Origin of the sequence: Mycetohabitans endofungorum, from assembly GCF_002927045.1 — a bacterium.
In the GTDB taxonomy this organism is placed as follows: Bacteria; Pseudomonadota; Gammaproteobacteria; order Burkholderiales; family Burkholderiaceae; genus Mycetohabitans; species Mycetohabitans endofungorum.
In genome coordinates this window covers 57,672-114,383 of sequence record NZ_PRDW01000008.1, presented here as the reverse complement: position 1 = coordinate 114,383, position 56,712 = coordinate 57,672, and the positions used below count along the sequence as shown (strand labels likewise).

The 56,712-nt window shown below is 64.0% G+C and carries 51 protein-coding genes and 4 pseudogenes (2 of these 55 running past the window's edge); 23 read left to right on the top strand and 32 right to left on the bottom strand.

The annotated features are described in order from the left end of the window. The 4 genes in view from B0O95_RS09450 to B0O95_RS09435 are tightly spaced (each overlapping or abutting the next) and all read right to left on the bottom strand, a layout consistent with a single transcriptional unit that may run on beyond the window. Positions 1–722, bottom strand: partial view of a PqiC family protein gene (locus B0O95_RS09450; RefSeq protein ID WP_104077672.1) — the 5' portion only. The gene continues 19 nt to the left of window position 1, outside the view; only the first 722 of its 741 coding nucleotides appear in the window; the start codon lies at positions 720–722; its stop codon lies off the left edge, out of view. Beyond that, positions 719–2,392 (bottom strand): PqiB family protein, encoded by a 1,674-nt coding sequence (locus B0O95_RS09445; protein ID WP_104077671.1) that lies wholly within the window; start codon positions 2,390–2,392, stop codon positions 719–721. The genes B0O95_RS09450 and B0O95_RS09445 overlap by 4 nt, the downstream gene beginning before the upstream one ends. Next, positions 2,385–3,035 carry a paraquat-inducible protein A gene (locus B0O95_RS09440; protein WP_104077718.1) on the bottom strand — a complete coding sequence of 217 codons (651 nt, stop codon included), beginning with the start codon at positions 3,033–3,035 and terminating at the stop codon, positions 2,385–2,387. Before B0O95_RS09440 ends, B0O95_RS09445 begins: the two co-directional genes overlap by 8 nt. After that, positions 3,032–3,676 (bottom strand): paraquat-inducible protein A, encoded by a 645-nt coding sequence (locus B0O95_RS09435; RefSeq protein ID WP_104077670.1) that lies wholly within the window; start codon positions 3,674–3,676, stop codon positions 3,032–3,034. The genes B0O95_RS09440 and B0O95_RS09435 overlap by 4 nt, the downstream gene beginning before the upstream one ends. A 151-nt stretch (positions 3,677–3,827) precedes the next feature. Between B0O95_RS09435 and B0O95_RS09430 the strand changes: the two are divergent. Both B0O95_RS09430 and B0O95_RS09425 read left to right on the top strand, forming a co-directional pair. After that, positions 3,828–4,034: pseudogene (locus tag B0O95_RS09430) on the top strand (YceI family protein); the annotation flags it as partial. Positions 4,035–4,172: 138 nt separating this feature from the next. After that, the gene (locus B0O95_RS09425) at positions 4,173–5,468 is read left to right on the top strand and encodes an MFS transporter (protein ID WP_104077668.1); all 1,296 of its coding nucleotides are present in this window, start codon (positions 4,173–4,175) and stop codon (positions 5,466–5,468) included. Between the two features lie 104 nt (positions 5,469–5,572). On the opposite strand, the gene secF is transcribed toward B0O95_RS09425, so the two are convergent. The 3 genes from secF to yajC all read right to left on the bottom strand — a co-directional run bounded on the left by secF (position 5,573) and on the right by yajC (position 9,088). Further along, the gene (secF, locus tag B0O95_RS09420) at positions 5,573–6,523 is read right to left on the bottom strand and encodes a protein translocase subunit SecF (RefSeq protein WP_104077667.1); all 951 of its coding nucleotides are present in this window, start codon (positions 6,521–6,523) and stop codon (positions 5,573–5,575) included. An 18-nt stretch (positions 6,524–6,541) separates the two neighbouring features. Then, positions 6,542–8,599 carry a protein translocase subunit SecD gene (secD, locus tag B0O95_RS09415; protein ID WP_104077666.1) on the bottom strand — a complete coding sequence of 686 codons (2,058 nt, stop codon included), beginning with the start codon at positions 8,597–8,599 and terminating at the stop codon, positions 6,542–6,544. A gap of 111 nt (positions 8,600–8,710) precedes the next feature. Further along, positions 8,711–9,088: a preprotein translocase subunit YajC gene (yajC, locus tag B0O95_RS09410; RefSeq protein WP_104077665.1), complete on the bottom strand. Its 378-nt coding sequence runs from the start codon at positions 9,086–9,088 to the stop codon at positions 8,711–8,713. A gap of 157 nt (positions 9,089–9,245) precedes the next feature. Here yajC and B0O95_RS09405 point away from each other — a divergent pair, with 157 nt between their 5' ends. The 3 genes from B0O95_RS09405 (at position 9,246) to mnmA (ending at position 12,553) form a co-directional block, all read left to right on the top strand. After that, on the top strand, positions 9,246–10,535 hold the full coding sequence (locus B0O95_RS09405) for a THUMP domain-containing class I SAM-dependent RNA methyltransferase (RefSeq protein ID WP_104077664.1): 1,290 nt from the start codon (positions 9,246–9,248) through the stop codon (positions 10,533–10,535). A 309-nt stretch (positions 10,536–10,844) separates the two neighbouring features. Then, entirely contained in the window at positions 10,845–11,321 is a 477-nt protein-coding gene (locus B0O95_RS09400) for an NUDIX hydrolase (protein ID WP_104077663.1), read from the top strand. Between the two features lie 89 nt (positions 11,322–11,410). Next, positions 11,411–12,553, top strand: a complete 1,143-nt coding sequence (gene mnmA / locus B0O95_RS09395; RefSeq protein ID WP_104077662.1) for a tRNA 2-thiouridine(34) synthase MnmA — start codon at positions 11,411–11,413, stop codon at positions 12,551–12,553. Here the strand turns inward: mnmA and B0O95_RS09390 are convergent. Continuing rightward, positions 12,501–13,112, bottom strand: coding sequence for a glutathione S-transferase C-terminal domain-containing protein (locus B0O95_RS09390; protein WP_104077661.1), 612 nt, complete (start codon positions 13,110–13,112; stop codon positions 12,501–12,503). The two genes, mnmA and B0O95_RS09390, sit on opposite strands and share 53 nt — an antisense overlap. A gap of 247 nt (positions 13,113–13,359) precedes the next feature. On the opposite strand from B0O95_RS09390, the gene purB reads away from it, so the two are divergent. Further along, on the top strand, positions 13,360–14,748 hold the full coding sequence (gene purB / locus B0O95_RS09385; RefSeq protein WP_104077660.1) for an adenylosuccinate lyase: 1,389 nt from the start codon (positions 13,360–13,362) through the stop codon (positions 14,746–14,748). Positions 14,749–14,807: 59 nt separating this feature from the next. Here the strand turns inward: purB and B0O95_RS09380 are convergent. From B0O95_RS09380 to edd, 3 genes and pseudogenes are all read right to left on the bottom strand, one after another. Then, positions 14,808–14,972, bottom strand: a pseudogene (locus tag B0O95_RS09380) (gluconokinase); the annotation flags it as partial. Between the two features lie 2 nt (positions 14,973–14,974). Continuing rightward, entirely contained in the window at positions 14,975–15,610 is a 636-nt protein-coding gene (gene eda, locus B0O95_RS09375) for a bifunctional 4-hydroxy-2-oxoglutarate aldolase/2-dehydro-3-deoxy-phosphogluconate aldolase (protein WP_104077659.1), read from the bottom strand. Positions 15,611–15,647: 37 nt separating this feature from the next. After that, positions 15,648–17,483: a phosphogluconate dehydratase gene (gene edd / locus B0O95_RS09370; RefSeq protein ID WP_104077658.1), complete on the bottom strand. Its 1,836-nt coding sequence runs from the start codon at positions 17,481–17,483 to the stop codon at positions 15,648–15,650. Between the two features lie 74 nt (positions 17,484–17,557). Between edd and B0O95_RS09365 the strand changes: the two are divergent. Continuing rightward, positions 17,558–17,775, top strand: a pseudogene (locus B0O95_RS09365) (transcriptional regulator); the annotation flags it as partial. A gap of 31 nt (positions 17,776–17,806) precedes the next feature. Here the strand turns inward: B0O95_RS09365 and B0O95_RS09360 are convergent. The 7 genes from B0O95_RS09360 to B0O95_RS09325 all read right to left on the bottom strand — a co-directional run bounded on the left by B0O95_RS09360 (position 17,807) and on the right by B0O95_RS09325 (position 25,736). Beyond that, entirely contained in the window at positions 17,807–18,223 is a 417-nt protein-coding gene (locus tag B0O95_RS09360; protein WP_199180483.1) for a CopD family protein, read from the bottom strand. A 12-nt stretch (positions 18,224–18,235) separates the two neighbouring features. Further along, positions 18,236–19,507, bottom strand: a complete 1,272-nt coding sequence (locus tag B0O95_RS09355; protein WP_104077717.1) for a glutamate-5-semialdehyde dehydrogenase — start codon at positions 19,505–19,507, stop codon at positions 18,236–18,238. Positions 19,508–19,626: 119 nt separating this feature from the next. Further along, positions 19,627–20,778, bottom strand: a complete 1,152-nt coding sequence (gene holA, locus B0O95_RS09350) for a DNA polymerase III subunit delta (protein WP_104077656.1) — start codon at positions 20,776–20,778, stop codon at positions 19,627–19,629. Positions 20,779–20,791: 13 nt separating this feature from the next. Further along, on the bottom strand, positions 20,792–21,340 hold the full coding sequence (locus B0O95_RS09345; RefSeq protein WP_199180485.1) for an LPS-assembly lipoprotein LptE: 549 nt from the start codon (positions 21,338–21,340) through the stop codon (positions 20,792–20,794). A gap of 23 nt (positions 21,341–21,363) precedes the next feature. After that, entirely contained in the window at positions 21,364–23,958 is a 2,595-nt protein-coding gene (gene leuS / locus B0O95_RS09340; RefSeq protein ID WP_104077654.1) for a leucine--tRNA ligase, read from the bottom strand. 210 nt (positions 23,959–24,168) lie between these two features. Then, positions 24,169–24,966, bottom strand: a complete 798-nt coding sequence (gene dapB, locus B0O95_RS09330; RefSeq protein WP_104077653.1) for a 4-hydroxy-tetrahydrodipicolinate reductase — start codon at positions 24,964–24,966, stop codon at positions 24,169–24,171. Then, positions 24,966–25,736: an outer membrane protein assembly factor BamE gene (locus tag B0O95_RS09325; protein ID WP_233203266.1), complete on the bottom strand. Its 771-nt coding sequence runs from the start codon at positions 25,734–25,736 to the stop codon at positions 24,966–24,968. The genes dapB and B0O95_RS09325 overlap by 1 nt, the downstream gene beginning before the upstream one ends. Before the next feature lie 153 nt (positions 25,737–25,889). Here B0O95_RS09325 and fur point away from each other — a divergent pair, with 153 nt between their 5' ends. Continuing rightward, the gene (fur, locus tag B0O95_RS09320) at positions 25,890–26,318 is read left to right on the top strand and encodes a ferric iron uptake transcriptional regulator (protein ID WP_076785463.1); all 429 of its coding nucleotides are present in this window, start codon (positions 25,890–25,892) and stop codon (positions 26,316–26,318) included. A 78-nt stretch (positions 26,319–26,396) separates the two neighbouring features. Here fur and gap read toward each other — a convergent pair whose 3' ends face one another. Then, entirely contained in the window at positions 26,397–27,407 is a 1,011-nt protein-coding gene (gap, locus tag B0O95_RS09315; protein ID WP_104077651.1) for a type I glyceraldehyde-3-phosphate dehydrogenase, read from the bottom strand. A 78-nt stretch (positions 27,408–27,485) separates the two neighbouring features. Next, positions 27,486–29,519 (bottom strand): transketolase, encoded by a 2,034-nt coding sequence (gene tkt / locus B0O95_RS09310; protein WP_104077650.1) that lies wholly within the window; start codon positions 29,517–29,519, stop codon positions 27,486–27,488. Positions 29,520–29,848: 329 nt separating this feature from the next. Here tkt and speE point away from each other — a divergent pair, with 329 nt between their 5' ends. Then, positions 29,849–30,739, top strand: coding sequence for a polyamine aminopropyltransferase (speE, locus tag B0O95_RS09305; protein WP_463605577.1), 891 nt, complete (start codon positions 29,849–29,851; stop codon positions 30,737–30,739). Positions 30,740–30,851: 112 nt separating this feature from the next. Next, positions 30,852–31,607 (top strand): 16S rRNA (uracil(1498)-N(3))-methyltransferase, encoded by a 756-nt coding sequence (locus B0O95_RS09300; protein WP_104077648.1) that lies wholly within the window; start codon positions 30,852–30,854, stop codon positions 31,605–31,607. Between the two features lie 53 nt (positions 31,608–31,660). Here B0O95_RS09300 and B0O95_RS09295 read toward each other — a convergent pair whose 3' ends face one another. The 3 genes from B0O95_RS09295 to B0O95_RS09280 form a co-directional block, all read right to left on the bottom strand. Further along, on the bottom strand, positions 31,661–32,209 hold the full coding sequence (locus B0O95_RS09295; RefSeq protein WP_076787432.1) for a barstar family protein: 549 nt from the start codon (positions 32,207–32,209) through the stop codon (positions 31,661–31,663). Between the two features lie 144 nt (positions 32,210–32,353). After that, the gene (locus tag B0O95_RS09290; protein ID WP_370641721.1) at positions 32,354–32,629 is read right to left on the bottom strand and encodes a ribonuclease domain-containing protein; all 276 of its coding nucleotides are present in this window, start codon (positions 32,627–32,629) and stop codon (positions 32,354–32,356) included. 487 nt (positions 32,630–33,116) lie between these two features. Next, positions 33,117–35,429 carry an NADP-dependent malic enzyme gene (locus B0O95_RS09280; protein ID WP_104077646.1) on the bottom strand — a complete coding sequence of 771 codons (2,313 nt, stop codon included), beginning with the start codon at positions 35,427–35,429 and terminating at the stop codon, positions 33,117–33,119. A 164-nt stretch (positions 35,430–35,593) separates the two neighbouring features. Between B0O95_RS09280 and thiL the strand changes: the two genes are divergently transcribed. The 3 genes from thiL (at position 35,594) to B0O95_RS09265 (ending at position 37,737) form a co-directional block, all read left to right on the top strand. Continuing rightward, positions 35,594–36,619, top strand: coding sequence for a thiamine-phosphate kinase (gene thiL / locus B0O95_RS09275; RefSeq protein WP_199180482.1), 1,026 nt, complete (start codon positions 35,594–35,596; stop codon positions 36,617–36,619). A 40-nt stretch (positions 36,620–36,659) separates the two neighbouring features. Beyond that, a complete protein-coding gene (locus B0O95_RS09270) occupies positions 36,660–37,169 on the top strand; it encodes a phosphatidylglycerophosphatase A family protein (RefSeq protein WP_104077716.1) in 510 nt (169 codons plus the stop codon). Between the two features lie 67 nt (positions 37,170–37,236). Next, entirely contained in the window at positions 37,237–37,737 is a 501-nt protein-coding gene (locus B0O95_RS09265) for a CinA family protein (protein WP_104077713.1), read from the top strand. Between the two features lie 18 nt (positions 37,738–37,755). Here the strand turns inward: B0O95_RS09265 and pyrF are convergent, their stop codons facing one another. The 6 genes and pseudogenes from pyrF to mpl form a co-directional block, all read right to left on the bottom strand. Further along, positions 37,756–38,568, bottom strand: coding sequence for an orotidine-5'-phosphate decarboxylase (pyrF, locus tag B0O95_RS09260; protein WP_104077714.1), 813 nt, complete (start codon positions 38,566–38,568; stop codon positions 37,756–37,758). An 81-nt stretch (positions 38,569–38,649) separates the two neighbouring features. Further along, positions 38,650–38,844: pseudogene (locus tag B0O95_RS09255) on the bottom strand (SDR family oxidoreductase); the annotation flags it as partial. A gap of 7 nt (positions 38,845–38,851) precedes the next feature. Beyond that, the gene (aroE, locus tag B0O95_RS09250) at positions 38,852–39,736 is read right to left on the bottom strand and encodes a shikimate dehydrogenase (protein ID WP_104077645.1); all 885 of its coding nucleotides are present in this window, start codon (positions 39,734–39,736) and stop codon (positions 38,852–38,854) included. Continuing rightward, positions 39,733–41,841, bottom strand: a complete 2,109-nt coding sequence (locus tag B0O95_RS09245; protein WP_104077644.1) for a ribonuclease catalytic domain-containing protein — start codon at positions 41,839–41,841, stop codon at positions 39,733–39,735. The genes aroE and B0O95_RS09245 overlap by 4 nt, the downstream gene beginning before the upstream one ends. Positions 41,842–41,916: 75 nt before the next feature. Continuing rightward, positions 41,917–42,531, bottom strand: a complete 615-nt coding sequence (locus B0O95_RS09240; protein ID WP_104077643.1) for a YqiA/YcfP family alpha/beta fold hydrolase — start codon at positions 42,529–42,531, stop codon at positions 41,917–41,919. Beyond that, positions 42,528–43,922: a UDP-N-acetylmuramate:L-alanyl-gamma-D-glutamyl-meso-diaminopimelate ligase gene (mpl, locus tag B0O95_RS09235; protein ID WP_104077712.1), complete on the bottom strand. Its 1,395-nt coding sequence runs from the start codon at positions 43,920–43,922 to the stop codon at positions 42,528–42,530. Before mpl ends, B0O95_RS09240 begins: the two co-directional genes overlap by 4 nt. Positions 43,923–44,093: 171 nt before the next feature. Here mpl and B0O95_RS09230 point away from each other — a divergent pair, with 171 nt between their 5' ends. The 10 genes from B0O95_RS09230 (at position 44,094) to B0O95_RS09185 (ending at position 52,030) form a co-directional block, all read left to right on the top strand. Beyond that, positions 44,094–44,714, top strand: coding sequence for a UDP-N-acetylmuramate--alanine ligase (locus B0O95_RS09230; protein WP_104077642.1), 621 nt, complete (start codon positions 44,094–44,096; stop codon positions 44,712–44,714). Between the two features lie 110 nt (positions 44,715–44,824). Continuing rightward, entirely contained in the window at positions 44,825–45,430 is a 606-nt protein-coding gene (locus tag B0O95_RS09225) for a TlpA family protein disulfide reductase (RefSeq protein WP_104077641.1), read from the top strand. 272 nt (positions 45,431–45,702) lie between these two features. Continuing rightward, a complete protein-coding gene (aroQ, locus tag B0O95_RS09220) occupies positions 45,703–46,152 on the top strand; it encodes a type II 3-dehydroquinate dehydratase (protein WP_104077640.1) in 450 nt (149 codons plus the stop codon). 76 nt (positions 46,153–46,228) lie between these two features. Beyond that, positions 46,229–46,699, top strand: coding sequence for an acetyl-CoA carboxylase biotin carboxyl carrier protein (gene accB, locus B0O95_RS09215; protein ID WP_104077639.1), 471 nt, complete (start codon positions 46,229–46,231; stop codon positions 46,697–46,699). A gap of 15 nt (positions 46,700–46,714) precedes the next feature. Further along, entirely contained in the window at positions 46,715–48,082 is a 1,368-nt protein-coding gene (accC, locus tag B0O95_RS09210) for an acetyl-CoA carboxylase biotin carboxylase subunit (RefSeq protein WP_104077638.1), read from the top strand. A gap of 5 nt (positions 48,083–48,087) precedes the next feature. Continuing rightward, on the top strand, positions 48,088–48,987 hold the full coding sequence (prmA, locus tag B0O95_RS09205; RefSeq protein WP_104077637.1) for a 50S ribosomal protein L11 methyltransferase: 900 nt from the start codon (positions 48,088–48,090) through the stop codon (positions 48,985–48,987). Positions 48,988–49,053: 66 nt separating this feature from the next. Beyond that, positions 49,054–49,851, top strand: coding sequence for a zinc-ribbon and DUF3426 domain-containing protein (locus tag B0O95_RS09200; RefSeq protein ID WP_104077636.1), 798 nt, complete (start codon positions 49,054–49,056; stop codon positions 49,849–49,851). Between the two features lie 83 nt (positions 49,852–49,934). Then, entirely contained in the window at positions 49,935–50,435 is a 501-nt protein-coding gene (tpx, locus tag B0O95_RS09195; RefSeq protein ID WP_104077635.1) for a thiol peroxidase, read from the top strand. A gap of 162 nt (positions 50,436–50,597) precedes the next feature. Beyond that, complete coding sequence (locus B0O95_RS09190) at positions 50,598–51,536, top strand: carbohydrate kinase family protein (RefSeq protein WP_104077634.1); 939 nt, start codon at positions 50,598–50,600, stop codon at positions 51,534–51,536. A 17-nt stretch (positions 51,537–51,553) separates the two neighbouring features. Beyond that, positions 51,554–52,030: an outer membrane lipoprotein gene (locus B0O95_RS09185; protein WP_104077633.1), complete on the top strand. Its 477-nt coding sequence runs from the start codon at positions 51,554–51,556 to the stop codon at positions 52,028–52,030. Between the two features lie 106 nt (positions 52,031–52,136). On the opposite strand, the gene B0O95_RS09180 is transcribed toward B0O95_RS09185, so the two are convergent. The 3 genes from B0O95_RS09180 to B0O95_RS09165 all read right to left on the bottom strand — a co-directional run. Further along, on the bottom strand, positions 52,137–52,871 hold the full coding sequence (locus B0O95_RS09180) for a histone H1-like DNA-binding protein (RefSeq protein WP_233203264.1): 735 nt from the start codon (positions 52,869–52,871) through the stop codon (positions 52,137–52,139). Positions 52,872–53,205: 334 nt separating this feature from the next. Further along, positions 53,206–54,441 carry a ribonucleotide-diphosphate reductase subunit beta gene (locus B0O95_RS09175; protein ID WP_104077710.1) on the bottom strand — a complete coding sequence of 412 codons (1,236 nt, stop codon included), beginning with the start codon at positions 54,439–54,441 and terminating at the stop codon, positions 53,206–53,208. Positions 54,442–54,833: 392 nt separating this feature from the next. Beyond that, positions 54,834–56,712, bottom strand: partial view of a ribonucleoside-diphosphate reductase subunit alpha gene (locus B0O95_RS09165; RefSeq protein WP_104077631.1) — the 3' portion only. 1,100 nt of this gene lie beyond the right edge of the window; only the last 1,879 of its 2,979 coding nucleotides appear in the window; its start codon lies beyond the right edge, outside the window — the gene reads right to left on this strand; the stop codon is at positions 54,834–54,836.

Genomic DNA, 56,712 nt, shown 5'->3' with positions numbered 1-56,712 from the left:
GCTGCCCCTGGTGGCGCGATGCCGGTGCGCCCGCTTGGCGCCGATGCCGACGCCGATGCCGGTGCCAATGCGGATGCCGAGGCAGAAGCCGCGGGCACGGGCGCGGAGCGGTACTGCTCAAGCCTGCGCACTACGCCGACGATGTCAGCCGACAAGCGTTGCAGCGCACGCCGATGACCGGCCACAAGCGCATCATAGCCGGCCGTAACGGGCTCCTCGATTGTGCTGTGGCATGTCACGGGCACCCCGTCGGGCAACGCGCGCACGCTCCACGTCGCCTCCACACCGACGTGCGCGCCGGGCGCCGATTCGAAGCGCTGCACGTTGACGTGGATCCGGAACACCGGCGCAGTGGCCGGATACGGCGTGCGATAGACATCGATCGCGCCGAGTGCGTGGCTCAGTTCGTCAGACAGCGCGCGGCCCACCTCGTCAGACAACGGCGCGCTCCACCGCTCGTGCTCAAGCAGATCCACCTGGCCCGGGCCGGTCGTGACGACAAATTGAGAGCGAGCCACTTGCTGCGGCACGTCGACCGGCATCAACTCGATATAGAACCCCGCCGGTGCCGCACGCGGCGCCCCGCGTGCCGGCCCCGTCAGTGTATAAAAGCGATCGGGCACCACACTGCCACACGCGCTCGCGAGCAATGCCGCCACGCACAGGGCGACAAGAGGCGCGATGTGCGCGGGACAGCGCCGCGAAGATCGGCACGACTTCATGGTTGATCTCTCCCCTTGCCGCGCAGCAGCGATTCAGGATGACGTTCGAGATAGTCCGACAGCGCATTGAGCGACTGCAGCGTACGAGTCAGCTGTTGCAGCGCCTGCCGCACGTCGGTCTGCAGCGGCGAATCCTGTTGCAATGACGACTGTGCGCAGTGGAATGTTTGCTGCGCCGCGCTCAACGTGTCCTTGGCCTGCGGCGCAAGCTGTGTATCAAGTTGCTTGAACAGGCTGTCCGCGTTCTTCAACGTGCTGTTCAAGCGCGCGCCAATCTCGTCGAACGGCACCTTGTCAAGCTTCTTCGCAATGTCGGCCACCTGCAGTTGCAGTTCGTCCAGCGTATTGGGCACGGTCGGCAACTCGATCGGCGAGCGGCTCATGTTCACCTTGGCCGGCGGCGCATTCGGGAACAGGTCCAGCGCGACGTATAACTGGCTGGTGATCAGGTTGCCGGTGCGCAACTGAGCCCGCAGCCCCGATTTCACCAGGCTTTCGATCATCGTCGCGCGCGCTCGCGCGCCGCCGGGGCGCGCCGCTTCGCGCACGCGCGGCCCGAGACGGTCCGGGTACAACTCGATGGTCACCGGCATCCGGAACGCCTGCTTCACCGGATCGTAATCGATACCGATCGAGCGCACCTGACCCAGCACGATGCCGCGGAAATCGACCGGTGCGCCAACCGACAGGCCGCGCAGCGACTGGTTGAAGTTCAGCACGAACGGCACCGCCTCGCCGTCCGGCGTTCGCATCGCATCGGCCTCATCGCTCGCCAGGCGGAAATGGGCGTCGTTGCGCGCTTGTTCGCCCCTGGGCTCGCTCGGCGGCGATTGGAATGCAATGCCGCCAATCACCACGGCTGCCAGCGATTGCGTATTGAGCTTGAAGCCGCCCGAATCGAGCCGCAGGTCGACGCCGCTCGCATGCCACCAGCGCGTGTTCTTACCGACGTACTGATCATAGGGCGCATTAACGAATACTTGCATCGTCACGCCGGTGCCGTTCGGGTCGAGACTGTAGCCCACTACCTGCCCGACCTGCACGCGCCGATAGAACACCGGCGAGCCGATGTCGACCGATCCCAGGTTGTCACCGTGCAGCACGAATTGGTGCCCGCTCTGATCGCGCGTGACCGGCGGCGGCTGTTCGAGTCCGACGAACTGCTTGCGCGTTTCCCGCGAACGGCCGGCGTCCACACCAATATAGGCGCCCGAGAGCAGCGTGCTTAGTCCCGATACACCGCTGGCCGCCACGCGCGGCCGTACGACCCAGAAGCGCGTGTCGGCGACGGCAAAGTCCTCGGCCTGCTTGGTCAACTCGACGGTCACGAGCACGGTGGCTAGATCCTTGGACAGCGTGATGGTCTTCACAGCGCCGATCGCCACATCCTTGTATTTGACCTGTGTCTTGCCCGGCTCAAGCCCTTCGGCCGTCTTGAACGTGATGGTGATTGTCGGCCCGCGCTCCAGCACCGTCTTCACGAACAGCGACACGCCGACCAGCGCGGCGATCAGCGGAATCACCCAGACCAGCGACGGCAACCAGCGGCTCCTGCGCTGCACAACCGGCTCGGGCAGATGCGGCGGCACGCGACCGCCAGCCGCCCCAACGGGGTCGCCCGGCCCCGCCTCTGGCGAGCCGGTCCCGGTGGTGTTGTTTTTGTTATTCATGTTCCTTTCCTGACGATTCGATGTTGTCCCAGATCAAGCGGGGATCGAACTGCATCGAGGCGATCATCGTGAGTACGACGACTACGCCGAACGCAACCGCACCGGGTCCGGCGGTAATTTCCGCGAGCGAGCGAAAGCGCACCAGCGCGACAGTCAGCGTGATGACAAAGATATCCAGCATCGACCAGCGACCGATCGCCTCGATGCCGCGATACAACCGCGTGCGCTGCAACGGCCGCCATCTCGAACCGGTTTGGGCCGTGATGGCCAGCAGCGTCAGCACAGCGAGCTTGAGCATCGGCACGAGGATGCTCGCCACGAATACGATCACGGCCAGCGGCCAGTCGCCAGAGGTCCAGAAATAGACGACGCCGGACATGATCGTATCGTCCTGCGAGCCGAGCAACGACGACGTATGCATCACCGGTAGCAAGTTCGCCGGCACGTACATAATCGCCGCGGCAATCAAGAACGCGTACGTGCGCGCAATCGAATCCGGTTTGCGCACGTGCAGCGTCGCGCCGCAACGCGCACAGCACTGCCGTTCGCCGGTGCGCACCAACGGCGACACCAGCCCGCACGCATGGCACGCTACCAGGCCAGCGCGCTGCGCGCTCGGATAGCTCGTGCGCGGCGCGCTCATGAATGCCTCGTCGCGCGACTGCACGTGGTGACGCCTTCGTCGAGTCGGTCCGCGACGTCCCATAGCACGCGGGGATCGAACGTCACCACCGAGGCGATCATCAGCGTCAGCGCGCCGAACGCGAACAGCGCCGCTTCCGGGCGCATCTCCGCCAGGCTCGACAGCTTGACCAACGCGACGAGAACGCCGAGCATGAATACCTCGATCATGCCCCACGGCCGGATCCACTGGATCATCCGCAACAACTCGTCGAACGCATACGGGCGAATGCCGGCGCGCAACGAGAACAGCAAGTAGAGTAGCGCACACAATTCGGCGAGTGGAAATAGCGTCGTGGAGCACAACACGAGCATCGCAATCACCTGGCTGTTTTCGGCCCACAGCGCGGCAATCGCGGCGGCCAGCGTAGTCTGGGTGGCGATCCCGTTGGTCTCCAACTGCACGATCGGCGCGGCCTGCGCGATCACGAACGTGATCAGTGCGGCAAGCGTCATCGCGGTTACCCGGTCCAGCCGCTCGGACAGGCCACGATACAGCACTGCGCCACAACGAGCGCAGCGCGCCACTGTGCCCGAATGCAGCGCGCGCTTGTAATGCAGCGCGTCGCACTGGTGACACGCAATCAGCTCGGTAGGGTCCATACGGGTTCGACGGTTCCGGTAAGCGCCATGCGGCGGTCCCCATCTTAGCAAAGCATGGCGCCGGCGTTGCCTCGTTTAACAGAGGGATGGATTCGAGCGAAATACTACTGCATTGTTTCCTATCAGGAGAGGCTGACTTTCGCGCCGTCCGCTGACGTTGCACGGCGTCACCAAGCCGCTGAAGCTGACGCTAGACTCGTTCCAATGCAAGCAGCATCTGATGCTCAAACGCTGGTGGTGCGGCGCCGATGCCAAAGCCAGCTTCAACCGCGCTGACTTCGGGCTGGGCTATGGCAAGTCCTACGGCTTCAACATGCAGACCACGCTCCAGATCCAGGTCGAAGGCATCAAACAATAGTGAACGCGACCGGTTGAAATCCGACGACCTTACCGCTAAGGTGGCGTGCACGCAGGCACCGGCGCCAGGTAATTCATTGTGCGTGCAACGATTAGGCGACGGCATTCGTCAACACAGTCCATAGGATAAGGAACTCGCATGGGTGCATCTGTCTCGTCGTCCTCCGTCGCCCCGGCCGTGCGGCCGAAGGTCTGGCGCGCAGTGGCCGCCGCCTCGATCGGCAACGCGCTCGAATGGTTCGATTTGGTCGCCTACGGCTTCTTTGCGGTTGTCATCTCCCGGCAATTCTTCCCGGCCGGCAACGACACGATATCGTTGCTGCTCACTTTGGGCACGTTCGGCGTATCGTTCTTCATGCGGCCGCTGGGCGCCATCGTGCTCGGTGCTTATGCGGACCGCGCCGGCCGCCGGGCCGCGCTGTCGCTGTCGATCTTGCTGATGATGGTCGGCACGCTGATCATCGCCGTGCTGCCCACCTACGCGACCATCGGCCTGGCCGCGCCGCTAATCCTAGTCATCGCGCGATTGCTGCAAGGCTTTTCCGCCGGCGGCGAGTTTGGCAGCGCCACCGCGTTCCTGGCTGAGCACATGCCGCAGCGCCGCGGCTTTCTCTCCAGTTGGCAAGTCGCCAGCCAGGGGCTCACGACGCTGCTCGCAGCCAGCTTCGGCGTCGTGCTCAATGGCAACCTGTCGCCCGCGCAAATGGATGCATGGGGCTGGCGGATCCCGTTTTTCTTCGGACTGTTGATTGGGCCGGTCGCATGGTATATCCGCAAGCGCGTCGATGAGACGCCCGAGTTCGTCGCAGCCGAGACGTCGAGCAAAACCACGTTGACACCCGTGCGCGATACGCTCGCGACGCAGAAGGAGCGTTTGCTGATCGCCATCGGTGTGGTGATTCTGGCCACCGTGTCCACGTATGTCGTGCTGTTCATGCCGACCTTTGCGGTGAAGCAGCTCGGCCTGCCGGCATCGGCGTCGTTCGCCGCGATCCTGTTGACCGGCATGATCCAGCTGGTCGTGTCGCCATTGGTGGGCCACTGGTCCGACCGGCACGGCCGCACCGGTATCATGCTCGCGTCGGCGATCGCGATCCTCGTGCTGATCTACCCTGCGTTTGCGACGCTGGTCTCGCATCCGACCTTGGCGACGCTGCTGGTCGTGCAGATCATCTTCGGCTTTCTGATGAGCGGCTATTTCGCAACGCTGCCCGGGTTGCTCTCGGAGATTTTCCCGGTCAGTATCCGCACGACCGGGCTGTCGTTGTCGTACAACATTGCCGTGACGATCTTCGGCGGCTTTGCACCGTTCATCATCTCTTGGTTGATCGCATCGACCGGCACTAAGGTGGCGCCTGGCTTCTACATGATCTTCGCGGCGGCGATTAGCATCGTTGCGCTGTTCGCGGTGCGCTTGCGGCTCGCGGTGCGCTAAACGCGCGAGCCGGTTGTAGCGGCCGCAGTGGTTGTAGCGCCGTAGCAATTGGCCGGTCCCGGTCATCACGGACCGGCCAACACGCCGCAGCGCGGCGAGCGCGGCTACACCTGCGCGCCGGCGTTCGGATCGTTCGAATCGTACCCCGACTTCTTTTCCTTGATCAGGTCTTCGCGCTTGACCCCGAGCCACATCGCCAGCGCCGCTGCGACGAACACCGACGAATAGATACCGAACAAGATACCGATGGTCAGCGCCAACGCGAAATAGTGCAGCGTCAGGCCGCCGAACAAGAGCATCGATAACACCATCATCTGCGTCGAGCCGTGCGTGATGATCGTGCGCGACATCGTGCTCGTGATCGCATGATTGATGACCTCGGTGACCGTCATCTTGCGCTCGCGCCGGAACGTCTCGCGAATCCGATCGAAAATGACCACGGACTCGTTGACCGAATAGCCGAGCACCGCGAGCACCGCGGCCAACACCGACAGCGAGAACTCCCACTGGAAGAACGCAAAGAAACCCAGGATGATCACGACGTCGTGCAGATTCGCGATGATCCCGGCGATCGCATATTTCCATTCGAAGCGGAACGACAGGTAAATCACGATGCCCACGACCACGCACGCGAGCGCAAGCAACCCGTCGGTCGCAAGCTCCTTGCCCACCTGCGGCCCGACGAACTCCACGCGTTGCAGCTTGATCTGCGCATCAAGCCCGTTCAGCGCAGCCATCACCTGGTCGCTTTGCTGCGCCGACGACAGCCCCCCCTTCAACGGCAGCCGGATCAGCACATCACGCGACGTGCCAAAGGTCTGTACCTGCGCATCGGCATAGCCGATCTTGTCCAGCGCGCCGCGAATCGGGTCAACTTGCGCGGCTTGCGGCGTGTGGATTTCTAGCACGGTGCCGCCGGTAAATTCGACGGACAAATGCAGACCGCGATGCAGCAGAAAGAACACCGCGAGAAGGAACGTCACGAGCGAGATCACGTTGAAGATCAACGCCCGCTGCATAAACGGAATGTCTTTGCGAATCCGGAAAAATTCCATGAGGGTCTCCGAGCGTGGTCAGCGGGACTGGCCCGGCTTGACCGGCGCATCACGTTGCGGTGTGCGTTCCGACAGGGGCGCATCGCCGGGCCGCGGCGCCGCTGGCGCATTGCGCCGCGCCGCGCGTTTGGGTCCCGTGCGCTTGGCGCCCGGGGTGCGTGGCAGCGCCTGCGCCGCGCCGGACGCCCCCTGCTGAGCAAGCTCGGCGTACGCGACCGGCGCGCCTTCCGGACGCCATACCTGGCCAATGGCCAGCGACTTGAGCTTCTTCTTGCCGCCGTACCACAAGTTCACCAGCCCACGTGCGAAGAACACTGCGGAGAACATCGATGTCAGGATGCCGATACAGTGCACAACCGCAAAGCCGCGCACCGGCCCGGAGCCGAACGCGAGCAGCGCCAGCCCGGCGATCAGCGTCGTGACGTTCGAATCCAGGATCGTCGCCCATGCATGCGAGAAGCCATTCTGGATCGCCAGTTGCGGCGGCGCGCCGCGACGCAGCTCTTCGCGAATGCGCTCGTTGATCAGCACGTTCGCGTCGATCGCCATGCCCAGTGCCAGCGCGATCGCCGCGATGCCGGGCAATGTCAGCGTCGCCTGCATCATCGACAGCACCGCGACGAGCAGCAACAGGTTCACCGACAACGCAATCACCGAGATCAGTCCGAACAGCATGTAGTACGCGATCATGAACACCGCGATCGCGGCAAACCCGTACTGCACCGAGTCGAAACCTTTTCTAATGTTGTCCGCGCCCAGGCTTGGTCCAATCGTGCGTTCTTCGATGATCTCCATCGGCGCGGCCAACGAACCAGCGCGCAACAACAGCGCGAGATCGGTCGCCGCCTGGGGCGTCGGCTGGCCGGTGATCTGGAAGTTTTCGCCAAGCTCGGACTGGATCGTCGCCACCGTCAGCACCTCGCCCTTGTTCTTCTCGAACAACACGATCGCCATTGGCTTGCCGATGTTGTCGCGCGACACGTCGCGCAGCACCCGTCCGCCGCGCGCATCGAGGCGGATCTTCACTGCCGGACGCTGGTGCTCGTCGAAACCGGCCGATGCGTCGGTGATCCGGTCGCCGGTGAAGATCACTTGTTTCTTTAGGTACACCGGCGCGCCGTTGCCCTGTGTGAACAGGTCATCACCAGCCGGCGCCGGATCGTTGATGTTGCGCACCAGATTCTGGTAATCGGCCATGCGGGCCTCGAGCGTCGCGGTCCGCCCGATGATGTCCTTGGCCTTTGCGGTGTCCTGCACGCCGGGCAGTTCGACGACGATCCGGTCCACGCCCTGTTGCTGTACGATCGGTTCCGCGACGCCGAGTTCGTTGACTCGGTTGTGCAGCGTTGTGATGTTTTGCTTTAGCGCGCTGTCCAGCACCGTTTTTTGCGCGGCCGGGGTGAACGCGCCCACGACCTGGTAGCCGCCGGCGGCCGGCTGCACCTGCCAAGTCAACTCGGTGACGTTGTCCGACAGCAGCTGGCGCGCGCGGTTCGCGACGTCCTGATCGACGAAGTTGACTACCACTGTCTGGCCGACGCGGTTCACGCCGCCATCGCGGATCGACTTGTCGCGCAGCAGCGTACGCGCATCAGCTGCGTCCGAATCGAGCTTTTTGTTCAGCGCGCCGGCCAGGTCCACCTGCAACAGGAAGTGCACGCCGCCGCGCAAGTCCAGGCCCAGGTACATCGGCAGCGCGTGCAGCGACGCTAGCCAGCGCGGCGAGGCCGATTGCAGGTTCAGCGCGACGATGTAGGTCGGATCCGCCGGATCGGCATTGAGCGCCTTTTGCAGCAGGTCCTTCACGCGCAGTTGCGTGTCGGTGTCCTTCAGCCGTACGCGGATAGTCGCGTTCTGACTCGTGTTGTCAAACGTCACATCGCCCGCCTGCACACCGTTCGCGGCGAGCGTCGACTCGACAGTATTGAGCACCGACGAGTCCAGCTTGACCGTCGCCTTGCCGCTGGACACCTGCACCGCCGGCGCTTCGCCGAAGAAGTTGGGCAGCGTGTACAGCAAGCCGATGGCAAGCGCCACCAGCATCACGACGTATTTCCAGAGGGGATAGCGATTCATGGAATGACCGGACAGAGGAATTCTGGCGCGACGCTCACCGGGCTGTGTCCGCTTCGGCGCGCGGTCGGCGCACCAGGCGCCGTGCCGCGCGGACCGGACACACGCCGGCGATCAGAGCGACTTGATCGTGCCCTTGGGCAGGATCGCCGAGACCGCGCTCTTTTGCACGGTGACCTCGACGCCGTCGGACAACTCGACGCCAACATAGGCCTCGCCGACCTTCGTGACCTTGCCCACGATGCCCCCGGACGTGAGCACTTCGTCGCCCTTGGCCATCGCGGCAAGCATGTTCCGGTGCTCCTTCTGCCGCTTCATCTGAGGACGGATCATGAAGAAATACAGCACCGCGATCATCACGATGAAGAAGCCGTACGTCTGGATAAAGCCGGCGGCACCGCCTGCGGCGGGTGCGGCCTGGGCGTACGCATTAGAAATGAACACGTTGGTCTCTCCGTGGTGGAAGGTCAAAATAGCCGAACATTCTACCATCTGCCCAGGACGGCAAAGTACCGTCTGGCGGCTGTACGGGCCGATGCGGCGGACGCGGCAGCGCCCACGGCCAGAACATCGGGGCTCGGAGCCGGCCCATCCGTCGCGTGGCCACGTACAATACGCACTGGTCCGTTTTGCGCCCGGCGCGTTCCCCATGTCCTTCGCCACCCGCCTCGAATTCTTCGCCCCCTGCCCCCGCGGCCTGGAGGGCGCGCTCGCCGTCGAACTCGGCGAGTTGTCCGCGCTTGCCGCCGATCCGACGTTCGCCGTGCAAGCGCCGGCGGCCGGCGGCGTGCCGTTCAACGGTGCATGGGCTGCCGCCATCGCGGCCAACCTACATTCGCGGATCGCCAGCCGGATCCTGCTGAAGATCGCCGCGCGGCCCTATCGCGACGAGCACGATATCTACGCGCTGGCACACGAGCAGCCGTGGGAGCAATGGTTCGACGCCAGTCGCACGTTGCGGGTGGACGTGACCGCGATCAAGTCGCCGCTGCGCAGTCTGGAATTTACGACGCTGCGCGTCAAAGACGCGATCTGCGACCGGCTGCGCGAGCAGACCGGTGCGCGGCCCAGCATCGACACCGTCGAACCCGACGTGCGGGTGCAGGCGTTCGTGACCGCCACGGACTGCACGCTGTACCTGGACACCTCCGGCGAGCCGTTGTTCAAGCGCGGGTGGCGCCTAGACAAAGGCGCCGCGCCATTGCGCGAGAATCTGGCCGCCGGGATCCTGCGGCTGACCGGCTGGACACCAGGCACGCCGCTGTTCGATCCGATGTGCGGCAGCGGCACGTTCATCGCCGAGGCCGCGCAGATCGCGCTAGGCATCGCGCCAGGCGTGGACCGGCGTTTCGGATTCGAAAAGCTCAAGCACTACGATGTCGGCGCGTGGCAGCGCCTGAAGGCGCAAGCGCTGGACGCTAGGCGCGAGGCCGGCGCGCGTGCCGCGCCGGGCGATGCCCTGTCGATCTACGGCAGCGACGTGTCCGGCGACATGCTGGCCAAGGCCGCTGCGAACCTACAGCGTGCAGGCGCGCCAATGGTGCCGCTCAAGCAACTCGATGCGCGCGACATCATGGCGCCATGCGATACGCCGGGCGTGCTGGTAGCCAATCCGCCCTACGGCGAGCGAATCGCCGTACGCGGCCGCAGCGCTCGCACGGGCGGCGACGGCACGGGATTCCAACGCGCCCGTCCGGACGACGCGGACAGCGCGTTCTTCCGCTCGTTCGGCGACGTGCTCAAGCAGCGGTTCCCCGGCTGGCACGCGTTCGTGCTCAGCGCCGATCGTACGCTGCCCGGCCAGATGCGGCTGCGCGAATCGACGAAGACGCCGTTGTACAACGGCGCGCTCGAATGCCGGCTGTTCCGCTTCGATCTGGTCGCCGGCGCGATGCGGCAACGCTCGGCGACGCGCGCGCAGACGGACTCACCCGATTGAACGGCCCAGCGCTGGCAACGCGCATGCGCCCGCCCCAGCTTCTTGACCGTCTCCGGCATCGCCGCAACGCGCGTTTCGCCTTCCCGCATCTGGGCGGGCACGCCGATCTGCCTCGTTGACCTCCTTGAGCGCTTATCGGTGCCGGTGACGCCGCGTCCGACATCGTTATCTACAAGCGGAGAATGCACTAGGGACCTGGATCGCGCCACACGGTCGCAGGTCGGTGTCCGCTACCGGATGGGCCGCCGCGTCCGGCGCGCGGATGGGAGGCCGCTCGCTGCACCCGACAGCGGTACAATATTGGAACTTATGGATACGCAACTGTGGGCGCCGCACGTGACCGTGGCCGCCATCGTCGAGCACGGGCAGCAGTTCCTGCTGGTCGAGGAGCGCACGCCGCACGGGCCACGGCTGAACCAGCCGGCTGGCCACCTGGAGCCGGGCGAAACGCTGCTCGAGGCGGTCGTGCGCGAAACGCTCGAGGAGACCGGGCAGGTGTTCACGCCGCAGGCGTTGGTTGGCGTGTACGTCGCGCAGTTCGAGCGGGGGCACGGGGTGCCGGCCACCTATGTCCGCTTTACGTACTGCGGCACCGCCAGTCACGATCCAGTCCCGCGCAAGCTCGACCCCGATATCCTGCGCACGGTCTGGCTGAGCGCCGACGCGGTGCGCGCACAAGCGTCGCGCCACCGCACGCCGCTCGTGTTGCGCTGTATCGAGGACTACCTGGCGGGACGCCGCTATCCGCTCGAGTTCGTGCAATCCCACCCGGCCGCACCGCGCTAAACAGCGTGCCGCGACCGGCTTTGAGCAACCCAACCGGCGCTCGCGCCGCGTGGCGCCCGCGGCGCCCAAACTGGCAACGGTAACGCATCATGGCAAAGCAACGCGTGGTCGTCGGCATGTCCGGCGGCGTGGATTCGTCGGTCGCCGCGTGGCTGCTCAAGCAGCAGGGCTACGAGGTGGTCGGCCTGTTCATGAAGAACTGGGAAGACGACGACGACAGCGAATATTGCGCGAGCCGGCAGGACTGGATCGACGTCGTATCGGTCGCGGACCTCGTCGGCATCGACGTCGAAGCGGTGAACTTCGCCGCGCAGTACAAGGACAGGGTCTTTGCCGAGTTCCTGCGCGAGTATTCGGCGGGCCGCACGCCAAATCCGGATGTGCTGTGCAATGCAGAGATCAAATTCAAGGCATTCCTGGACCATGCGATGGCGCTGGGTGCGCAAACCATCGCGACCGGCCACTACGCCCGCGTGCGCCGGGTCGGCGAGCGCTTTGAACTGCTCAAGGCACTGGACTCGTCCAAGGACCAATCCTACTTCCTGCATCGCCTGAACCAATCGCAGTTGAGCCGCACACTGTTTCCGCTCGGCAAAATGCCCAAGACGCGGGTTCGCGAGATTGCTGCGCAAATCGGATTGCCCAACGCGGCAAAAAAGGACTCGACTGGCATCTGCTTCATCGGCGAGCGGCCGTTCCGCACATTCCTGAACCGCTATCTGCCGACCCGCCCCGGCCCGATGAAAACCCTGGATGGCAAGGTCGTCGGCGAACACATCGGGCTCGCATTTTACACGTTGGGTCAGCGCAAGGGGATCGGCTTGGGCGGCAGCCGCGATGGCAGCGGCGAGCCGTGGTTCGTCGCCGGCAAGGACATAGCGGGCAACACACTGTACGTCGTGCAGGGGCACGATCACCCGTGGTTGCTTAGCTCGACGCTGCAGGCGGAGAACGCCAGTTGGATTTCAGGCGCAGCACCGCAGGAAGGACACCCGTGCGCGGCCAAGACGCGCTATCGCCAGCAGGACGCGGCCTGCACATTCCAGCATGCGCCAGACGGGCACTTCGCGTTGCGCTTCGCGCAGCCACAATGGGCGGTGACGCCGGGGCAATCCGCCGTGCTGTACGACGGCGACGTGTGCTTGGGCGGCGGCATCATCGGCGCCACGTCGGCGCCATTCACGCCTGCGGCAACGTATCGACAAACGCCTGCCGCTGCGACAGCTTCGTGAAGTGCTTGTCCAAATTCGGGTGCGCATCGCGCCACGCAAGCTCCGGCATGCGAAAGTCCAGGTAGCCGAGCGTACAGCCAAGCGCAACGTCGGCCAACGTGTAGTGATTGCCGTGGCACCACGACCGCTCGCCGAGTCCGCGCGCCATCGCAGCGAGACCGGCGTGGATCTTGCGTTTTTGCCGCTCCACCCACGCTTGACTGCGCTGACCCTCATCGCGCTGCGTAGCTTCGACCCGCACCAGCACCGCAGCCTCGAGCACTCCATCGGTCAGCGCCTCCCAGCCACGCACCGCGGCGCGCTCGCGGCCGAACTGCGGCAACAGTTTGCCCACCGGCGTCAGCGTGTCGACGTACTCGCAAATGACCCGCGAATCGAACATCGCCTCGCCGTCCTCCATGACCAGGCATGGCACCTTGCCCAGCGGATTGAAGTCGTGAATGACCGTATCGGCCGCCCAGGGATTCTCGAGCACCAGCTTGTAGTCGATTTTCTTTTCAGCCATCACGATCCGTACCTTGCGCACGAACGGGCTGCTGAGCGAACCGATTAATTTCATCTTTCCCCTTCAGAGAGTCTTAGGCGGTATAGCGCCCCCCGGACATCATCTTATCCGTCGCATTCGCGCGACAGGCACTCTAACGCGTGACCATTGTGTTTGGATTACAACAGCCTGAAACGGTGCATGAACCGCCGCCGCGTCTCAGTGCGGCGACGTGGCGCAAGGCCGGCCTCGCCGGGACACGGCCAATGGTAAAATGCGCGGTTCTCCACGTTTTTCCGGCGCCGCTGCGGCGTCCCGTGCCATGTCTGACATTCGTCCCGATACCCTCTTTGCGCTGACCGCGCTATCGCCGCTGGACGGCCGCTATGCGGCCAAAACCGAAGCCCTGCGCGACTGGCTGTCCGAAGCCGCGTTCATGCGCCACCGCGTCACCGTCGAGGTCCATTGGCTGATCGCGCTGTCGCAGGCCGGGTTGCCGGGAATCCCGGCGTTCTCCGCGTCATCCGAACAATTCCTGCTGCAACTGGTCGAGCGCTTTTCCCCGCACGATGCCGCTCGGATCAAGGATATCGAGCGCGTGACGAACCACGACGTGAAGGCAGTCGAGTACTGGCTGAAGGAGTCGGTCAAGGGCCAGCCGGAACTGGAGCGCGCGAGCGAGTTCATCCATTTCGCCTGCACGTCCGAGGACATCAACAACACGTCGCACGGGTTGATGCTCAAGGGCGCGCGCGAGCATGTGATACTGCCGGCGCTGCGCACCGTGCACCAGCGGCTGGTCGCGCTCGCGCACGCGCACGCCGCGCAACCGATGCTCTCACGCACGCACGGGCAGCCGGCCAGCCCGACGACGCTGGGCAAGGAAATCGCCAACGTGGCCGCGCGCCTATCGCGTGCCATCGACCGGATCGCCGCCGTCACGCTGCTGGGCAAGATGAACGGCGCGGTCGGCAATTTCAACGCCCATCTGTCTGCCTACCCGGATTTCGATTGGGAAGCCTTCGCCCGGGATGTCGTGCAGACGCGGCTCGGGCTGACGTTCAATCCCTATACGATCCAGATCGAGCCGCACGACTACATGGCGGAGCTGTTCGACGCGCTCGCGCGGGCGAACACGATCCTGCTGGACCTGGACCGCGACGTGTGGGGCTACATCTCGCTGGGCTACTTCAAGCAAAAGACGAAGGCGGGGGAAATCGGCTCATCGACGATGCCGCACAAGGTTAATCCGATCGATTTCGAGAACTCCGAAGGCAATCTGGGCCTGGCCAACGCCACGCTGCGCCATCTGGCGGACAAGCTGCCAGTGTCACGCTGGCAGCGCGACCTGACCGACTCGACGGTCTTGCGCAACATCGGCGTTGCATTCGGCTATTCGCTGCTCGCGTACGATGCCCTGATCCGCGGGCTCGATAAGCTCGAAGTGAATCCGCAACGGCTTGATGAGGACCTGGATGACTGCTGGGAAGTGCTAGCCGAACCGGTACAGACCGTCATGCGCCGCTATGGAATCGAGAATCCGTATGAGCAGTTGAAGGAGCTAACGCGTGGCAAGGGCATCACCCGCGATGGACTGCACGCCTTCATCGGCACGCTGCCGATCCCGGACGAGGCCAAGGCGCGACTGCTGGCGATGACGCCGGCATCCTATGTCGGCAAGGCGGTCGAGCTTGCACACCGCATCGGCTGACACCGGTGCGCCGGCCGCGACGGGCGCCCATGCCGAGGCAGCCGCTCGGGCCGTGCGGATCAACGGGTACGCGCGGCCAATCGCTCGAACACCCGGCCGACGATGCGCTCCGGCGGCTCGTCGATGCTCACCGTAATCGCCTCGTCAGGCCCCGGCTCCTCGAGCGTGCCCCATTGACGTTGCGGCAACGACGGGTCGAAGAAGTAGCCGGTGCGGTGGCTTAAGCTTAGGTATTGGGCCGCGCCAGTTGACTCGCCGCGCGCGCCAGGCGTGTCACCTCGGCCCAGTTTTGTGCGGCCAGCGCCGCCCGGGGCGTGAGCCACGAGCCGCCGACGCAGACCACGTTGGGCAGCGCGAGAAAGCTCGTCGCCAACTCCTGCGTGATGCCGCCGGTCGGACAGAACCGCAACGCCGGGAACGGACCGCTGAACGCTTGCAGCATGTCCAAGCCGCCTGCCTGCTGCGCCGGAAAGAACTTCACGATGTCGTAGCCGAGTTCGAACGCAAGCAGGATGTCGGACGGCGTCATCACACCGGGCAGCAACGGCAAGCCGACGTCCTGCGCCGCCCGATGGATCTCGCGTGTGAGCCCCGGCGACACGCCGAATGCCGCGCCGGCGCGCTTGGCCTGCTCGACCTGGGCGGCGGTGGTCAGCGTGCCGACGCCGACGACGATATCCGAGGCAAGTTGCGATGCGCGCCCGATCGCCTGCAGTCCGGCCGCGGTTCGCAGCGTGATCTCGAGCACCTTCACCCCGCCCTCGTACAGCGCGTGCGCGACGTGCTCGCCCTGCTCCACCGACTCAAATGTCAGGACCGGGATAACCGGGCCGATCCGCACGATTTCGCTCACGGGTTTCATCTGCAGCTCTCCTGTAGTTCAGAATGGAACGATGCCCTCATTCGGTCATCGCGCCGAACACCGACGCCCCTTGCTCGGCCGGCAGCGCAGCGGCACGGAAAACGCCGAACAGCTCGCGGCCAAAGCCCAGTTCATGCTCGTGGCGATGCACGGGCTTTTCGTTCGCGCGGCGCGCCCATTCGGCCTCGTCCACGTCCACGTCCAATCGCCCGGCTTCTGCATCGAGCGTAATCACATCGCCGCTGCGCACCTTGCCGAGCGGGCCGTCGAGCAGCGCCTCAGGCGACAGGTGGATCACCGCCGGTACCTTACCCGAGGCGCCCGACATCCGGCCGTCGGTCACCAGCGCCACGCGCAAGCCCTTGTCCTGCAAAACGCCCAGCAGCGGCGTAAGCCGGTGCAGCTCGGGCATGCCATTGGCTCTTGCCCCCTGGAATCGCACCACGGCGACGCAATCGCGCTCCAGCTCACCGCGATCGAAGGCGGCCTGCACGCCTTCCTGCGAATCGAAGACGATCGCCGGCGCGGTGACACTGCGATGTTGCGGCGCGACCGCGGAAATCTTGATCACACCTCGGCCCAACCGACCCTGCACCAATCGCAGCCCGCCATCCGGCTGGAACGGTTCCGCCGCGCTGCGCAGCACGGCCTTGTCGTGGCTCTCGCGCGGGCCGTCGATCCAGACCAGCTTGCCGTTGACCAGTCTGGGCTCGCGCGTGTAATGGTCCGACAAGCCAGCGCCGGCAACGGTCGTCACATCGTCGTGCAGCAAGCCTGCGTCGAGCAGCGTGCGCGTAAGGAACGCCATGCCGCCCGCCGCGTGATAGTGGTTAATGTCCGCCTTGCCATTTGGATAAATCTTCGCGAGCAGCGGCACTGCACGCGATAGGTCATCGAAGTCGTTCCAGTCGATCACGATGCCGGCCGCGCGGGCGATCGCCACCAGGTGCAGCGTATGGTTGGTGGAGCCGCCGGTGGCCAGCAGCGCGACGATGCCGTTGACAATCGCTTTCTCGTCGATCACGCGGCCGATCGGCGTGTAGTGCGCGCCTTGCGCGGTCAGTTGCAGCACGCGGCGTGCCGCCTCGGCGGTGAGTGCATCGCGCAGCGGCGTATGCGGATGGACGAACGCGGCACCGGGCAAGTGCAGGCCCATGATTTCCATCAGCAGCTGGTTCGAGTTCGCCGTGCCATAGAACGTGCAGGTGCCGTGGCCATGGTACGCACGCGCCTCGCTGTCGAGCAACACGTCGCGCCCTACAGCGCCGGTGGCGAACTGCTGGCGGATCTTGGCTTTCTCATCATTGGACAGGCCACTGGTCATCGGCCCGGCGGGCACGAAGATCGTCGGCAAGTGGCCAAATTGCAACGCGCCGATCAACAGGCCCGGCACGATCTTGTCGCAAATGCCCAAGCACAGCGCCGCGTCGAACATGTTGTGCGTCAACGCGATCGCCGTTGACATCGCGATCGTCTCGCGGGAAAACAGCGACAGTTCCATGCCGGCGTTGCCCTGCGTAATGCCGTCGCACATCGCGGGCACGCCACCGGCAAATTGCGCGATGCCACCCGCTTCGCGCGCCGCCTGTTTGATGATGTCGGGAAAGTCGCGGTACGGCGCATGCGCGGATAACATCTCGTTGTAGGCCGACACAATGCCAATATTCGGCTGCCGCATCGCACGGATCGCGATCTTGTCCTGCCCTTCGAGCCCCGCAAAACCGTGGGCCAGGTTCGCGCAAGACAGCACGCCGCGCGCAGGAAACTGTCCTTGCGCATGCTCGATCCGGGCAAGATAGGCGCGCCGCGTTGCGTTGCTGCGCTCGATGATGCGATCGGTCACTGCCGTCAGCCGGGGGTGCAACGAAGCCATAGGAATCGCTCCTGGAAACGGGCGGCACGCGCAAGTGCGCCGGAAGGTTTGAATCGCCGAGGGGTCGCAAGTTCAGCAACTCGCCGCTGGCGCGGCTGGCCACAATCAGCCTGTTGGCAACATCGCCGAGGAAACCGCCGTATTCTCGCCGATGATCTCGCGCATGTCACACCTGGTGATTGGCGACATCCTCGCGGTCGGCGTCGCGCTGCGCAAGGGACCAGCGCTGGTCGACCGGCTGGGCGACGCTAAGAAAGTCGTCGCACAACGCCGTGTGGCCGCGCGCGACTGATGACAGGCCGTTCGGAAGGGATGAATACCGCTCAAAAGGGCTTGAAGACCACCAGCGCAACAGCGCCGAGCAAGCCGAGCACCGGCAATTCGTTGAACATCCGATACCATCGGTCGGAGCGGCGGTTCGCGCCCCGCTCAAACGTGGCGAGCAACCTGCCACACATCGCGTGATAGACGATCAGCAGCACGACGATCGCCAGTTTCGCATGCATCCACCCCTGCCCACGACCGATGCCCACCACGAGCCATAGCCAGAGCCCGCACACGAGCGCCGGCACGGCGATCAGGCTCATGAAGCGATATAACTTGCGCGCCATCACCAGCAAGCGCCGCGACGCGGCAGGCTCGATCTCCATCGCCAGGTTCACGAAGATGCGGGGCAGATAGAACAGTCCCGCGAACCAGGAGGCAATCAACACGATATGAAAGGTCTTGATCCACAACATGCGCAAACCCCTTTATTGCCGCACTTCGCCGTGACCCAGCACGACGTATTTCAATGACGTTAGCCCCTCGAGGCCCACCGGACCGCGCGCATGCAGCTTGTCGTTCGAGATGCCGATTTCGGCGCCCAGCCCGTATTCGAAGCCGTCCGCGAAGCGCGTTGACGCATTGACCATCACGCTGGCTGAATCGACCTCACGCAGGAACTGCATCGCGCGATCGTAGTGCTCGGTCACGATCGCATCGGTATGCGCGGAGCCATACGTATTGATGTGCTCGATCGCCGCGTCGATGCCGTCCACCACCCTGATCGCAAGCATTGGCGCCAGGTATTCGGTGCGCCAATCGGCCTCGGTCGCATCCACGAGCGGCGCGACACCGGCATCGGCAAGGATCACGCGTGCAGCCGGGTCCACTCGCAACTCGACAGCCTTGTCCCGGTACAGCTTGCCCAGCAACGGCAACACGGTCGGCGCGATGCCCCGTGCGACGAGCAGCGTCTCCATCGTGTTGCAAGTGCCGTACCGATGCGTCTTCGCGTTATCGCATACCGCCAGCGCCTTGCCGACATCGGCGCCATCATCCACGTAGACATGGCACACGCCGTCCAGGTGCTTGATCATCGGCACCCGCGCTTCATCGACCAACCGTTGAATCAAGCGCTTACCACCGCGCGGCACGATCACGTCGACGTAGTCGGTCATGGTGATCAGCTTGCCAACCGCCGCCCGATCCGGCGTACCGACCACTTGCACCCCATCCTCGGGCAGGCCGCTCATGCGCAGCGCCTCGGCGATCAGCGCGGCAAGCGCGGTATTGGATTCGATCGCCTCCGAGCCGCCGCGCAGGATCGTCGCGTTGCCCGATTTCAGACACAGCGCGGCAGCATCGATCGTGACATTCGGCCGCGACTCATAGATGATGCCAATCACACCGAGCGGCACCCGCATCTGGCCCACCTGAATGCCGGTCGGACGCGTCCTCATGCCGGTGATCTCGCCAATCGGGTCAGGCAGCGCCGCAACCTGCCGCAGGCCTTCGACCATCGTCGTCAGCGCCTTGTCCGACAGCGTCAGTCGGTCGATGAAGGCCGCATCGTGCCCGTTGGCCCGTGCCCGCTCGACATCGCGCGCATTCGCGCGCTGGAGCGCGCCGGCCTGTCCCTGGATCGCCAGCGCGATCTGTTCGAGCGCCGCGTTCTTCGCGGCCCCCGGCGCCCGGGCGATCGCCCTTGACGCCGCGCGCGCGCGGCGACCCAGATCGGTCATGTAGCGGTCAATGTCCATCTTCGTGTTCCCGTAGTGCGTGAATGCGGTTGGTTTGTGCACGCCCAGTCCGCACAGATCGAAGCCGTTGCGCGCGACCCGCCGCGCCACGCGGCAGTGCGATGGCCTCTATTGTAAGACTACGGTCGTATCGCCCGCACGGCAGTGGCGGTGGCGCCGTGCGGCGCACCGCCACCCGCCCGGCGCCCGCCATCGCTGCCGCCGGGCCGCGCAATCGTCATCGCCAGATCGAACAAGCCATCCCACGGATCGGCCGGCGGCAGTGACGCGCGAGCGGGCGCGACGCCTACACGCGCCGGCACCCCACCGCAGAGCCCCTTGACCTGCCGGTCCAGCCGCGCCGCGAGCGCCAGCGCCCGTTCGAGCGAACGTTCATCGACGCGCTGCAGCGCGGGGCCCATCAGCCGTTCACGCGGCCCCCACACGCGATTCTCGCGCATCAGGATCGCCAACGGCTTGCCGGCAGCCAGCCCCCGCTTGATTCGCGCCAGCGCACGGATTTCCTCTACGACAGCCCACAGCACCAGCACCGTCGCCTCGCCTTCGCCGCGTAATCCATCGAGCATCCGCGCCAAGCGCGCAACATCGCCGGAAAGCATTGCCTCGTTGAGCTTGAACACGTCGTAGCGGGCGACGTTGAGTACCGCGTCCTGCACCTGCTCGAGCGTCAATTCGCCGGCAGGATACAACAGGCCGAGCTTTTGGATTTCCTGATGCGCGGCGAGCAGGTTGCCCTCGACCCGCTCGGCGATGAACTGCAGCGCGCGCCGCCCTTCGTCGCCGGCGACGATGCGTTGCTGCTGCGCCGCGAGCCGTTGCGCAATCCAGTTCGGCAGCTGCGCACGCTCGACCGTGTCGATGCGTATCGCCACACCAGCCTGGACCAAGGCAGTGAACCATGCCGTCTTTTGCGTCGCCGCGTCCAGCCGCGGCAATGCGATCAACGCCAGCACATCGGGATTGTCCGATGCCGCCAGCGCCTTCAATGCGTCACCGCCATCCTTGCCCGGTTTGCCGGTCGGGATGCGCAATTCGATCAGCTGCCGCTCGCCGAACAACGACATCGATTGCGTGGCGCCGAGCAGCAGGCTCCAATCAAAACCGCGCTCGACAGAGAATACGTTGCGCTCGGTGAAACCGGCCGCGCGCGCTGCGGCGCGGATGCGCGCCACGGCTTCCTGCGCGAGCAGTGACTCGTCGCCGTACACGACGTACAAGCGACCCAACGTCTTGGCCAGGTGCGACTCCAGGGCGTCTGCGCGCAGTTGCATCGTGTCGTGTCCGTTACAGCGGCGGCGTGGGCAGCGGCGCGCGCGGCGCTACCGCGCGAACCCCGCCATGGGTCGGGTGCAGCTCGCGCACTGCGCTCATACGCCGCAACAGCTGGTCTAGCGCGTCGTTGCGCATATCTCGATACAGCAACTCGAACTCCTGCGACTTCGCCAACGCGTACTGGTCGGAATAGGTCATCGCCCGGTTGATGCGGATCACGCTGGGCGGCAACAACACTGTGCCGTCCGCGCCGACCAGCTGGTACGACATCGTGTAGTCGAGTTCGTACTCGTTGACCTGTCCGGCCGCATTGAGCGTCAGCGCCCCGGTGCCGCGCCCCTCCGAAATCGACAGGATCGCGTCCGCACCGTCGGTGCTCTTGACGATCCGCGTCTGGCTGCCACCCTCGACCATCCGCTGAATCCGTGCGCCAAGCTCCGGATCCGGGCCGACCAGCGCGAGCCGCTTGAACGGGAAGCCATAGTTACCGCGCAGCTGGAAGCTGCATCCGGACAGCAACAACGCCGCCGCGGCAAGCACAATGCAGGATCGGCGCGTCAATTTCGATTCAGTCATGCAGGCCCTCAAACGACCACGTTCACGAGCCGTCCCGGCACGATCACCACTTTCTTCGGCGTTTTGCCTTCGCCGAACTTGTCGAACATTTCGTGCGCGAGTGCCGCCTGCTCGATCGCCTCGCGTGGCGCGCCGTTGGTCACCTTCAGCGCGCCGCGCACCTTGCCGTTGATCTGCAGCACCAGTTCGACTTCGCTTTGCTCCAGCGCCTGCTCGTCCACCTTCGGCCACGGCGCGTCCAGCAGCGTGCCGAATTGCGTCGCGTAACCAAGTTCGCGCCACAACGTAAACGTGACGTGCGGCACCACCGGATACAGTACGCGCAACAGGATGCCATATCCCTCGTAGAGGACCGTGGCGCCGACGTCTTTGGCCGACTCCAGTGCGTTGAGCATTTTCATCGCCGCGGACACGACCGTGTTGTACTGCAGCCGCTGATAGTCGAAGTCGGCCTGCTTGAGTACCGAGTGAATCTCGCGGCGCAGCGCCTTGCCCGCTTCGTTCAGCGTCGCAGCGTCCAGCGCCGGCCGCGTCGCAAACGTTGCATGATGCGCGTAGCCGAACGCCCACAACCGTCGCAGGAAACGGCTCGCGCCTTCGACACCGGCACTGGACCATTCGAGCGACTGCTCGGGCGGCGCTGCGAACATCGTGAATAGTCGCGCGGTATCGGCGCCGTGCGAATCGATCAGATGTTGCGGATCGACGCCGTTATTCTTCGACTTCGACATTTTTTCGACGCCGCCCATCTCGACCGGCTGGCCATCGGCGTGCAGCACCGCGCTGACCGCACGCCCTTTGTCGTCGTATGACAACGTCACGTCGGAGGGATTGAACCACGTTTTCTTGCCGGTCGCGTCCTCGCGATAGTACGTCTGGTCGAGCACCATGCCCTGCGTGAGCAGATTGGTCGCCGGCTCGGAAAAGTCGGTCAGCCCGAGGTCGCGCATCACCTTGGCCCAGAAGCGCGAATACAGCAGGTGCAAAATCGCATGCTCGATGCCGCCGATGTACTGGTCCATCGGCATCCAATAGTCGGTACGCGCGTCCACCATCGTCGGCGCGTCCGGGCACGCATAGCGCGAGAAATACCACGCGGAATCGACAAACGTGTCCATCGTGTCCGTCTCGCGCCTCGCGTCGGCGCCGCAGCGCGGGCACGTACAGTGCATAAACGCCTCGGACTTGGCCAGCGGATTGCCGCTGCCATCCGGCACCAGATCCTCGGGCAGCAACACCGGCAAGTCCTGCTCCGGCACCGGCACATCGCCACAGCTCGGGCAATGGATGATCGGGATCGGCGTGCCCCAATAGCGCTGACGCGAAATGCCCCAGTCGCGCAACCGGTACGTGACCTGCTTGCCGCCAAGCCCCTTCGCGGCTAGATCCGCCGCGATCGCCTCCACCGCCTGCTCGTAGTGCATGCCGTCATACTTGCCGCTGTTCACGCAGACGCCGGCGTCCTTGTCACCGTACCAGTCCTGCCACGCTTCAGTCGAATACACTTTCTCCTGCGCCGCGACGACCTGCTTGATCGGCAAACGGTACTTCGTCGCGAACGCAAAGTCGCGCTCGTCGTGGGCCGGCACGCCCATCACTGCGCCTTCGCCATAGCTCATCAGCACGTAGTTGCCAATCCAGACCTCGATGTCGGCGCCGGTCAGCGGATGCTTGACAAAGAAGCCGGTGGACACGCCTTTCTTCTCCATCGTCGCCATGTCCGCCTCGGCCACCCCGCCGCGCTTGCACTCGTCGATGAACGCCTGCAACGTGGGTTGATCCCGCGCCAGCCGCGTGGCGAGCGGGTGCTCGGCAGCGATGGCTGCGAACGTGACGCCCATGATCGTGTCCGCGCGGGTCGTGAACACGCGCAGCAATTGCTGCTGCCCATCGATTTCATACGGGAAACCGAAGTTCACGCCATAGCTCTTGCCGATCCAGTTGTGCTGCATCACCTTCACGCGCTCGGGCCACCCCAGCGCGTCCAGGTCCTGCATCAACTGTTCCGCGTAGTCCGTGATTCGCAAGTAGTACATCGGGATCTCGCGCTTCTGAACCACCGCGCCGGAACGCCAGCCGCGCCCGTCGACGACCTGCTCGTTGGCCAGCACGGTCTGATCGACTGGATCCCAGTTCACCGTCCCCGTCTTCTTATACGCGATGCCCTTTTCGAGCATCTTTAGGAACAACCACTGGTTCCACTTGTAGTAGTCCGGCTTGCATGTCGCAATCTCACGCGACCAATCGATCGCCAACCCCATCGCCTGCATCTGCTTCTTCATGTAGGCGATGTTCTCGTATGTCCACTTGGCCGGTGGCACGCCGTTGGCGATCGCCGCGTTTTCCGCCGGCATCCCGAACGCATCCCAGCCCATCGGCATCAGCACGTTGTACCCGTTCATGCGCCGGTGACGATACATCACGTCATTGATCGTGTAGTTGCGCACGTGCCCCATATGCAGCTTGCCCGACGGGTATGGCAGCATCGACACGCAATAGAATTTCTTTTTGTCGGCGCGCTCAGCACTACGATAGACATCGTTGTCCCGCCATGCTTGCTGCGCGGCGGATTCGACATCGGCGGGAACGTATTTATCTTGCATAATGGTCGTCGGGGACAATCGGCTTACGGTATGCCGCGCAGGGGCGCACATGCAGTACCGCGCCTCGGGAAAGCCAGGGGAAACGCCGATTATAGCGTCTGCGCGGCGCTCATCACGCCGGCAATCGACTCGTAGCGGGTCGCATGGTCAGCCCGCAGTTCCAGCTGCGCCGGCGCCAGTTGCGATGCGCCACGCGCGTGCGCACGACGGCTAGCGCAGGCCTAGCACGTCCCACATATCGTACAGCCCCGCCGGTCGGCCGGCCAGGAAACGAGCGGCCCGTACCGCGCCCTGCGCGTACGCGAGCCGGTTCGCCGACTTATGCGTGATCTCGATCCGCTCGCCGGTGCCGGCGAACATCACCGTGTGGTCGCCGACGATGTCGCCGCCGCGGATGGCTGAGAACCCAATCGTCGACGGGTCGCGCTCACCGGTCACGCCATGGCGTCCGTACACGGCACAGGATGCCAGATCACGACCCAACGCCGTCGCAATCACTTCGCCCATCTGCAACGCTGTGCCGGACGGCGCATCAACTTTGTGCCGGTGATGCGCCTCGATGATCTCGATATCGTAACCGGTGGCGAAATGCGCAGCGGCCACTTGCAGCAGCTTCAACGTCACGTTCACGCCCACGCTCATGTTCGGTGCGAACACGATCCCGAGCGTCTGCGCGGCGGCGGCCAACTCGGCCTTCTGCGATTCGGCAAAACCCGTCGTGCCGATCACCATGCGAGTGCCGTGCCGGCGCGCCGCCTTCAGGTATTCAAGCGTGCCCTCGGGCCGCGTGAAATCGATCAGCACGTCTGCATGCGCAAGCACGCGCTCCACGTCGTCGGTAATCGCGATACCGGTCTGCCGCCCGGCGAACGCGCCGGCGTCCTGCCCCAGCGCGGCAGCGCCCGCGCGCTCCAGCGCGCCCGACAACATGACTTCCGGCGTATTCAGCACCGTTTCGACCAGCATTTGCCCCATGCGGCCCGATGCTCCTGCGATGGCAATCTTCATCATTGACGCGTCCCTTGAGCGCCGCTGCGCTCGAGCACCGGCTGGTTCTGCAGGCCCGCGGCACTGGGCGGCGCCAGGCCGGTTGACGGATCCGGCGACGGTGCGACGCCAGTCGGCGGCAACGCGATGTGCTGCGGCGCGACCTGAGCAGTCACGCGGTTCGCCGCGGCCGCGGCTTCCTCGTTGGCGGCTTGCGACGACGGCAACACACTGACATCGCTGACGCCACTCGCCGCGGCCGTGCCGGGCACCGGCGCCTGCGCAACCGGCGCGCTCGCCGCCGCCGCCGACGCGTCAGCCGCAGCGGCCTTTGCCGCCTTGGCCGCGGCGGCCTCGGCTTCCGCTTTCTTCAAACCCTTGCGGTCACCATCGATTTCGGCAATCAACTCGTACTCGGATGGCAGATCGTCGGCCCCTATCCAGCTTGCCACGCGATCGCCGACGAAATTCACGACCAGGTCTCGCTGCTGCACAATAGAAGTCGAGCCGCGCTTGAAATAGAACACATAGTCCCAGCGATCGGCATGGAACAGGTCGGTGAGCAGCGGTGTGCCCAGCACGCTGCGCACTTCATCACGGGACATGCCGACGCGTAGCCTCGATGCAGCCTCGGCCGATACGAAGTTGCCCTGCACGACCGTGATCCGGTATGGGGTGATCGAACGCGCGATGCGTTGCGTCAGGCTGTCGTATGTCTTGCATGCACCGAGCGAAGCCACGGCGGCGAGCAAGACGACGCGGGCCGTTACCGAAAAGGCTGTGGCGCGCATGCGCGATCCGGAGAAGAACGTTGAACTCATTTCACCCATAAAACGCGTCTGACGCTTTAATTGATTTGGGTCCGAGACACGCCTGCGTCGACCGGAATACCCAAAAACCCATTACTATTAGAACCTTGCATTGTACTCTAGGGATGCCTAGCGATGACCAATCCCGCTGACCTCAAGAACATGGGGCTCAAGGCAACCTTGCCGCGCCTGAAGATTCTGGAGATTTTCCAACACAGTTCCGTGCGCCACTTGACCGCGGAAGACGTCTACCGCAACTTGCTCAATGAGGAGCTAGATATTGGCCTGGCGACTGTTTATCGCGTGCTGACGCAGTTCGAGCAGGCCGGCCTACTCACGCGCAGCAACTTCGAGTCTGGCAAAGCGGTGTTCGAACTCAATGAGGGTACGCATCACGACCATCTGGTCTGCCTGGACTGCGGCCGGGTTGAGGAATTCTACGACCCCGAGATCGAGCACCGCCAGCAGTTGATCGCCCAAGAACGGGGCTTCAAGCTACAGGAGCACGCGCTCGCGATGTACGGCTCCTGCACGAAGGAAAACTGCCCGCACCGCAAGCCCTGATCGCGTTGCGCGCCGAAAAAAAGCCGCCCGGCCAGGCGGCTTTTTTGTCGCACACACTGCTTCTTGTGTGTTCGAGCGTTACTTCGCGTTGGCCAGCGCCACCGTCGTATCGAGCATCCGGTTCGAGAAGCCCCACTCATTGTCGTACCAGCTCGACACCTTCACGAGACGGCCCGACACCTTCGTGAGCGTCGCATCGAATGTCGAGGACGCCGGGTTGTGATTGAAGTCAACCGATACCAGCGGCGCGTCGCTGTAGGCGAGGATGCCCTTGAGCGCGCCTTCCGACGCTTCCTTCAGGATCTTGTTCACTTCGTCCACGCTCGTATCGCGCGACGCGATGAACGATAGGTCGACGATCGACACGTTGATCGTCGGCACGCGCACCGCGTAGCCATCCAGCTTACCGTTCAGCTCCGGCAGCACCAGCCCGACGGCTGCTGCCGCGCCGGTCTTGGTCGGGATCATGCTGTGCGTGGCCGAGCGGGCGCGGCGCAGGTCCTCATGGTACACGTCGGTCAGCACCTGGTCGTTCGTGTACGCATGAATCGTCGTCATCAGGCCGTTCTCGACGCCGATCTTGTCGTGCAGCGGCTTGACCAGCGGCGCAAGGCAGTTCGTCGTGCACGAGGCGTTCGAGATGACCGTATCCGACGCCTTCAGCACCTGGTGGTTCACGCCATAAACGATCGTCGCATCGACATCCTTGCCGCCCGGCGCCGAAATCACGACCTTCTTTGCACCACCCTTCAAGTGCGCGCTCGCCTTCTCCTTCGACGTGAAGAAACCGGTGCACTCAAGTACGACATCCACACCGAGATCGCCCCACGGCAGCTCGGCCGGGTTGCGGTTCGCGAGCACGCGGATCTTGTCGCCGTTGACGATCATGTAGTCGCCGTCAACCGAGACGGTGCCCGGGAACTTGCCATGCGCAGTGTCATACTGGGTCAGATGCGCGTTGGTCTGGGCATTGCCGAGGTCGTTGATCGCCACGATCTCGATGTCGTGCTTCTTGCCACCCTCATAATGGGCCCGCAGCGTATTGCGGCCAATACGGCCATAACCGTTGATTGCGACGCGAATCGTCATGTCTATCTCCTAATGGGTAAATGGCAACGCTCGAGCGAGCGTGTGCGACGCGCGGTCGGCACGTCACACACCCTCGGCTTAACCCAGTATCGACTTCACGGTATCGACGACGTTATCAACCGTGAAGCCAAAATGCTTGAACAACACGCCGGCGGGCGCCGATTCGCCGAACGTGTCGATCCCGACCACGCCGCCGTCGATTCCCACATATTTGTGCCAGAACGCCGTGACACCGGCCTCGATCGCCACCCGCGCCACGCCGCGTGGCAGGACGCGCTCGCGCCACTCGGCATCCTGCCGATCGAACACCGTGGTCGAGGGCATCGATACGACACGGGCGCCGATGCCCACGCGCGCAAGCGGCTCGACGGCGTTCAGCGCAAGCTCGACCTCGGAGCCCGTCGCGATCAAGATGACCTTGCGGGCCGGGATGTCGTCATTCCAGTCGCGCAGCACGTACCCGCCCCGGGCGACCGCCGCAATCTGCACGTCGGTCCGCGCACAGAACGCCAGGTTCTGCCGGCTGAAGATCAACGACGATGGCCCCTGGCGCTCGACCGCCTGGGTCCAGGCCACCGCGGTCTCGACCGTGTCGGCCGGGCGCCACACGTCCATGTTCGGAATCAGGCGCAGGCTCGACACGTGCTCGATCGACTGGTGCGTCGGGCCATCCTCGCCGAGCCCGATCGAGTCGTGCGTGAACACGAAGATCGAGCGGGTCTTCATCAGTGCGGCCATCCGCAATGCGTTGCGGCTGTAGTCCGAGAAGGTCAGGAACGTGCCGCCGAACGGCAAGTAGCCACCGTGCAGCGCAATGCCGTTGAGCGCCGCGCTCATGCCGAATTCACGCACCCCGTAGTTGACGTGATTGCCCCATTGCAGTACCTGCGCGCCGCTTTCACGGCCAGCGCGTACCGGCTTGCTGGCCTTCCAGTTGGTCAAGTTCGAACCGGTGAGATCCGCCGAACCGCCCAGCAGTTCCGGCAACGCCGTAGCCAGCGCCTCGATCGCCTGCTGCGACGCCTTACGGGTCGCAACCGTCTCAGCACGCTCGTTGGCGGCGGCGATCAGCCGCCGCGCGGCATCAGCCCAATGCGCCGGCAGCCGGCCGGCGATACGGCGCTCGAACTCAGTCGCCTGCTGCGGATACTTCGCGCGATATGCGGCAAAGGCTTCATTCCACTCGCGCTCGGCCTGGGCGCCCGTCTCCTTCGCGTCCCACAGCGCATAGACGTCCTGCGGAATCACGAAAGGCTCGGCGCCCCAGCCGATCGCTGCACGCGTCGCGGCAATCTCCGCCGCGCCCAGCGGCGCGCCGTGCACGTCGTGGCCGCCGGCCTTGTTCGGCGCCCCCCTGCCGATGACGGTACGGCAGCAGATCAGCGTCGGCTTGTCCGACTGCTTCGCGACGCGAATGGCCGCGTCGACTGCGTCCACATCGTGGCCATCGACCGCGCGGATTACGTTCCAGCCATAGGCCTCGAAACGCTTCGGCGTATCGTCGGCGAACCAGTGCCCGACATCCCCGTCAATCGAAATGCCGTTGTCGTCATACAGCACGATCAGCTTCGACAACCCCAGCGTGCCCGCCAGCGAGCAGGCCTCGTGCGACACGCCTTCCATCAGGCAGCCATCGCCGACGAACACGTACGTGTAGTGGTCGACGATCTTCGCGTCAGGCTGGTTGAATTCCGCCGCCAGCAGCGCTTCGGCCAGCGCCATGCCCACCGCATTGGCCAATCCCTGACCCAGCGGCCCAGTGGTCGTCTCGACACCCGGTGTGATCCCGGCCTCTGGATGGCCAGGTGTTCTCGAATGCAATTGGCGGAAACGCTTCAACTCGTCCATCGGCAAGTCATAGCCGCTCAGGTGCAGCAGCGCATACAGCAGCATCGACCCATGCCCATTGGACAGCACGAAGCGATCCCGGTCCGCCCAATGCGGATTAGCCGGATTGTGCCGCAGATGACGTTGCCACAGCGCCACGGCGATTTCCGCCATGCCCATCGGCATTCCCGGATGGCCGGAATTGGCTTGCTGAACGGCGTCCATGGCCAACGCACGGATTGCGTTGGCCATCACGGTGGTCTGGGTGTCGGGCGGGGTTGTCATGTCGGGTCCGGACTCAGGAAAAGCAGGGCCGCGCGCGTCGCGAGTCGCGGCCGCGCCGGCGCAATGGGAATCGCATGCGGGCACACCCGCGCGCGAAGCGTCGCAAAGCGCATTATTCTAACAGACAGGCCTGCCGCTGCTTGGCGATGTTGCGCCGCGCCACGGGCGTGCGCGCAGGGATCGCAAACTGCCTGGCCACACCGCCACAGCGACGCCATGCCACCGTCAAGGAGCTTTGCCGATTGGAACCGAAACCGCCATCATCCCGCACGCCGCCGCCTGCCGTGCCGCCCGCCGACCCCATTCACGACGCCGCCCCCGCGCACGACATCGACCGCCCGGACAACGCCGACCGCCCGGACGCGCAAGGCAACTCACTGACGTTGCGCCCGTGCGCGCATTATGCGTACACGTTCACCGGCGCGCGGCGGCTGCAAACGATCGACTCGGCGTACCAGCATATCGAGGTCTGGGAGACGCCGCTGCTCGGCAAGCTATTCGTGCTCGACAAGCGCCCGATGACGTCCGAGCGCGACGAATACCTCTATCACGAAAGCATGGTGCACCCCGGCGCGCTGTCGCGGGAGCAGCCTCCGCGGCGCGTGCTGGTTCTCGGCGGCGGCGATGGCGGTGCGGCGCGGCAGTGGCTCAAGTACAAGGCACTGGAGCACATCGTCATCGCGGAGCTTGATCCTGCGGTCGTGGCAATGGCGCGACGCCACCTACAGCGCGTGCACCGTGGCGCGCTCGACGATCCGCGCGTGCAGATCGTCACGGGTGACGCGTTGCACTTCGTGCAGCACACACAGGAGCGCTTCGACGCAGTCGTGTTCGACTTGACGCCGCCCAATTCGCCGGCTTCAACGCTGTACACGCACAGTTTTTACGCATTGCTGCGCACCCGCATGGTGGACGATGCAGTGCTGTCGATCCACCTCGGCTCGCCGCTGTTTCAGCCCGGCCAGGTCGCGGCACTGCTCGGCACGCTGCGCGCCGCGTTTGGCCATGTCGCGCTCATGCAGACGTATGTGCCGCTATATGGCTCGCTGTGGCAGATGGCCGTGGTCAGCGACGCGCTCGATGCCGGACAACTGCCCGCGCAACGGGCGGCCGAGCGCGCGGCGCAATGGGGATTGTCCGGGCTCGAACACTACGACCCGTCCCGCCACGATGCTTTTTTCATCGAGCGGATACCGGATTGCGGTACGGCGCCGAAGTGATGCCGCGCCGCGACGCACCGCCGGACGGCGGCTCGCTTGCGCCACCGTGGTTATGACACAATCCGGCCGGTGCGCACGCGCGCGTCACACGCCACACCCTGCCCTTTCGACAATGACCACACTATCGCCACCTCGCTTTTTTGTCCCCATGCCGCTGCACAGCGGCCACAGCACGTCGCTGCCGGACGATGTCGTGCGTCATATGCACGTGCTGCGGCTGCAGGCCGGTGACAAGGCGATCCTGTTCAACGGCGAAGGCGGCCAGTTCGAGGCCGAATTGCTTCAATTGGATAAGCGTTCAGCGACGGTGCAAGTCGGCCGCTTCGACGCGCGGGAGGTCGAGCCGCCTTATCGCGTCGTGTTAGCGCAAGGCATCGCCGGGGGCGACAAAATGGACTGGCTGCTGGAGAAAGCCGTCGAACTGGGCGTGGCCGGCGTGATACCGCTGATGACCGCGCGCAGCGTCGTGCGGCTGACCGACGAGCGCGCCGCTCGGCGCCACGCGCACTGGCAGGCGCTGGTGCGAGCCGCATGCGAGCAATGCGGGCGTAATCGGCTGCCCGACGTTGCGCCGCTCACCGACGTCATGACATGGCTCGAGTCCTGCGCGGCCCCGCCCCGCGACAATGCACTGCGTCTGTTACTGTCACCGCGCGCCGAGCAGCCGTTCGCGACACTGCCCGGCACCGCGCCCGCTGCGCCGGTCATCGTGATGATCGGGCCGGAAGGCGGGTTGTCGGCCACCGAGGAGGCAGCCGCGATATCCCACGGCTTCATGCCGCTTGGCCTAGGCCCACGCGTGCTGCGCACCGAGACGGCCGGCATCGCGGTGCTCGCCGCGCTGGCGGCGCGCTGGGGCGGGTGGTGAGAAGCCGGCGTGGGCCGCCCATGTCAAGTCACGCGCGGGCGAGCCGAACTGCGTCAAGCAAACGAATAGAACACGCGGAAGTTCACCTTCCGCTCGGCCCAGAATTCGGCCGCCTCGCGGAACACATCGAGCAGTGTCTCCCGCGCCTCCTTGTCGAACTTTTGCGTCGCGGGCAACCCCTCGAGCACGATCACGAAACCAGGTTGCGCTCCCGCCTTATGCACGGCGTCGGTCAGGCAGTCGTACAGCGCATCGTAGTTCTTACCGAAGTGCTTCGGGAAAAGAAACGACGTCGAGATCGTCTCGAGCACTTCCGCCTTCGTCTGCGCGGCCGCGCAATATGCATACAGGAAATGGTGGCCCAGCCGGGCCGCCTCGTCGGCCAGCTCCGGCACGCGGAACGCACGGATCGATTGCACGATGTTCGAGCGCACCGTCTTGAAAAGGCTCATGTTTCCCTCATTGAACAGCAGCGCGTCGATACGGCGCTGCTCACGTTCGGCGTCCTGCTGGCGCAGCACGCGCTGAAACAACCTGCTGTCGTTCAGCGCGAAGATATCGCTCGCGACCCCGGTGCCTTGCGAATAAGTGTTGTCGCTCATAACCGTAGTCATCCCACAATTCATTTGAAAAACGCGTAATGGTCGCCGGTGTCATAGCATTCACCGGTATAACGCGGCGCTCCCCCGCAGACGATTCTTCGTACTCCACGATAGCGCGCGCGGCGTCTTCGCCGTGTACTCGTGCTAATAGTCACGGAGCCGCACCGGCAGGTGTCGCTCGAAATTACCGAACACCTCGCCATCCTTCGGATAAGGGAACGGGCCGCCGGCCTGGATCGATTTGAACGTGAACTGCGCTTCACCGGGCAGACCGGCAATCAACACCCCGCCGAGCATGGCGCCAAGGGGCGCGTCCGACGGCGGCGAGTATCGCGCCCACGCGGTGGAAACCAAGCCAGGCACGCTGGTGGCGGACACGTTCACCGCAAGCACGCCGTAACGGAGCCACTTGCCGATCATGTATCTCGTTTCGCGAAGAGGACGCGTACACGACCATTAAAAACGTAAGGTTATCCCGAATCGCCTTAATAATCAATGGTGTTAGACAATTGCAAGGTTAATTTCCTGACCGGCACACGGGGTGGGAGTCTATCGTCGCCTAAGTGTCTACGAAGCAATCTAGATTTGGATGATCGCTGCAGTCATCAAAAATTCGCTTGCGTCCGGAACATCTCCTTCATACCATCCGGATACGGGAGCGCAAACGCGTAACGGCGCGCTCCGGCCCCCGATATCGCGGCCGGCAGGTCGAATTGGAACGGTGGAGAATTTGGTGCTGCGCGCAAATGTCGCGCAGCATTGTCGAGCAGTCCGGCGGTTGCCCCCAGCCGCCGCTTGTGTGCCTCATTCGTGAGGCACACTTTTTTGTGCATCCGGATTCGATGCGTGCGCCTCATGCGGCACACACTGTGCCGCGGTGGCAGAGCCGTTGCCTACCACCCGGGATTCATCGCCCGCCCGACTCCTTAGTACCCGCGGCCACATCGGCCACCAGCAGTGCAGTCATGTTCACGATGCGTCGCACGGTCGCGGACTCGGTCAACACGTGCACGGGCTTTGCCGCGCCCAGCAAAATCGGCCCGATCGCGATGTTGTTGCCCGCCGCGGTCTTGAGCAGGTTGTATGAAATATTGGCTGCATCGACGTTGGGCAGGATCAACAGGTTTGCGTCACCCTCGAGCGTCGCCTCCGGCAGCACGAACTTGCGCAGGTTCGCGTCGAGCGCGACATCGCCATGCATTTCACCGTCGATCTGCAGTTGCGGGGCGCGCTGCTGCAGCAACGCGAGCGTGTCGCGCATCTTCTTGGCGCTCGGCGCGTTACTCGAACCGAAATTGGAGTGGGACAGCAGGGCAATCTTCGGTTCGATGCCGAAACGACGCACCTCGTCCGCAGCCATCAACGTGATCTCGACCAATTCCTCCGGTGTCGGGTCGACGTTCACATGCGTGTCGACCAGGAAGATCTGCCGGTTCGGCAACACCAGGCAGTTCATCGCCGCGTAGACCGAGCAGCCAGCGCGCTTGCCGATGACCTGGTCGATGAAGTGCAAGTGCCGGTGCGTGGTCGAAATCGTACCGCAGATCATCCCATCGGCTTCGCCCTTGAGCACCAGCATTGAGCCGATCAGCGTGGTGCGCCGCCGCATTTCGACTTTCGCCAGCTGCTGCGTGATGCCTTTGCGCGCCATCATTTTGAAGTACGTCTGCCAGAAATCGCGGTAGCGCTCGTCGTGGTCGGTATTGACGATAGTGAAATCCTGTCCCGCCACAAGGCGCAGCCCATAGCGCGCGATGCGCTGCTCGATCACCGCCGGTCGTCCGATCAGGATGGGCTTGGCCAGCCGCTCGTCGACCACGATCTGTACCGCGCGCAGGATGCGCTCCTCCTCGCCCTCGGCGAACACGATGCGCTTCTTGTCCGCGTCGATGCTGCGCGCGATTTGGAAGACCGGCTTCATCGTCGTACCGCTGTGATACACGAATTGCTGCAGATGCTGCCTGTAAGCGTCCATATCCTCGATCGGCCGCGTCGCGACGCCGCAATCCATTGCAGCCTGCGCGACCGCCGGCGCGACTTTCACGATCAACCGCGGATCGAACGGTTTCGGAATCAGGTACTCGGGACCGAACGTCAGGTCTTGGATCCCGTACGCCGTCGCCACGATGTCGCTTTGTTCCTGGCGCGCCAATTCGGCGATCGCGTTGACCGCGGCGATTTCCATCTCCTTGGTGATCGTCGTCGCGCCGGCATCGAGCGCGCCGCGAAAAATGAACGGGAAACACAGGACGTTATTGACCTGGTTCGGATAATCGGTGCGGCCAGTCGCCAGGATTGCGTCGGGACGCACCTGGAGCGCAACCTCCGGCAGAATTTCGGGCGTCGGGTTGGCCAGCGCCAAGATCAGCGGCCGAGCCGCCATCTGCTTGATCATGTCCGGCTTGAGCACGCCGCCGGCGGACAAACCGAGGAACACGTCCGCGCCACCGATCACATCGGACAGCGTGCGCGCGTCGGTGACCTGCGCGAACAGCGCCTTGTCCGGATCCATCAGCTCAGTGCGGCCCTCGTAGACGACGCCGACCAGGTCTGTGACAAATACATTCTCGCGCTTCAGCCCCATGTCGAGCAGCAAGTTCAGGCACGCCAGCGCCGCGGCACCCGCGCCGCTGGCCACCACCTTCACCTCGCCGAGCGACTTGCCAACGACTTTCAGCCCGTTGGTCACCGCCGCGGCCACCACGATCGCTGTACCATGCTGGTCGTCGTGGAATACCGGGATCTTCATCCGCTTGCGGCACTCACGCTCGACCGTGAAGCAATCTGGCGCCTTGATGTCCTCCAGGTTAATCCCCCCGAAGGTCGGCTCCAGCGCGGCGATCACCTCGATCAGCTTTTGCGGGTCCTTTTCGTTTAGTTCGATGTCGAACACGTCGATGCCGGCAAACTTCTTAAACAGCACGGCCTTGCCTTCCATGACCGGCTTGGCCGCAAGGGGGCCGATATCGCCCAAGCCCAGCACGGCCGTGCCGTTCGACACCACGCCCACCAAATTGCTGCGTGCGGTGAAGCGCGCCGCGTTAAGTGGATTAGCCACGATTTCCTCGCACGCCGCCGCCACGCCTGGCGAATAGGCCAACGCGAGATCGCGCTGATTGATCATCTGCTTGGTGGGCGCGATAGCGATCTTCCCCGGGGTCGGGAATTCGTGATAATCGAGCGCAGCTTCGCGCAGCTTGCTGTTGGTCGGTGTGGACATAATGGCCTGGCAGTGCGATTAAAATACATGTTTGAGCCGCATTGTAACGTCACTGGCGGACCCTAGACGGGTGCTGTCCGATTGCCGCCGCGGTGACGGCACCGTGCAGCCGCGTCGCGCACGACGCGGCGCGCATCCCTGCCATGCAAGCTTCGTCCCGCATCATGCCGACCTTCTTATCTGAATTCAGCCTTATTGATCGTTATTTCGCCCGGCGCGAGCAACCACGCCGCGACGCCGTGCTGGGGATCGGCGACGATTGCGCGTTGCTTGCCGGGCGGCCCGGGCACGAATTGGCGGTGTCCACCGACATGCTGATCGAAGGGCGCCACTTCTTCGCCGACGTCCCGCCGGCGACGCTGGGACACAAGGCTCTGGCGGTCAACCTGTCGGACCTGGCCGCCATGGGCGCCGAACCACGCGCGTTCACGCTGGCGCTGGCGCTGCCGGATGCTGGCGCGGCGCGCCAGGGCTGGCTCGAGGCATTTGCGCACGGACTGTTCGCGCTAGCCGATCGCCACGGCTGCGAGTTGGTCGGCGGCGACACCACCGCAGGGCCGCTGAACATCTGCATCACCGTGTTCGGCGACGTGCCCAGCGGCCAGGCACTGCGCCGCAACGCCGCCCAGCCCGGCGACGACATTTGGGTGTCCGGCACGCTGGGCGACGCGCGGCTGGCGCTAGGCGCGCTGCGCGGCGAATGGACGCTCGCCGCGCACGCGCTGCCCGCGTTACGTCATGCGCTGCAGATGCCCGAACCCCGTATCTCGCTCGGCATCGCGCTAAGGGGCATCGCGCACGCCGCGCTCGACCTGTCCGATGGGTTGGCCGGAGACCTGGCGCACATTCTAAGGCGTTCTAATGTGGCCGCGCGCGTGGACGTCGACGCGCTGCCGCGCTCGGCCGCCCTGCGTGCGCAGCCCCTGTCGATCCAACGCCGTTGCGCGATTGAGGGCGGCGACGACTACGAGCTGTGCTTCACCGCGCCGCCCAGCCAGCGCGACACGCTGCTCGCGCTCGCCGCACGCATCGGCGTGCCGCTTACACGGATAGGTACAATAGACGCCCTTGCCGATCCGCCCGCGGGTAACACCACCGCCATCGACTCGCACGCGGTGCATTGGTACGATGCGTCCGGCGCCCCGATTGGCACAACTTGGCGCAGTTTTGACCATTTCCATGCAGAATGACTCTTCCCACTCCGATGCGCACCGGCCGCACGTCACGCCGATGACCCCGCCCGGCCCCGACGCCGCGCCGCGCTCGCGCGCCACCGTGCGCTTCATGTTGTCCCATCCGCTGCACGTGTTGTCGTTCGGCTTTGGCAGCGGCCTGTCGCCAGTGATGCCCGGTACGGTCGGGACCCTATTCGGTTGGATGTCGTTCATCGCATTGAATCCGTACCTGAGCGTCGTGCAATGGTGGATGTTGATCGCTGTCGGCTTTGTCGCCGGATGCGGCTTCACCGGCTTCACGGCGCGACGCATGGGCGTGAAGGATCCGGGTGCGGCGGTTTGGGACGAGATCGTTGCGATCTGGCTGGTACTGCTATTCGTCACGCCGGCGAACTTTACCGGCCAACTCGGCGCGTTCCTGACATTCCGCTTTTTCGACATGGTCAAGCCGCCGCCGATCCGCTATTTCGACAAGCAGTTGTCAGGCGGCTTCGGCATCATGTTCGACGATATCGTCGCGGCATTCTTCACATTACTCGTCATCGCGTTGGTACGCTCGCTTTGACGCGCACAGCACGCGTGCGATGATGGCAGGTAGTTTTCCCTTGCTAGCCAACAACAAGTTTAATTCGATGGCAACTGACACGGTAGTCCACCAACTTGCGATTCGCGTTGGCAACCGCTTGCGCGACGAGCGCCTGATGCTCGTCACCGCGGAATCGTGCACCGGCGGCATGGTCGCAACGGCGATCACCGACATCCCGGGCAGCAGCGGCTGGTTCGAGCGGGGCTTCGTGACCTATTCGAACCTGGCCAAAACCGAGATGATTGGCGTGCCGGCCGACATGATCGAGCGCCACGGCGCGGTCAGCGAGCCTGTGGCGTGTGCGATGGCCGAAGGCGCACTGCGCAACAGCCGCGCGCAACTCGCGCTGTCGATTACCGGCGTGGCCGGCCCGGACGGCGGCAGCGAGGTCAAGCCGGTGGGCACCGTCGTGTTTGCGTGGACAAACCGATTGCATACGGTCAGCGAGATCCAGCTATTGCGCGGAGATCGCGGCCAGATTCGCAAGCAGGCGGCAGCGCACGCGTTGCGCGGGCTACTCAAGCTATTGGACGAAAAAGAACACTGAGCGCGTCCCGTCGGCCCGTTAGCGATGGTCGTTGATCGCGTCGCGCGTGGCGCGCGCAGCATCGGCCGCAGCCAATGCGAAGTCCTCGCCGCTGCGCGCGTACAGAATCGCGCGCGACGAGTTGATCATCATGCCGGTGCCGTTGGCCGTGCGACCGGCATTGACCGTCGCCTCAATGTCGCCGCCTTGCGCGCCGATTCCCGGGATCAGCAGCGGCATCGTACCGACAAGCTGGCGCACCGCATGAATTTCCTTCGGGAACGTCGCGCCCACCACCAGCCCGAGCTGTCCGCTGGTATTCCATTGCTCAGCGGCAAGCGCTGCCACGTGCTGGTACAGAGGCCGCCCCCCAATGTCGAGGAATTGCAAGTCCGAGCCGCCCTGATTCGACGTGCGGCATAGCACGATCACGCCCTTGTCCCGATACGCGAGATACGGCTCGATCGAGTCGAACCCCAAATAGGGGTTGACCGTCACCGCGTCTGCGCGATATCGCTCGAACGCTTCGCGCGCATACTGCTCCGCGGTGCTGCCGATGTCGCCGCGTTTGGCATCCAGCACCACCGGCAGCCCCGGGTGCCGCGCGTGAATGTGCGCGATCAACGCCTCGAGTTGCTCTTCCGCACGGTGTGCGGCGAAATAGGCGATCTGCGGCTTGAATGCGCTCGCATAGGGCGCGGTGGCGTCGACGATCTCGCGGCAGAACGTGAAGATGGCATCGGCGCGCCCAGCCAGATGCGACGGAAAGCGCGATGGCTCGGGGTCGAGCCCGACGCACAGCAACGATTGCGTGCGCTGCCAGGCGCGCTCTAGGGTAGCAATGAAGGACATGGTCAAATCTGCAAGAAGCACCGCGAACGACGCGGCGGGCAAACCCGTATTCTACTTGCTTATACGGACGGCCCGGCGCGCTCACGCCCAGCCTCCATCGACGATGAACTGCTGCGCGGTGGTCATCGCGCTGTCGTCCGCGCATAGGAACAGCGCCATGCGTGCGATGTCCTCCGGCAACAGCTCGCGGTCCAGGCACTGCCCCTGCTTGATCGCACGGCGTCCGTCATCGTCCAGCCACAGGCGCCGTTGCTTGTCCGTCATCACCCATCCGGGTGCGCGCCTACAGCGACGCGCGCAGCGCCGCGAGCACCGGAGCCGGGTCGGGACGCACGCCACGCCAAACAAAGAACGATTCCGCGGCCTGCCGCACGAGCATCCCCAGGCCATCGACAGTGCGCGCGCCCAGGCGTGCGGCGTGCTGCATGAACACCGTGGGCCCGGCTGCATACATCATGTCATACGCGAGCGTACCTGGGCCGACGCACGCCGCTGCGAATACCGGTACGGCCCCATCGAGGCTGCCGGCGGTCGCGTTAATCACGATATCGTAGACGCCGTGCTCCACGCCCGGCGCGCCGCCTTCCAATGTGCAGCCCACCGCCCGGGCAAACACTGCAAAGCGCTCGATTAGCTCGGTCGTGCGCGCCGCAGTCCGGTTAACGATCGTCAGCGCGCGGGGCCGGCGCTCCAGCAAAGGCAGGATCACGCCGCGCGCCGCGCCGCCCGCGCCGAGCAGCAGCACACGCGCGCCGCTGAGTGCGACACGGGGCTGCGCCTCGACGTCGGTGACCAGTCCAACGCCATCGGTGTTGTCGCCCAAGATCTCGATGCGGCCGCCGTCCACGCGCTCAAAGCGCAACGTATTGACCGCCCCGGCCGCCTCCGCCCGCGCGGAACGCCGTGTCGCCAGCGCATAGGCCTGCAGCTTGAATGGCACCGTGACGTTCAGCCCGCGCCCGCCGGCCGACATGAAGGCGTCCACGGCCTGCGCGAAGCCGTTCACCGGCGCAAGAATCCGGTCGTATTTAACCGGCTCGCCCGTCTGCTGAGCAAAGTTCGCATGGATGGCCGGCGACTTGCTATGCGCGACTGGGTTGCCAATCACCGCGTAGCGGTCCAGACCTTGGTCGCCCGGCGCAGGCGCAGGCGCAGGCGGCGCATTCATTGCGCCACCTCACCATCATTGCGCGTGTGTGTCACGTCGCCGCGAACGGCCGCGCCCGCGTCCGGCTGTGCATTGTCCGGTTGCGCTGGCGCATTGGACGCGTCGCCTAGCGCCTGGACGTCATCACCCGCCGCGGCTTCCAGGTCCGTTCCGCTGTCCGTGTCCAGCGCCGTCTCCGCGTCCTCGCTCGTCTCGTCGCCGCCCGTCACGCGCGCCACGTCCAGCACTTCGATGAGCCGACACGACGCCTCCACGCGCAGCTCGTCAATCGCCATCACCTCAAGCAGCACACGCGTACCGCGCGCCTGCACGCCCAACCCCGGCACGTGCAACAGCAGCGGGACTTCCTCGAGTCGCACGACGTCGTCCTTGACGATCGTGCCCACCACCCGGTCGCGCTGTTCTTGCTTCAGCCAGCGCAGACACCAGAAATGTTCCATGCGCCGCTGGTGGTCAGCATACGCGGTATAGGTCTCGTCAAAATTCTGCACGATGGCGTACAGGTCCGCGTCCTTCGGCTTGAACGGCGCAGCCAGCTTCGCGGTGATGCCATGTCGGACACACGCCAGTAGCTGCCACTGATTCACCAAGTCGACATACCGGCGCAGCGGCGAGGTACTCCACGCATACTGCGCCACGCCAAGCCCTTCGTGCGGCGCCGGCGTGGTCTGCATCCGCGTGCGATTCGGGCCAAACGCGCGCTGCGCGCGATAGATGCCCGGCACGCCATGCTCATGCAGGAACGCACCCCAGCGGCTGTTAGCTAGGATCGCCAGTTCCGCGACGATCAGGTCCAACGGCGAACCGCGACGGCGCGGCGTGATGCTGACATGCTCGCCATCGACGTAAAAGTTATAGTCGATGTTGCGCGGCACCTCACGCCTGAGACCGTAGCCGATGCGCGCCTGCTGACGTCGCTCATATAGCGCCTTGGCAAAAGGCCACAGCACCGCGATCTCGTCCTTGTGCGGGTAGTCGCCGGTGCCGGCCTCGAGCGTCTGTTCGGTGATGATCTCGTCCAACACGTTGTGCCGCAGGTTGCTGACCACATGCACGCGCTCGGCCACCGTCTCGGTCATCACGATGTCCTGTGTGGCGGTGTCGATGATCAGGTACAGCGACAACGCCGGCCGCAATCCGCCTTCCTTCAGGGTGAACGTGCCAACGAAATCGTCCGGCAACATCGTGATCTTGTCGCCCGGCATGTAGACGGTCGACAGGCGCGCGCGCGCGATCGCGTCCACGGCGTCGCCGCGCTCGATGCCCAGCGCGGGCGCCGCGATGTGAATACCAATCCTGGCGCGCCCGTCCGACAGACGCTGAACTGAGAAGGCGTCGTCGATCTCGGTGGTGGTCACGTCATCGACAGAAAACGCCTGCACGCCGATCGCCTCCCCCAGGTCCTCCGGCAACGGACCTGCGTTCAACGCGGGGAAACCGGTACCGTGCGGAAAGTACTCGGACAGAAACCGTGCTTCGTGCAACGCGCGTGCCGACGGGATGCCGCCGACGTCCAGCATCAGTTGCGCGGCCGACTTGCCCAATGCGAGCGCGGCCGCTTCCAGCGCCTTGTATTCAATCGCATTCTTGTCCGCCCGCGTGAGCAAGCCGAGCACCTTGCCATCGAACGCGGCAGGCAGCCTACCGGCCTTAAGTTCGTCCTCGTACTGCTGCTGCACGATCGCCTGTTGGCGCCGCCGCTCCAGCGCCGCGAGCGCCATTTTCAACTGCTCCTCGGGCGCGCGCTGGTACTGTCCCCGTCCCTTGCGTCGGAAGTAAATCGGCGAGCCGTGCATGCAAAGTACCAGCGCGCTCTTTTGCACGGGATCCGGCGTACCACCGAAATAGTCATTGGCTAGGTCGGTGAAGCGAAACTCGTCCGGCGGAGAGATTTCCCACAGGAAATCCAGGTCGATTTCCTTCGCCGCCGCATCGGCCTGCTGAATCAGGTCGGCGGCGCTCGGGCTGTCGAACTCGATTAGCACGTCCTTGCTGCGAACCTTGGCGCGACGCCCACCCGGCAACTCGACCTGGAACGCGTCACCTTGCCGATTCAATACCGTGCCAGCCTTAAAACTGCCGGATTCCTCAAAAAAAACGTTCACTCGGTACTCTCGAAACGTGAAGGCCGCACGTGGCGGCCGGGGGCAGCGCCGCGTGCGCCGCCCGGGGGTCCAGTACTACGCCGCGGCGGGTCCGCGGCCGGTGTCGATGCCGCAAAACGCGAGTACGTCATCCAAGTACATCGCAAAATCGCTGATCGCGTGGTCGCCGCCATCGATCAGCGTGGTGCGCACACCGGCGTAGTGCGCAAGCATCTCCCGGTAGTCGAGGACTTCGTCGCCGGTCGCGGCAATCAAATGATACCGCTCGGGCCGCGTGATCGCGGCGACCCGCAGCGCACTCAACTCGTCGAGGTGATGCGGCTCGACAACGATCGAGCCGCCGCCGTGCCACAACGGCTGCTCACCGAGATACGCGGACAAGTCGCGCTGCGGCACCACCGCCGGGTTGAGCAGCATCGCCGGCCAGCCATGTTTTTCGGCCAGATAAGTGGCAAAAAAACCACCCAGCGAGCTGCCGATCAGCGTGACCGGCGCGTCGCGATCCGCCGCACGCGCCTGTTGAGTCTGTTGGACCAGTCGCTCGGCCAGCGCGATCGTCTCACGCGGCGACACCGGCAATTGCGGGCACAGCCAGTCGCCGGCTCGACCGAGCCGCGCCAGCCGCTCGGCCAGCAGGCGTGCTTTGAACGAGCGGGGCGAAGAGCGAAATCCGTGCAGATAGAGAATCATGCCGCTCCCCGGTTCGCCAGCGCGTCAAGCAACTTCTGGTGCACGCCGCCGAAACCGCCGTTGCTCATCACGAGCACATGATCACCGGCACGCGCAACCGAGGCGACGGCCCGCACCAGTGCGCCGAGGTCATCGAAGGCATGCGCCTTGTCTCCCAGCGGCGCAAGCGCCGCCCCGAGATCCCAGCCCAGCGCGTCCTTGCCTGAGGACGCACCGTAACCGAACACCAGATCGGCGCCCGCCAGACTTGCCGGAAGCTGCACCTTCATCGTGCCGAGTTTCATTGTGTTCGAGCGCGGCTCGAGCACCGCGAGGATCCGGGCGTGCGGCGCATCGCCGATGCGGGTGCGCAAGCCGGCAATGGTCGTGCCAATCGCGCTCGGATGGTGCGCGAAGTCATCGTAGACGGTAACGCCATCGACGCTGCCGCGCACCTCCATGCGGCGCTTCACGTTGCGAAAACCGCCAAGCGACGTCGTCGCCTGCGCAGCCGGCACACCGACGCTGTGCGCAGCTGCGATTGCAGCCAGCGCATTCATCCGGTTGTGCTCGCCTTGCAGCGGCCAGTCGACCACGCCCACTCGTTGCGCACGACAATACACCGCGAAACGCTCGTCTGCCGGACCCACCTCATCGGCCGGCAGCGCCTGCCATCCGCCCTCGACGCCGAAGCGCTCGACCTCGCTCCAGCAGCCGTGGGCCAGCACGCGCTGCAATGCGTCGTCGGCGCCGTTCACAACGATCCGCCCCGTCCTTGGAATGGTGCGCACTAGGTGGTGGAACTGCGTCTCGATCGCCGCCAGGTTGTCGAAGATATCGGCATGGTCGAATTCGAGATTGTTCAATATGGCCGTGCGGGGTCGGTAGTGGACAAACTTGGACCGCTTGTCGAAGAATGCGGTGTCGTACTCGTCTGCCTCGATCACGAAAAAGCTCGAATCGGTTAAACGGGCGGAGATGCCAAAGTTCAACGGCACGCCGCCGATCAAGAAACCGGGATTCATCCCCGCGTCCTCAAGCAACCACGCGAGCATCGACGCTGTACTGGTCTTGCCGTGCGTGCCGGCGACAGCCAGCACCCATTTGCCGGCCAGCACGTGCTCCCCCAACCACTGCGGGCCCGACACGTAGGGCAAGCCGCGATCCAGAATCGCCTCCATCAGCGGATTGCCGCGCATCACCACATTGCCGACGACGAACAGATCCGGCTGCAACGCCAGTTGTTCTTCACCATAGCCCTGGATCAACTCGATGCCTTGACTTTGCAACTGGGTGCTCATCGGCGGGTACACGCCGCTGTCGCAGCCCGTGACCTTATGACCCGCGGCGCGCGCCAGTACGGCCAGGCCGCCCATAAACGTGCCGCAAATCCCGAGAATATGAATGTGCATAGCGTTGGAGTCCGTCCACCGAGCCGGCGCGGCCCGCGCCGCATCGTCGAACTGCGTCCGGAACTGGCGTGGAGTAAAGTGCGACATTGTAACCGAGGGGCCACGCGCGACGCGGCCTCCCAGCGGCGGCAATGCGCGGCGCGGGTGCGAACTGCGGGTATCATTACTGCTATGGCTTCGAGACTGCACCTGGAGCGGGACCGTGTGCGCGATGAGATCGCGATGGTAGCCGCGCGCCTGATCGCAGAAGACGGGCTCGACTATGCCAGCGCCAAGCGCAAGGCAGCCCGGCAGATCATCGGCCAAACGCGTGTTGCTGGCGAATGGTTGCCGGATAATGACCAGATCGAGGAAGAAATACGGGAATATCTGGCGTTGTTCCATGGCGATACGCAGCCCGGCATCCTGCGGCGGCTGCGTGAAACCGCGCTGAACTGGATGGCGCAGCTCGCACAGTTCGACCCCTACTTGACCGGCGCAGTGCTCAACGGCACGGCCGGCGTCCATTCGGACATCCATCTGCAAGTGTTCTGCGACAATCCGAAAGAGGTGGCGATCCACCTGTTGAACGCCGGCGTACAGTACGATGTATCCGAGACACGCCATTTCGCTGGCCGGGGAGCGGTCGAGACATTGAGCTTCATCGCCCGCGACGGCGACGGCAACGCGGTCGGCATCCATGTCGCGCTGTACGACACGAATGATTTGCGTGGCGCGGTCCGCGCCGATGCGCGCGGACGGCAGGCGCGTGCGAACGCGGCGTCGGTCCGGGCGCTGCTCGATGCAGGTTAAATGGCAGCGACAGGTGCGCACGCCCGTACCTTACTGCACCGCACCGCACCGCACCGCACCCCGGAACCCACGCGGGCTGTAGCAGTTCGCCCTTGTTTAATGGAAATGCGATGAACGCGACGCTATATCCTAGTTTCCTGCTTGCTTCTCCCGCGTCAGCGCCGGCACGCCGCGCCCATGCCGCGTGGCTCGCTGCGGTCTGCTTGCTGTGTGTGCCGCTGCATGCCTGCGCAGCGCAGCCGGCGGGCGCCGCGCAGTCGGCATACACCGCCGCGCCGCCCTATACGGCACACGACGATGCGGTACGCGCGCTGTTTGCTAGTTCGCTGCCCGATCCGGCAGGCCAGCCTCAGCCTTTGGCTCAGTATCGCGGCAAAATCACCGTGGTGAACTTCTGGGCGTCGTGGTGTGCGCCATGCGTGAAGGAAATGCCGGCGCTGTCCGGGTTGCAACGCCGCTACGCGGACAAAGGCGTACGCTTCGTCGGCATTGGCGTCGATTCGGCACGGAATATATCGCAATTTCTATCCAAGGTGACGATCGGCTATCCGGTCTACGTAGCCGGCTTCAGCGGCGCGCACTTGGCTCGCCAGTTCGGCAACCAGGCCGGCGGGTTGCCGTTCACCGTGGTCATCGACAAAGCGGGGCATGTTCGCTACTTGAAGCTGGGTGAAATCGACGCGGCGCGGCTGAGCATGGAACTGGACGCGCTATGACATAGGCGGAACAGTCGGTGTCATGCGACACGCCAGCGCGGCGCTCGCGTACCAGTCACCGACAGCGCGTGTCGATCGCAAATTACTCGGTAATTTATTGATAAATTGTAGACGTTTGCCGCTGTTGTCCGCTTTTTGTCGCTCGATCGGCACAGTTACAGCCGCCACGCTTTGACGAGCGCCAGTTCTTTTGACGGTAAACGCGCCGAAAACTGGACACTTTTTTTGAATCAGCGGTAAAGTGCGCGCAACTTCGCAGAAAACGAACTCCTATGAGTCTTCGCATCCTGGTCGTCAACGGCCCCAACCTGAATCTGCTCGGCACGCGCGAGCCGCAGACGTACGGCAGTACGACGCTCGCCCAGATCGAGCAAGCGCTGGCGGAGAAAGCCGCCGCCGCGGGGGCGGTGCTCAGTTGCTTCCAGAGCAATCATGAGGGCGAAATCATCGAGCGCCTGCACCAGGCGCTCGACGAGCAGATCGGCTTTGTGCTGATCAATCCCGCCGCCTTCACGCACACCAGCGTTGCGATTCGCGACGCGATTGCGGCAACCGGGATCCCGTTTGTCGAGATCCACTTGTCGAATGTGCATCGACGCGAGGCTTTCCGCCATGCGTCGTATTTCTCCGACTTGGCGGAGGGCGTGATCTGCGGGCTCGGCTGGCGAGGCTATCTTTACGCGCTGGACTTTGCGCTGGAGCGCCTGGACCGGTCGCATTGACGTCTTTTTTCTGGCAACACCACACTTTCGCTATCCCGGGCCTGGCCCGGACGCCACATCAATTTGGGGACCTCCGATGGATCTACGCAAACTCAAAACCCTGATCGACCTGGTATCCGAATCCGGCATTTCGGAACTCGAAGTCACCGAAGGCGAAGGCAAGGTGCGGATCGTCAAGAACGCGGCGCCCGTCTATCTGCCGTCCCAAGCACAATACGCCCCGGCGCCGCAGGTCACCGGTGCGTCCGGCGCGCCGGTTGCCCCGTCGGCTGAGTCCGACGCACCCGCGACCCCCGCCGCCGCTACGCCGCAAGGCCATGTGGTCACCTCGCCGATGGTCGGCACGTTCTACCGAGCGCCGTCGCCAGGGGCTGATCCGTTCGTGCAAGTAGGCGACTCGGTCAAGGAGGGCCAGACGATCTGCATTATCGAAGCGATGAAGCTACTCAACGAGATCGAAGCCGACAAGACGGGCATGGTCAAGGAAATCCTCGTTGAAAATGGCCAGGCCGTCGAATATGGCCAACCGCTGTTCGTAATCGGTTAACGGGTCGCATTGCCTATGTTTGAGAAAATACTCATTGCCAACCGCGGCGAGATCGCACTGCGCATCCAGCGCGCGTGCCGCGAGCTTGGCGTCAAGACGGTTGTCATCTATTCGGAAGCCGACAAGGAAGCGAAGTACGTGCGCCTTGCCGACGAAGCAGTCTGCATCGGACCGGCGCCATCGAACCTGAGCTACCTGAACATGCCGGCGCTCATCAGCGCGGCGGAAGTCACCGACGCCGAAGCGATCCATCCGGGCTACGGCTTCCTGTCCGAGAACGCCGACTTTGCGGAGCGGGTCGAGCAGTCCGGCTTCACGTTCATCGGCCCGCGCCCGGAGACCATCCGGCTGATGGGCGACAAGGTTAGCGCCAAGCAGACGATGATCAAGACAGGCGTGCCGTGCGTGCCGGGCTCGGACGGCGCGTTGCCGGACGATCCGAAGGAGATCGTCAAGATCGCGCGCTCGATCGGCTATCCGGTGATCATCAAGGCAGCCGGCGGCGGCGGCGGGCGCGGTATGCGGGTCGTGCACACGGAAGCGGCACTCGTCAACGCGGTCAACATGACACGCGAAGAAGCCGGTCGCGCCTTCGGCAACCCGCAGGTCTACATGGAAAAGTTCCTGGAGAATCCGCGACACATCGAGATCCAGGTGCTGGCTGACTCGTTCAAGAGCGCGGTCTGGCTCGGCGAGCGCGACTGCTCGATGCAGCGGCGCCATCAAAAAGTGATCGAAGAGGCGCCGGCGCCTCACATCGCGCGCCGGTTGCTCGACCGGATCGGCGATCGCTGCGCCGAAGCGTGCAAGAAAATGGGCTACCTGGGTGCCGGCACGTTCGAATTCCTGTACGAGAACGGCGAGTTCTACTTCATTGAAATGAACACACGGGTCCAGGTTGAGCACCCGGTGACCGAGCTGATCACGGGCGTGGATATCGTCCAGGAGCAGATCCGCATCGCAGCAGGCGAGAAACTGTCGGTGCGGCAACGCGACATCGCATTCCGCGGTCACGCGATCGAATGCCGGATCAACGCGGAAGATCCATTCAAGTTCACGCCGTCGCCGGGGCGGATCACATCATGGCATGCGCCCGGCGGCCCGGGCATCCGCGTCGACTCACACGCGTACAATGGCTACTTCGTGCCGCCCAACTACGATTCGATGATCGGCAAGCTGATCGCGTACGGTGCGACCCGCGAACAGGCGATCAACCGGATGCGTATTGCGTTGTCCGAGATGGTGGTCGAGGGTATTCAGACGAATATCCCGTTGCACCGGGAATTGATGCTGGACGCCAAGTTCGTCGAGGGCGGCACCAGCATCCATTACCTCGAAGATAAGTTGGCTGCCAAGCAGCAGGTCGCCCCTAAGGAAGCGTAACGGGCATGAGCTATCGCGAAGTCGTCGTCGAAGTTGATCGCGAGCGCGCCGAGCCGTTATCAGACGCGTTGCTCGAGCTTGGCGCGTTGTCGGTCTGCGTCGAGGACGCCGACGCAGACACGCCGCACGAACAAGCACTGTTCGGTGAACCCGGCCTCGTGCCGGAGCGCGCCGCGTGGGCGCACTCGCGGGTGATTGCAATGCTTGCCACGGAACAGGACCCCACCGTGTTGCTGGCAGCAGCCGCGAATGAGGCTGGCCTATCCACGCCGCCGGCTTTCACCGCGCGCGACGTCCAGGAGCAGGACTGGGTGCGACTTACGCAATCCCAGTTCGAGCCAATCCATATCGGCCAGCGCATCTGGGTCGTGCCATCATGGCATGAGGCACCGCAGCACGACGCCGTGGTACTGGAACTCGACCCGGGGCTCGCCTTTGGCACCGGCAGCCATCCGACCACACGCCTGTGCATGGAATGGATCGAGCAACACGTGCGTGCCGGCGATTCGCTGCTCGACTATGGATGTGGCTCTGGCATCCTGGCGATACTCGCGCGCAAGTGCGGCGCCACGCCGGTCGTAGGCATCGACATCGACCCGCAGGCGATCGACTCGGCCCAGCACAACAGCGAGCGCAATCACGTCGACGTCACGTATGGGCTGCCCCACGAGTGCCCCGCAAACGAGTTCGATGTGGTCGTCGCCAACATCCTGTCCAATCCGCTGAAGCTAATGGCTTCGATGCTGGCCTCCAGGGTAAAGCCGGGCGGAAGACTTGCGTTATCCGGAGTGCTGGCGCGCCAAGCGGACGAAGTCGCGGCGGCCTATGCGCGCCACATCGAGCTTGCCGTTTGGCGTGAACAGGACGGATGGGTATGCCTGGCCGGGCAGCGCCGAGATAATTAATTAGAACACCGGTACCTCAACCGATTGACCGGCGCGCGGTGCGCCGGTTCAGGGTAACCCGTTAACATGACGCTCACCACCCGCTGTCCCCGCTGCGGTACCGTCTACCAGCTCATCGCCGATCAATTGAAACTGCACCACGGCTTGGTGCGCTGTGGCCATTGTCAGGAGATCTTCGACGGTGCGGCCCGGCAAGTCGAACCTTTGTTGCTGACCGACGTCGCCGCGCAACCCGACGACGGGTCCGACGCGCGGGACACCGGGCCGTCACCCGAGCGGGCCGCATGCAAGCTGATCGATAACGGCCCCTTGGAGCCCACGTTCCACCCGCACGGCGTCAGTGCGCCGTTCTCCGTGATGCGGGAAATACCCGTGCCGGGCCATCGCGGTACGCTGCGTCGGGTGGGCTGGCTCGTCTCGCTCACGCTGACTGTGTTGCTCATCGCGCAGCTTGCTTGGTGGCAACGGGAAAAAATCGTGACCGCGTGGCCGCGCACCGAAGCGGTCTACACGCTTGCGTGTGCACAGTTGGGCTGTATCATGTCACCGCCGCGCGACATTGACGGACTGGCGATCGAACAAACCTCGCTGCGGCAAACCGACACCGCGCACCAACTCGAGTTGCACTTCAGCTTGCGCAACCGCGACGCGGTCGCGCTCGCCTATCCCGACCTGGAAGTGACGTTGTTGGGCAGCAACAATGATATCGTCGTGAGGCGCGTGCTACGGCCCAGCGAGTACCTGCCGTCGGTCGCGTCCGAACACCGCGGCGTGCCCGCACGCACCGTGCAGCCCATCGCCGTGCGGCTCGATGTCGGCAGCGTCGATGCAGCAGACTACCGGGTGCAGATTTTCTACCCGTGACGCGCTGCATGCGTCACCCCATCATTGACCCGGCGGCAAGCACTCGGCTCGAGCGCCCACCGCCACCATCGCAGGAGCAAACCATGAGCCAAGTCACTCTCGGGGGTAACCCGATCGAAGTCGCCGGTACGCTACCGGCCGTCGGCCAGAAGGCGGCGCCATTCTCACTGGTCGGCAAGGGCCTCGCGGATGTGAAACTCCACGACTTCGCTGGCAAGCGCAAGGTCCTGAACATCGTGCCGAGCCTGGATACGCCCACCTGCGCAACATCGACGCGCAAGTTCAACGAAGCGGCAAGCAAGCTGGAGAACACCGTCGTAATCGTGATTTCGTCTGACTTACCGTTTGCAGCGACGCGGTTCTGCACGACCGAAGGCATCGAGAACGTGATCACGGCGTCCACGTTTCGTAACCGAGAGTTCGCCAGCCAATACGGGGTGGACATCAAGACCGGCCCACTGGCCGGCTTGACCGCGCGCGCCGTTGTCGTGCTCGATGGGGACGACAACGTGCTGCACGTGGAACGGGTGTCGGAAATTAAAAACGAACCGAATTACGACGCGGCCCTTGCTGCATTGAAATAAACTCTCCCTGCCTGCCGCCACCCGGCGCGGGTGACCGGCTCGATACCGGCCGTGCGGCCACGAGTGTATCGTGCCCGGCGGCCGGTGCAAGCACGCACCTGCATGCCGGCGATACGCGCGGAGGGCGATCCGGCACTGAAACTATCATAAGGAATCACCACTGTGACCACGCTGATCTGCGGCTCGCTCGCGTACGACAACATCATGACATTCGAAGGGCACTTTCGCGAACACATCTTGCCCGACCAAGTCCATATCCTGAACGTCAGCTTCCTCGTTCCGTCCATGCGCCGTGAATTTGGCGGCTGCGCCGGGAATATCGCATACGGCCTGAAGTTACTGGGTGGCGAGCCGCTGATCATGGCGACGCTCGGCGAAATCGACGCTCAGCGCTATCTGGAGCGACTCGACTCGCTGGGCATACGCCGTGATTGCGTGCGCGTGCTGCCGGATACGCACACGGCCCAGGCAATGATCACGACCGACCAGGAAAACAACCAGATCACCGCGTTTCATCCCGGCGCCATGCTAATGAGTCACCTGAACCGCATCAGCGACGCGCAGGATGTCACGCTCGGCATCGTCGCGCCGGACGGTGCACAAGGCATGTGCGAGCATGCGGAGCAATTCGCGCAAGCGAACATCCCGTTTATGTTTGATCCGGGCCAAGGGCTGCCGATCCTCGATGGCGCCCAGCTGCGCCGGATGATTGAACTTGCGACCTACGTGGCAGTCAATGACTACGAGGCGAAACTCTTGAGCGACAAGACCGGGTGGTCCGTATCGGACATCACGAGTCGCGTCGACGCGCTGATCATCACGCTCGGTGCGCAGGGTGCGACGATCCATCACCGCAACGGCGTCGAAGCCATTCCGGTCGTGCCAGCAGAGCGGGTCGTCGAGCCTACCGGTTGTGGCGACGCCTTCCGCAGTGGCCTGCTCTACGGCATCGAAAAGGGCCTGGACTGGGCCACCACCGGACGCCTCGCGAGCCTGATGGGCTCGATCAAGATCGAGCATCAAGGACCACAGACCTACACGTTGAATCGAACCGAAATCGGCGCCCGTTTTGAAGCCGCATTCGGCTATCGCTTGTTTTGAGCTATGGGAGAACAACGATGATGATCAACAGACACGTTACGCTCGTCGTGATGCTGTCTGCCAGCCTCTCGCTGGCAGCGTGCTTTACGCCCGCTGGCTCGGCCGACGTCTACACCGTATCGCAAGCGCAGCGCGAACAGACAGTGCGCATGGGAACCGTGGAAAGCGTGCGGGCAGTACACATCGCTTCGGATAACGAAGGTGGCTCCGCACTTGGGACGCTCGGCGGGGGTGCGCTTGGCGCGGTGGCGGGCAGTTCGATCGGGGGCGGCCGCGGCTCACTCCTGACCGGCATTGTCGGCGGCATTGCGGGCGCAGTGGCAGGCAATACCGTTGCCCAACGGGCCGGCACCGCCAACGGCCTGGAGATCACGGTGCGGCTCGATAACGGCGACCTGCGCTCGATCACGCAGGCGGCCACCGGCGAGGTATTCCGTGCCGGCGATCGCGTCCGGTTGCTGTCCGCGGGCGGCATCACGCGCGTGACGCATTGAAAAAACATCCCGCACTGGGCGCGCGCTCGGTGCGGGATGTCATGTCGCTCGACGACTCGTAGGGCGCCGGTGTGTCGTAACGCACCGGCCCTATTCGATGTGTCGATTACGGACGGCCGCCAGTCGGGAATGGCCATGCCGCAGCCGGGTTCAATGCGGTCTTCACCGCGTTGGCCTGCACAGCCGGCGTCGGCGTCGCAGGGGCGGCAGGGGCAGCGGCAGCCTTCTTCGCCGCCGCCTTCTTCGCAGCCGGCTTCTTGGTCGCAGCCTTCTTCGCCGGCGTCTTCTTGGCAGCCGTCGCCTTCTTGGCCGGTGCCGCCTTCTTCGTGGCGACCTTTCTAACTGCAACCTTCTTCGCCGGCGCCGCCTTCTTCGTGGCCACCTTCTTCGCCGCGACTTTCTTCGCGGCGACCTTCTTGGCCGGTGCCGCTTTCTTCGCCGGTGCTGCTTTCTTCGCTAGCGCCGCTTTCTTCACCGGTGCTGCCTTCTTCACGGCAACCTTCTTGGCAGCGACCTTCTTGGCAGCGACCTTCTTGGCAGCGACCTTCTTGGCAGCGACCTTCTTGGCAGCGACCTTCTTCACGGCGACCTTCTTGGCGGCAACTTTCTTGGCCGGCGCCGCCTTCTTCGCCGGGGCCGCTTTCTTGGCCGGTGCTGCCTTCTTCGCCGCGACCTTCTTCGCAGCGGGTTTTGCTGCTACTTTCTTCGCAGCCGGTTTTTTCTTCGCAGTGACCATCTTTTTCTCCTTCAGGTTCAGATGAGAGTACAAACACCCTTCGTCAAAACCCGCTTCCCGCCAACGCGTTTTTTTAACGCGGCTGCTGCGAAGCGGATTATTCATCGGCGTACGCACCTACATCCTGCTTACGCTAATGAATGCGGCAAGGCGCACGAGACCGGCTCAGCGGCTGCGTGCGCCAAAACACGACCGGCATCGCTGCCGGTGAATGATTTGAAGCAGTCCGGCACGCGACACCGCGGCCGGAGGCTTTTCCGGGGGTAGTTTGCCCATCCCACTGAAGGGTTCGCACAGTGCCGTTCGTCGTCAGTCGGCTATCCAGGCGGTCAGGCACACATTGCATCAGGCGGCGCTTCTCCTAAACCCGTGCGACACACGCGGCGGCGTCATCACCGCCATCGCGTGCTGCACACCCCTACCTATTCACTGGTGCGCATCATTCCCAACTCAGCGCACCACCGGTTTGATATTCAATCACTCGCGTCTCGAAGAAGTTGCGCTCCTTCTTCAAGTCGATCATCTCGCTCATCCACGGAAACGGATTTTCCTCATTCGGGAACAACGGCTCCAGGCCGATCTGCTGGCAGCGCCGATTGCAGATGAATCGCAGATAACTTTTGAACATGCCGGCGTTTAAGCCCAGCACGCCGCGCGGCATCGTGTCCTCTGCATACCGGTACTCGAGTTCGACCGCATGCTTGAATAAACCACGAATCTCTTCGCGAAATGCCGGCGTCCACAAATGCGGATTCTCAAGCTTGATCTGGTTGATCAGGTCGATGCCGAAGTTGCAGTGCATCGACTCGTCGCGCAGGATGTACTGGTACTGCTCGGCGGCACCGGTCATCTTGTTCTGCCGACCCAACGCCAGTATTTGCGTGAACCCGACGTAGAAGAACAGCCCCTCCATCACGCACGCGAAGACGATTAACGACTTCAGCAACTTCTGGTCCGCCTCGAGCGTGCCGGTCTTGAACGATGGATCGGTCAACGTATGGATGAACGGGATCAGAAATTCGTCCTTCGCACGGATCGATGACACCTCATGGTACGCATTGAAGATCTCGCCCTCGTCCAGGCCGAGCGACTCGACGATGTACTGGTACGCGTGCGTATGAATCGCTTCCTCGAATGCTTGGCGCAGCAGGAACTGGCGGCATTCGGGCGCGGTGATGTGGCGATACGTGCCAAGCACAATATTGTTCGCCGCCAACGAATCGGCCGTGACGAAGAAACCCAGGTTGCGCTTGACGATGCGGCGCTCGTCGTCAGTCAGCCCGTTCGGATCCTTCCAGAGCGCGATGTCGCGGGACATGTTGATTTCCTGCGGCATCCAGTGGTTCGCACAGCCGGCGAGGTACTTCTCCCACGCCCACTTGTACTTGAACGGCACGAGCTGATTGACGTCGGTCTTGCCGTTGATGATCCGCTTGTCGGCCACGTTCACGCGAGCCTCGGGTGCAGGTGCGGGCGACGCGTTCGGTTGCTGGCCCGGCGCGACAGCGACATCACGCGTGAAGATATCCTGTGCCAACGGAGCGGGCGTACCCGCAGCTTGCGCTGCATACCCGGCGGACGATGCCACGGCTCCAGTCGCCGTCGTTTCTCGCACCGTCGGTTGCGGAACGCTCGGGGGAGTTACGGCAGTAATCTCGTCATCCCAGTTGAGCATAAATGTCACCATCAATTTAGATCGGTTTGTACCATCTTTTCACCAGCGATAAAAGAGTCCACTGATGAAAAACGCTCTTTTGATCTCGCATTGAGACCTTCATACAACACTTTGATCGATGTGATCGTCGAGGTCTTCGCATCGGTTGCATCACAACCCGGATCGACGCATCGCTTCATATCGATCGGCGCGGCAAGTGCGCCATCCGTTTCATCGCACTCGCCGCGCTGCCATGCGCGTGGCCACCGCTCATCGCACGTATCATGGCGTCACACGATGCACACGCGATGCGTGCAAAGCAGCGCTCGTCACGTGCCTTATCGTGTGCCGCATGCAGTATGACCGCAAGCGGTTTCAGACAACACGGTCGAGCACGTTCACACGCCAACGCATCACTGGCACGCTTCACACTCGTCGAAGCCTGCATCGCCAGGACGCAGCATGCAAACCGGTCCCGCGATCTCATCTTGTGATCCCGCATCGGCAGCGGCGTGCACACCGGCGTTGTGCGCCGTCGCGCTGCCCGACACGCCACCCGCGCCATGCATCGCGCCCACCCCACCGTCGCTGGATGGCACCGCATTGAGCGCGCCGTGCGCAACCGTCGACTTCTCGACGTGCGTCGCGGCGATCGTGCGCAAGTAATACGTCGTCTTCAAGCCGCGCAGCCAGGCGAGCTTGTAGATTTCGTCCAGCTTCTTGCCCGACGCACCGGCCATGTAGATGTTCAACGACTGCGCCTGGTCGATCCACTTCTGCCGGCGCGCCGCCGCTTCCACGAGCCATTTCGGATCCACTTCGAACGCGGTTGCATACGTCTCGCGCAGATCGGCAGGAATACGATCAATGCGCGCCAGCGATCCATCGAAGTACTTCAGATCGGCCACCATCACCTCGTCCCAGAGCCCGCGCGCCTTCAGGTCACGCACCAGGTATTCGTTGACGACTGTGAATTCGCCCGACAGGTTCGATTTCACATACAGGTTCTGGAACGTCGGCTCGATGCACGCGGACACGCCAATGATGTTCGAGATCGTTGCGGTCGGCGCGATCGCGACGCAGTTCGAATTGCGCATGCCGTGCGTAGCAATGCGCTCGCGCAGCGCGGCCCAGTCCATCGTCTCGGACGAGTCGACCTCGACATACCCGCCGCGCGAGTCGGCGAGCAGCTTCAGCGTGTCCTGCGGCAGGATTCCGCGATCCCACAGCGAGCCGCGGTACGACGAGTACCGGCCGCGCTCGCTCGCCAGTTCGGTGGACGCCCAGTACGCGTAGTAACAAACGGCTTCCATCGAGCGGTCCGCGAACTCCACCGCCTGCTGCGACGCATACGGCGTGCGCAGCAGGTGCAGGCAGTCCTGGAACCCCATGATGCCCATGCCGACCGGCCGGTGCTTCAGATTCGAGTTGCGCGCCTTGGCAACCGCGTAGTAATTGATATCAATTACATTGTCGAGCATGCGCATCGCCACGCTGATCGTGCGCTTGAGCTTATCGTGGTCCAGCACATAGCCACCGTCCGCGCCCTGCTTCATATGCGCGACCAGGTTGACCGAGCCCAGGTTGCAGACCGCGATCTCGTTGTCGCTCGTGTTCAACGTGATTTCAGTGCACAGGTTCGACGAATGCACGACGCCCACGTGCTGCTGCGGCGAACGCACGTTGCACGGATCCTTGAACGTAATCCATGGGTGGCCGGTCTCGAACAGCATCCCGAGCATCTTGCGCCACAGTTGCGCGGCCGGAATCTTCTTGAACAGCTTCAATTCGCCGCGCGCAGCCTTCTCCTCGTACGCGACATACGCCTGTTCAAACTCAGTACCGAACTTATCATGCAGGTCCGGGCAGGTCGACGGCGAGAACAGTGTCCAGTCGCCCCCCTCGATCACCCGCTTCATGAACAGATCCGGGATCCAGTTCGCGGTGTTCATATCGTGCGTGCGGCGGCGGTCGTCGCCGGTGTTCTTGCGCAGTTCGAGAAACTCCTCGATGTCTAGATGCCAAGTTTCGAGATACGCACACACCGCGCCCTTGCGCTTGCCGCCCTGGTTGACCGCGACCGCCGTGTCGTTGACGACCTTCAGGAACGGCACTACGCCCTGCGACTTGCCGTTGGTGCCCTTGATATGCGAGCCGAGCGCACGCACGCGGGTCCAGTCGTTGCCGAGCCCGCCGGCGAACTTGGACAATAGCGCGTTTTCCTTCAGTGCCTCGTAAATACCGTCCAGGTCGTCCGCGACGGTCGTCAGGTAGCACGACGACAGTTGCGAG

Excerpts from the sequence above, each read along its gene's own strand:
- B0O95_RS09265 (WP_104077713.1), top strand. The coding sequence starts at position 37,237 with ATGGCAACTGACACGGTAGTCCACCAACTTGCGATTCGCGTTGGCAAC.
- accC (WP_104077638.1), top strand. The coding sequence starts at position 46,715 with ATGTTTGAGAAAATACTCATTGCCAACCGCGGCGAGATCGCACTGCGC.
- tpx (WP_104077635.1), top strand. The coding sequence starts at position 49,935 with ATGAGCCAAGTCACTCTCGGGGGTAACCCGATCGAAGTCGCCGGTACG.
- B0O95_RS09240 (WP_104077643.1), bottom strand. The coding sequence starts at position 42,531 with ATGATTCTCTATCTGCACGGATTTCGCTCTTCGCCCCGCTCGTTCAAA.
- B0O95_RS09400 (WP_104077663.1), top strand. The coding sequence starts at position 10,845 with ATGGATACGCAACTGTGGGCGCCGCACGTGACCGTGGCCGCCATCGTC.
- aroQ (WP_104077640.1), top strand. The coding sequence starts at position 45,703 with ATGAGTCTTCGCATCCTGGTCGTCAACGGCCCCAACCTGAATCTGCTC.
- B0O95_RS09325 (WP_233203266.1), bottom strand. The coding sequence starts at position 25,736 with ATGCGCGCCACAGCCTTTTCGGTAACGGCCCGCGTCGTCTTGCTCGCC.
- B0O95_RS09390 (WP_104077661.1), bottom strand. The coding sequence starts at position 13,112 with ATGAAATTAATCGGTTCGCTCAGCAGCCCGTTCGTGCGCAAGGTACGG.
- secF (WP_104077667.1), bottom strand. The coding sequence starts at position 6,523 with ATGGAATTTTTCCGGATTCGCAAAGACATTCCGTTTATGCAGCGGGCG.
- B0O95_RS09200 (WP_104077636.1), top strand. The coding sequence starts at position 49,054 with ATGACGCTCACCACCCGCTGTCCCCGCTGCGGTACCGTCTACCAGCTC.
- purB (WP_104077660.1), top strand. The coding sequence starts at position 13,360 with ATGTCTGACATTCGTCCCGATACCCTCTTTGCGCTGACCGCGCTATCG.
- B0O95_RS09355 (WP_104077717.1), bottom strand. The coding sequence starts at position 19,507 with ATGGACATTGACCGCTACATGACCGATCTGGGTCGCCGCGCGCGCGCG.
- B0O95_RS09280 (WP_104077646.1), bottom strand. The coding sequence starts at position 35,429 with ATGTCCACACCGACCAACAGCAAGCTGCGCGAAGCTGCGCTCGATTAT.
- aroE (WP_104077645.1), bottom strand. The coding sequence starts at position 39,736 with ATGAATGCGCCGCCTGCGCCTGCGCCTGCGCCGGGCGACCAAGGTCTG.
- edd (WP_104077658.1), bottom strand. The coding sequence starts at position 17,483 with ATGGCTTCGTTGCACCCCCGGCTGACGGCAGTGACCGATCGCATCATC.
- B0O95_RS09185 (WP_104077633.1), top strand. The coding sequence starts at position 51,554 with ATGATGATCAACAGACACGTTACGCTCGTCGTGATGCTGTCTGCCAGC.
- gap (WP_104077651.1), bottom strand. The coding sequence starts at position 27,407 with ATGACGATTCGCGTCGCAATCAACGGTTATGGCCGTATTGGCCGCAAT.
- B0O95_RS09175 (WP_104077710.1), bottom strand. The coding sequence starts at position 54,441 with ATGCTCAACTGGGATGACGAGATTACTGCCGTAACTCCCCCGAGCGTT.
- B0O95_RS09445 (WP_104077671.1), bottom strand. The coding sequence starts at position 2,392 with ATGAATAACAAAAACAACACCACCGGGACCGGCTCGCCAGAGGCGGGG.
- holA (WP_104077656.1), bottom strand. The coding sequence starts at position 20,778 with ATGCAACTGCGCGCAGACGCCCTGGAGTCGCACCTGGCCAAGACGTTG.
- B0O95_RS09225 (WP_104077641.1), top strand. The coding sequence starts at position 44,825 with ATGAACGCGACGCTATATCCTAGTTTCCTGCTTGCTTCTCCCGCGTCA.
- dapB (WP_104077653.1), bottom strand. The coding sequence starts at position 24,966 with ATGAAGATTGCCATCGCAGGAGCATCGGGCCGCATGGGGCAAATGCTG.
- tkt (WP_104077650.1), bottom strand. The coding sequence starts at position 29,519 with ATGACAACCCCGCCCGACACCCAGACCACCGTGATGGCCAACGCAATC.
- pyrF (WP_104077714.1), bottom strand. The coding sequence starts at position 38,568 with ATGTCCTTCATTGCTACCCTAGAGCGCGCCTGGCAGCGCACGCAATCG.
- B0O95_RS09290 (WP_370641721.1), bottom strand. The coding sequence starts at position 32,629 with ATGATCGGCAAGTGGCTCCGTTACGGCGTGCTTGCGGTGAACGTGTCC.
- B0O95_RS09180 (WP_233203264.1), bottom strand. The coding sequence starts at position 52,871 with ATGAATAATCCGCTTCGCAGCAGCCGCGTTAAAAAAACGCGTTGGCGG.
- B0O95_RS09405 (WP_104077664.1), top strand. The coding sequence starts at position 9,246 with ATGTCCTTCGCCACCCGCCTCGAATTCTTCGCCCCCTGCCCCCGCGGC.
- eda (WP_104077659.1), bottom strand. The coding sequence starts at position 15,610 with ATGAAACCCGTGAGCGAAATCGTGCGGATCGGCCCGGTTATCCCGGTC.
- B0O95_RS09435 (WP_104077670.1), bottom strand. The coding sequence starts at position 3,676 with ATGGACCCTACCGAGCTGATTGCGTGTCACCAGTGCGACGCGCTGCAT.
- thiL (WP_199180482.1), top strand. The coding sequence starts at position 35,594 with ATGCCGACCTTCTTATCTGAATTCAGCCTTATTGATCGTTATTTCGCC.
- secD (WP_104077666.1), bottom strand. The coding sequence starts at position 8,599 with ATGAATCGCTATCCCCTCTGGAAATACGTCGTGATGCTGGTGGCGCTT.
- mnmA (WP_104077662.1), top strand. The coding sequence starts at position 11,411 with ATGGCAAAGCAACGCGTGGTCGTCGGCATGTCCGGCGGCGTGGATTCG.
- B0O95_RS09440 (WP_104077718.1), bottom strand. The coding sequence starts at position 3,035 with ATGAGCGCGCCGCGCACGAGCTATCCGAGCGCGCAGCGCGCTGGCCTG.
- B0O95_RS09230 (WP_104077642.1), top strand. The coding sequence starts at position 44,094 with ATGGCTTCGAGACTGCACCTGGAGCGGGACCGTGTGCGCGATGAGATC.
- fur (WP_076785463.1), top strand. The coding sequence starts at position 25,890 with ATGACCAATCCCGCTGACCTCAAGAACATGGGGCTCAAGGCAACCTTG.
- B0O95_RS09295 (WP_076787432.1), bottom strand. The coding sequence starts at position 32,209 with ATGAGCGACAACACTTATTCGCAAGGCACCGGGGTCGCGAGCGATATC.
- mpl (WP_104077712.1), bottom strand. The coding sequence starts at position 43,922 with ATGCACATTCATATTCTCGGGATTTGCGGCACGTTTATGGGCGGCCTG.
- B0O95_RS09300 (WP_104077648.1), top strand. The coding sequence starts at position 30,852 with ATGACCACACTATCGCCACCTCGCTTTTTTGTCCCCATGCCGCTGCAC.
- prmA (WP_104077637.1), top strand. The coding sequence starts at position 48,088 with ATGAGCTATCGCGAAGTCGTCGTCGAAGTTGATCGCGAGCGCGCCGAG.
- leuS (WP_104077654.1), bottom strand. The coding sequence starts at position 23,958 with ATGCAAGATAAATACGTTCCCGCCGATGTCGAATCCGCCGCGCAGCAA.
- yajC (WP_104077665.1), bottom strand. The coding sequence starts at position 9,088 with ATGGTAGAATGTTCGGCTATTTTGACCTTCCACCACGGAGAGACCAAC.
- B0O95_RS09425 (WP_104077668.1), top strand. The coding sequence starts at position 4,173 with ATGGGTGCATCTGTCTCGTCGTCCTCCGTCGCCCCGGCCGTGCGGCCG.
- accB (WP_104077639.1), top strand. The coding sequence starts at position 46,229 with ATGGATCTACGCAAACTCAAAACCCTGATCGACCTGGTATCCGAATCC.
- B0O95_RS09360 (WP_199180483.1), bottom strand. The coding sequence starts at position 18,223 with ATGTTGTGGATCAAGACCTTTCATATCGTGTTGATTGCCTCCTGGTTC.
- B0O95_RS09270 (WP_104077716.1), top strand. The coding sequence starts at position 36,660 with ATGACCCCGCCCGGCCCCGACGCCGCGCCGCGCTCGCGCGCCACCGTG.